Origin of the sequence: Pseudomonas sp. C1C7, from assembly GCF_013359595.1 — a bacterium.
In the GTDB taxonomy this organism is placed as follows: domain Bacteria; phylum Pseudomonadota; class Gammaproteobacteria; order Pseudomonadales; family Pseudomonadaceae; genus Aquipseudomonas.
In genome coordinates this window covers 1-57,671 of sequence record NZ_JABFMP010000033.1, presented here as the reverse complement: position 1 = coordinate 57,671, position 57,671 = coordinate 1, and the positions used below count along the sequence as shown (strand labels likewise).

The window sequence follows — 57,671 nt, the reverse complement described above, 5'->3', positions numbered from 1 at the left end:
GCGGTTGTCTGTGCGGCGATGTCCGGATCGTGGCAACGGGGCGCCCGTATCGGGTTGGCCTGTGCCACTGCCTGGACTGCCGCAAGGTCCATGGGGCGTTGTTTCATGCTTCGGCGATTTTTCCGCAGGCGGCGCTGAGCATCGAGGGGGAGACGCGGGAGTACGCCGGACGGTGTTTCTGCCCTCGGTGTGGGTCTTCGGTGTTCAACCGCAGCGGCGATGAAATCGAGATAAACCTGGGATCCCTCGACGCCCCCGATCAATTCAAACCGACCTACGAACTCTGGACCATACGCCGCGAAGCGTGGTTGCCGGCGTTTCCTCTCGCCAAACACTACGAACGCGACCGTGAATCCACGGGGCGAACCGAATAATAACCGCATGGTATTTCCTATCCGGGAGCGGGCCAGACCCTTGACTTGCGTACGACCGCGATCCCTGTCGGAGCTGCCGAAGGCTGCGATCTTTTGATCTTGCTTTAAACAAAATCAAGAGATCGCAGCCTCGTTTCACTCGTCAGCTCCTACAGGTGGCGTGGATCAGCGGCTGATTTGTGCCAACGCCTGCGCCAGGTCCGCCCTCAGGTCCTCGACATCCTCGACCCCCACCGACAGCCGTATCAGCGAATCGCCAATCCCCAATTGCGCCCGGGTGTCCGGGGGGATGGTGGCGTGGGTCATGATGGCCGGGTGTTCGATCAGGCTTTCCACGCCGCCGAGGCTCTCGGCCAGGGCAAAGATCTCCACGCTTTCGAGGAAACGCCGGGCGCCGGCGAGGTCGGTGTTCAGGTCCAGGGAGATCATCCCGCCAAAACCACGCATCTGCTGACGCGCCAGTTCGTGCTGCGGGTGCGATGTCAGGCCGGGGTAGTAGACTCGCGCCACCTGTGGCTGACGCTCCAGCCACTGCGCCAGTTCCAGGGCATTGCTGCAGTGGCGTTCCATGCGCAGCGCCAGGGTCTTCACCCCGCGCAGGGTGAGGAAGGCGTCGAAGGGACCGGCGATGGCGCCCACGGCGTTTTGCAAAAAGCCCAGGCGCTCGGCGAGTTCAGCGTTCTGGCCGACCACGGCGATGCCGCCGATCACGTCGGAGTGGCCGTTCAGGTACTTGGTGGTCGAATGCAGCACGATGTCGAAACCCAGCTCCAGCGGGTGCTGGATCCACGGGCTGGCGAAGGTGTTGTCGGCCACGCAGATGATCCCGCGGGCGCGGCAGAGGCGGGCGATGGCGGCCAGATCGGTGAGGCGCAGCAGCGGGTTGCTCGGCGTTTCGACCATCACCATGCGGGTGTCGTCCTGCAACGCTGCCTCGAACGCCGACAGGTCCGTCAGGTCGACGAAGCTGAAACGGTGCCCGGCACTGCGCTGGCGTACCTTGTCGAACAGGCGGAAGGTGCCGCCGTACAGGTCATTGCCGGACACCACATGGGAGCCGGCTTCCAGCAGTTCCAGCACCGTGGAAATGGTCGCCAGCCCCGAAGCAAAGGCAAAGCCCCGGGTGCCGCCTTCCAGATCCGCCACACAGCGCTCCAGGGCGAATCGCGTCGGGTTGTGCGAGCGCCCGTAGTCGAAACCCTTGTGCACGCCGGGGCTGTCTTGCAGGTAGGTGGAGTTGGCATAGATCGGCGGCATCAGCGCCCCGGTGGTCGGGTCCGGGGATTGGCCTGCGTGGATCACCCGGGTCGCGAAGCCCCGGGGCGCGGCGTTTTTATCCTGACTCATGCAAGGGTTCTCCGTAGATGATTGAGCATGTCGACCCGGGTAATCAGGCCGTGGAAACCTGAAGCATCGGCGATGATCGCCACCAGACCGCGGTCGAGCACCGCTTCGAGCTGCGCCCGGCTGGCGTCGGGTGCGAGGGTTTGCAGCTTGTCGGTCATGGCGCAGGTGACGGTCATGCGAAAGTGCGCATCGCCACTCTGCACGTTCAGCAGAATGTCGGATTCGTCGATCACCCCGACCAGGCGCTTGCCGTCCTCCAGCACCGGCAGTTGCGAGACATCCGCCAGGCGCATGCGCTGGAACGCGGTGAGCAGGGTGTCGTCGGGGCCGACGCTGATCACCCGGCCATCCTCGAAGCGCCGGGCGATGAGGTCGCGCAGGTCGCCATAACGTTTGCTTTGCAGCAGGCCCTGATCGGACATCCATTGATCGTTGTAGACCTTGGACAGATAACGGGTGCCGGTGTCGCAGACGAAGCTGACGACCCGTTTCGGCTCGGTCTGTTCCCGACAATAACGCAGCGCCGCCGCCAGCAGGGTGCCGGTCGACGAACCGCCGAGAATGCCTTCTTTGCGCAGCAACTGGCGGGCATGGTCGAAGCTTTCCTCGTCGCTGATCGAGTAGGCGTGACGCACGCTCGACAGGTCGGTGATCGAGGGGATGAAGTCTTCGCCAATGCCTTCCACCGCCCAGGAGCCGGGGGCGCCGAGGGTGCCGCTGCGGCTGTACTCGGCCATCACCGAACCCACCGGGTCGGCCAGGACCATTTCCAGGTCCGGTTGCACCCGTTTGAAGAACCGGGTCAACCCGGTGAGGGTCCCAGCCGAACCGACACCGACGACAATCGCATCGACATCATGTTGGGTTTGCGCCCAGATCTCCGGCGCGGTGCTGCATTCGTGGGCCAGCGGGTTGTGCGGGTTGTTGAACTGGTCGGCGAAAAACGCGTCGGGAATTTCCCTGGCCAGCCGCGCGGCCACGTCCTGGTAGTAATCGGCGTGGCCCTTGCCGACATCGGAGCGGGTGATGTGCACCTCGGCGCCCATGGCCTTGAGGTGCAGGACTTTTTCCGTGGACATCTTGTCCGGCACCACCAGCACCACGCGATAACCCTTGGCCCGGCCGACCAGCGCCAGGCCCAGGCCGGTGTTGCCGGCGGTCGCTTCGACAATGGTGCCGCCGGGTTTGAGCCGGCCATCGCGCTCGGCGGCATCGATCATTGCCAGACCGATGCGGTCCTTGATCGAGCCGCCGGGGTTCTGGGATTCGAGCTTGAGAAACAGGGTACAGGGGCCCGTATCGAAACGGCTGACACGCACCAGTGGCGTATTGCCAATCAGTTCGAGCACGGCAGGGCGGGAGTCGTTCGGCATCTCATCACCTCACTGCAGGGATCCTTGGTGGATTGCCGTCGATCGCCTGCGAGTCTTCGCGGCAGTCGCAGCAATTGCCTCGTCTGGACCATAGGCCCGGATCGCCACACTCGCAACCGCCTTGCTGAAAGTAGCCCCGACATTGGGGAAATGACCTGTGATGGGGTGGTTTTGTGGGTAGTGTTATGGGGCCATCAGGGCAGCCACCACAGGGATCGGGTCTGGTTGCTAGAGAGTGGCCCTGATCAGGATCCAGTTGATCTGGTGCATGACCTCGGTGATGGTCGTCAGCCCGCAGGCCTGCATGCCGGCCATGAGCGTTGCCTGATAGGGGGTGATGGCCAGGCCTGCCAGGGGCTGGATCTCCGGTATGAATCTGCCCGCCAGGCCGATGGCCGTGAGGGTTGCAGCGCTCACCATTGCCGCCGCGGCGGCGGTCAGAACCACGGCCAGTACGACCATGACGGCCGCCAGCGCCGCCAACAAAACTGCCAGTGTCGATTGCCCCGCCATGCAAACCTCCGCAGACCGTTGCGCCACAGGGAAGTCGGTTGACTGTCCCCGGCGAAACCTGCCAAAGCAAGGCGCGGGCCAAGCGCTGCGAAGTGTCGATACAATTGTGTAACGGCTAGCGAAAGCGCGCTTCCAGGGACTCGGCAAAGGGATACCAGGCAAACCACGGCTTGGCTTCGTCGAGCACCTGCTGGACCGACGGTCGCTGGATCAATCGCTCGAAGTACGCGCTGAGCCGTGGGTAATCATCGGCGTAGGGCACCAGGGTGCGGGCGTAGAACAGCGCCGGCACGGCCGAGCAGTCGGCCATACTGAAGTCCGGGCTGGCGACCCAGCCGCCGGCGTCCAGTTGCTGCTCGAGCATGCCGTAGGCGGTCTGCAGGGTGACGCGTTGTTTGCTCAGGTCGGCCTGGGTGGCATGGATGCGATCGGCGACAATCTGCTGCATCGGCTGCTGGACGTAGAGGTCGAAAAAGCGATCCCAAAGCCGCACCTGCAACGCCGTCTCCCAATCGTCGGGGATCAGCTTCTGTCCGCCTGAATGGAAATGGTCCAGATATTCGATGATCACGCTCGATTCGGCCACGGTGCGCTGGCGGGCATGATCGCGGATCACCGGGAACTTGATCAGCGGCCACAGCGCTGCGAGTTCCGCGCGCTCGGTTTCGCTGGAGAGGTCGATGAGGCGCTTTTCACAGTCGATCCGATGTTCGTACAGCGCAACCAGCGCCTTGTGGCAGAACGACGAAAGCGGGTGGTAGTACAGCGTCAGGGACATGACGAGTCTCCTCGGTACGGGGTGCCAAGCAGTATTGACCATCGATGAAAACCTGCCGGGCGGATTTTCAAATACGCCCGCGATCCATGCCTCTGCACGACACGCCGTATCCCTCTACGAAAACTACTTTCACCGCGTTTGAAAAACGCCTCCCGAAATGTTTTAAGAGTTTCACATTTTGATTCACCCAGCCCCTGTAGGAGCTGTCGAGTGAAACGAGTCTGCGATCTTTTGATTGTTTAAAAGCAAGATCAAAAGATCGCAGCCTGCGGCAGCTCCTACAGGGGACGAGTTTCGATCCAGCCAACTTTGAAATTTTCAGGCCCATGTTCATTCATCGGGCACGGGCCTCTGCGCGCCCGAAACAAGCCACAGCACACCCCAATAACGATAAGAAATCCCCAGGAACCCCGTATGTTGAAACGAGCAATCCCCACCGTCATCCTCCTGGCCAGCGGCTCGGTAGCCGCCCAGGCCGCCGACAGCCACGGCTTTCTGGAGGACAGCAAAGCCACGCTGTCGATGCGCACCCTGTATTTCAACAGCGACAACCGCGACGGCGCGGCAGAGCCCTCGAAAACCGAGGAAACGGCACAGGGTTTCGTGCTGCGTTATGAGTCCGGTTTCACCCAGGGCACGGTCGGTTTCGGCCTGGATGCCCAGGCGCTGCTCGGTGTGACCCTCGACAGCGGTGCCGGGCGTCACGTCGGCAGCGGCATGATCCCGAGCGACGGCGATGGCGCTGCCGACAGCTGGAGCAGCTTCGGTCCGACCGCGAAGATGCGCCTGGCGAAAACCGAACTGCGCTACGGCACACTGTTGCCCAAGCTGCCGATCCTCTTGTCCAACGATGCCCGCGTGCTGCCGCAGTCCTTCACCGGCACCCAGATCACCTCCAAAGACATCGACGGCCTGACCCTGACCGGCGGTTTGCTGGAGCAGGCCGTGGGCCGCGCCTCGACCGACCGCACCGGGCTGTCGGTGGCCGGCGCCACTCGCGACAGCAACAAGTTCTACTTCGCCGGCGGCGACTACGAGGTCACCAAAAACCTCAAGGCCCAGTACTACTTCGCGCAGCTGGAAGACTTCTACAACCAGAACTTCCTGGGCCTGGTGCACATGCTGCCGCTGGACGGCGGCAGTTCGATCACCACCGACCTGCGCTACTTTCGCACCACCTCCAGCGGCGCCAACAGTTCGGCGGCGGGCAGGGCGGCGGGGTATCGGGTGTCGGGTTACACCGATGACAACGATGGCGAAATCGACAACAGCACCTGGGCCGCAATGGTCACCTACACCAACGGCGGCCACGCGGTGGCGCTGGGGTATCAGCAGGTCGGGGATGGCAGCAACTTCGTCCAGCCCAACCAGGGCAGCCTGCCGGACAAGGGCGCCGGTGGCGGCAGCGTCTATCTGCCCACCGACCGCATGATCCAGAGCTTCACCCGCGCCGGCGAGCAAACCCGCTTCGGTCAGTACACCTACGACTTCGCGGCGCTGGGCGTGCCGGGACTGAAGGCGTCGATCGCTTATCTGAAGGGCACCGGGATCAAGGCGCAGGACAGCGGGGATCAATCGGAGTGGGAGCGGGATATGACCCTGGACTACGTGATTCAGTCGGGCACGTTCAAGAACGTCGGTTTCTCGCTGCGCAACGGGCAGTCCAACACCGAGGCGGGGCGTGATGTCGATCAGAGCCGCTTCATCATCAACTACGCGATTTCGTTGCTGTAGCTCAGGGGCGGCAGGATCGAAAGCGTGCGTGGCGCAATCGATCCTGCCTTCACTCACGCCTTCACTTAAGCCTCAAGCGCACGCAATGATCAAGCCTTGGGAGGGTTCGAATCCGACGGCGATTTCTTCAACCGATAAGCCAACGCCGGCCGCGTGATACCCAACAACCGCGCCGCCTCAGAGACGTTCTGATGACTGCGCTCCATCGCCGCCTGAATCAGCGCATCCTCCACCGAGTCCAGCGCGATGCCGCTGTCGATGATCGTGTCGATCCAGCCCTGTCCGCAGACAGGCGTCGATTTGACCAGCCGCCCGTCACTGGCCACGCCAATGCTTTCGGCCATTTGCGGTGAGTGGGGGAAGAGGGCGTCGACGGTGATGCTCTGGTTGTCGTCGGTGATGATCACCCCGCGCTCCATCAGGTTTTCCAGCTCGCGGATGTTGCCCGGCCAGTCGTAGTGCAGGCACACCTCCAGGGCACGGTCGGACAGGCCCAGGGTCTTTTTCTTGTAGCTGGCGTGGAGCTTTTCCAGGAAGTGTTCGATCAGCAGCGGGATGTCTTCGCGGCGATCGCGCAGGGCCGGAATCCGCACCGGGAACACGTTCAGGCGATAGAACAGGTCGGCGCGAAAACGCCCTTGCTTGACCGCGTTTTCCAAGTCTTCGTGGGTGGCGGTGATGACCCGCACATCGACCTTGCGCGTCTGCGAATCGCCGACCCGTTCCAGCTCCTGCTCCTGCAGAACCCGCAGCAATGTGGCCTGCGCCCGCGGGGTCAGTTCGACGATTTCATCGAGGAACAGCGTACCGCCGTTGGCCCGTTCGAAACGTCCCATGCGCGACTGCTGGGCGCCGGTGTAGGCGCCTTTTTCCACGCCGAACAGCTCGGCTTCGATCAGGTCCGAAGGGATCGCGGCGCAGTTCAGCGCAATGAACGGCCCGCCGGCGCGCTCGCTGCGCAGGTGCAGGCTGCGGGCGATGACTTCCTTGCCCACGCCGGTCTCGCCCAGCAGCAACACCGACGCCTTGCCCAGGGCCACCTTGTCGATCAGCGCGCAGGTGCGGCGGTAGATCGGCGACTGGCCGATGCCGTAGAACTTGCCGGCCTCGATCTGCAGGCGCTGGCGCATGTTCGCCACCTGCACCTGCAGGGCCTGCAGTTCATCGATAATCGGGTCGCTCTGGAAGTAGCGCATGATCTCTTCGGCATCGTCCCATTGCTCGGCCGGCTTGCCGATGATCCGGCACTGGGCATCGCCGCAACCCCGGCAACTGACCTCCTTGTAGATGATCTGCCGACCGAGGAAAAACGAGCTGTAGCTGATGGCGTATCCGAGCAGCATCCAGCACACCGGCTGATCGGAATGCAGGTTTTCGGTCTGGCAGTTTTCCACCTCGAAGGAGTCCTGCCATTCGATGTCGGCGTAGAACTGACCGTTCTCAAGATCGATGTCGATCTCTTGCGGGCGCACGTTGACCATGCCCTTGAGCGAGTGCAGTTGCGGGCCGGTAAAGAACATTTCGACGTCGCTGCCTTGGGGTCGCAGCTTGCGCGCCAGCTCCGCATCCTTGAGCCCCGACTGATAGCCCAGGCGCAGGAAAAAGCCCTTGGCGCGCTCGACGCCAAGCATCTCGATCAGCTCGCGGCGGAACGACGCCATCATCGACACCTGGATCAGCAGCATGCGCTGTTCGTCCAGCCAGATCTTTCCTTCGCCGCCGAGAAAGCGCACCTGATCGCTCAGATCCTTGAGCGATGGCGGCTGTTGCGAAGCCTTGTACGTGGTGATCATTCACTGCGCCCCTGTTGTAGTTTTTTGGGGGTGGAGATGCGTTCCGCTCAGGCCGTGGCGGATTTGTACGCATCCTGGCGACCAACGCATTCCTGTTACAGGGGCGTCGTCGAAGCGACCTTTTTTGCAGGCAGGCATGGTCGTTTTTCTTTTTCTAAGCGGCCTGAATCCGAGCGAAAAGTCAATCTCCGCGTCATTGATTCATTTGCTCGAAGGTGCCGAGGGCGATTGATCAAATGATCAATTCATCAGGGCCGGAGCGAGGTTCTGCAGGGGCTTGCGAGCAGCCAGTGTTCGCGGCGTATAGATAATAACTATCTGTTTTTAAACGAATAAAAAATTAATTCAGGGCCGGTTTTCACCGCTGGCACCCTTGTTGCTCCGTACCCCTCACAAGAACAAGGGAGTACCCGAGCATGAGCCAACCCGCCAGCCCATTCGATCAGATGCCGCGCTACGTCCGTGTACGCAGCGGACCTGGCGACACCTTCGTCGAATTCGATTTCGCCATCGGCTTTCCCGACCTGTTCGTCGAGCTGGTTCTGCCGCGCAAGGCGTTCGACCAGTTCTGCGAGGTCAACCAGGTGCAGCACATGGACACGCAGATGTGCGAGGCCCTGGATGCCGATGCGCGCAAGTGGCGCTACGGCGAAGGCCGCGACGCCGACTGAACCTTGCCTGAGCCAACAGCAGCCCCAACAGAACAATAACCACAGGAGTCCACTCCATGAGTGTCGAGATCAAGACGGCTACCGTCGAGACGATCCGCAACACCTTCAGTCACACCCGTCGCCGGTTTGGCGACAAGGTCGCCAGCCGTTATCAGGAAGCCAGTTTCGACCTGGAGTCGGCGACCAATTTTCACTACCGGCCGCTGTGGCAGCCCGACAAATTGCTCAACGACGCGACCCGCACCGCGGTGGTCATGGCGGACTGGTACACGGTCAGCGACCCGCGCCAGTACTACTACGGCGCCTACGTCCAGGCCCGGGCCAAGATGCAGGAAAACGCCGAGCACGATTACGCCTTCTGCGAGAAGCGCGACATGCTCGCCGGCCTGTCCGCCAGCAATATCCAGCTGATCGGCAAGCTGCTGTTGCCCCTGCGCCATGCCGAAATGGGCGCGAACATGAACAACAGCAACATCGCCGCCGACGGCTTCGGCACCAGCGTCACCCAGATGCACATGTTCCATGCCATGGACCGTCTGGGCATCGCCCAGTACCTGTCGCGCATCGGCCTGATGCTCGATGACGGCGACGTGTTGCTGCTGGCCCAGGCCAAGCAGCAGTGGATCAACGATCCGGCGTGGCAGGGCATGCGTCGCTACGTCGAGGACACCCTGGTGGTGCGCGACTGGTTCGAACTGACCGTGGCGCAGAACCTGGTCAGCGACGGCCTGGTGTACCCGCTGCTGTTCCACAAGCTCGACGAACAACTGACCGCCAACGGCGCCGGCCAGGTCGGCATGCTCACCGAGTTCATGCGCTTGTGGTTCGCCGAAAGCCAGCGCTGGGTCGATGCTCTGCTCAAGACCGTGGTCAACGAAAGCGCGGCGAACAAGGCTCTGGTACAGGGCTGGATCGATCACTGGAGCGCCCGTTCCGTCGAAGCGCTGCAACCGCTGGCCGGCCTGGGTCTCGAGGCCTCGGCGCTCGACGCCGTGTGCAGCGAATTCAGCGCTCGCCTGAAGAAAATCGGACTGACAGGAGCCCAGGCATGACTTCCCTCGTTTACATCAACCTGCAGGACACCGACTACGCCCGTTCGATCGTCGACGCGATCGTGCAGGACAACCCCCACGCCAGCGTCCAGCACCAGCCGTCGATGATCCGCATCGAAGCGCAGGACCGCCTGGACATCCGCCGCGAGACGGTGGAACAGCTCACCGGCGGCACCTGGGACATCCAGGAAATGCTGATGTACGTGATCACCCTGGGCGGCAACGTCGTGGAAGAGGACGACAGCTTTTCCCTGTACTGGAACAGCTGACCGGCAGCCCACCCGCCAGCTTCGATCCATAACAAAAATTCGGGAGCGCCATCATGGCCGTGAAAAAACGCCTCAATGCCAAAGAAAAATACCGCTGCATGACCCGTGACCTGGACTGGGAGCCGAGCTACCAGACCCACGAGGCCATCTACCCTCACGAACGTTTCGAGGGCATCAAGATCACTGACTGGGACAAGTGGGAAGACCCGTTCCGCCTGACCATGGACACCTACTGGAAATACCAGGCCGAGAAAGAGAAAAAACTCTACGCGATCTTCGATGCGTTCTCCCAGAACAACGGCCACACCACGCTCTCGGACGCCCGTTATGTCAACGCGCTGAAGCTGTTCCTGTCCGGCGTGACGCCACTCGAGTACCAGGCCTATCAGGGTTTTGCCCGGGTCGGCCGGCAGTTCAGCGGTGCCGGTGCGCGGGTCGCCTGCCAGATGCAGGCCATTGACGAACTGCGTCATGTGCAGACCCAGATCCACGCCATGAGCCACTACAACAAGCACTTCAACGGCCTGCATGATTTCGCCCACATGCACGACCGCGTGTGGTTCCTCTCGGTGCCCAAGTCGTTCTTCGAGGATGCGCGCACCGCCGGCCCGTTCGAATTCCTCACGGCGATCTCGTTCTCCTTCGAATACGTGCTGACCAACCTGCTGTTCGTGCCGTTCATGTCGGGCGCCGCGTTCAACGGCGACATGGCCACCGTGACCTTCGGTTTCTCGGCGCAGTCCGACGAAGCCCGGCACATGACCCTGGGCCTTGAAGTGATCAAGTTCCTGCTCGAACAGCACGAAGACAACGTGCCGATCATCCAGCGCTGGATCGACAAGTGGTTCTGGCGCGGCTACCGCCTGCTGACGCTGGTGGGGATGATGATGGACTACATGCTGCCCAACAAAGTCATGTCCTGGTCCGAAGCCTGGGGCGTGTACTTCGAAGAGGCCGGCGGCGCGCTGTTCAAGGACCTGGAGCGCTACGGCATCCGTCCGCCCAAGCACGTCGAAGAGGCCAACATCGGCAAGGATCACATCAGCCATCAGGCCTGGTCGATCTTCTACCAGTACAGCCAAGCGACGAACTTCCACACCTGGATTCCCACCGACGAGGAACTGGACTGGCTGTCGTCCAAATACCCGGACACCTTCGACAAGATCTACCGCCCACGCTACGAGCACTGGCGGGCGCTGCAGGAGAAGGGCGAGCGCTTCTACAACCCGACCCTGCCGATGCTCTGCCAGATCTGCCAGATCCCGCTCTCGTTCGGCGAGCCGGATGATCCGACCACCCTCAGTCATCGCAGCGCGACGCACGAGGGCGAGCGTTATCACTTCTGCTCCCAGGGCTGCTGCGACATCTTCGAGTACGAGCCGACCAAGTACATCCAGGCCTGGCTGCCGGTGCACCAGATCCTGCAGGGCAACTGCGGTGGCGGCGACGTCGAGTCGGTGGTGCGCGACTACTACAACATCAACCCCGGCCAGGACAACTTCGAGTACCTGGGCTCCACCGAGCACTCACGCTGGCAGGACTGGCACCCCAACGTCCGCAACCCGGACCTGAAAAAAGCCGGCTGACCCAGACACCGCAATCCCCTTTGTGGGAGCGAGCCTGCTCGCTATAAGGCCCCTGACACACCGCCATCGCCCGCAGCTCGCTCCACCGTGCAACCCACAAGAATAAGGACACAACCATGCCCGTGACCGCCATCGGCGCCTACAACGCCCAACCCCTGGACCACCAGGCGAATTTCCATGGCCTGCAACTGGTGTACCTCTGCTGGGAAAAACACCTGATGTTCTGCGCCCCCTTCACCTTTCCACTGCCGCCGGACATGCCCTTCGGCGCCTTCATCGAGCAGGTGGTCAAGCCCTCGATCGCCAGCCACCCGGAAGCGTCGCGGGTCGATTTCAGTCAGGCGCAGTGGCGCCTGAACGATCAACCCTTCAGCCCCGACAACAACGCCAGCCTGATCGCCAACGGCATCGATCACAAAAGCCTGCTGCACCTGAACACACCTGGCTTGAACGGCATTGCCGGCAGCTTCAACTGAGGACAGGGTCATGAGCTACCAAGTAACCATCGAACCCACTGGCGAGCAGATCGAAGTGGAAGAAGGGCAGACCATTCTCCAGGCCGCGTTGCGCCAGGGCGTCTGGCTGCCGTTTGCCTGCGGCCATGGCACCTGCGCCACTTGCAAGGTCCAGGTGCTGGAAGGGGAAGCGGACCTGGGCGCGGCGTCGTCCTTCGCGCTGATGGACATGGAGCGTGACGAAGGCAAGGTGTTGGCATGCTGCGCGATCCCCCAGAGCGACATGGTGATCGAGGCCGACATCGATGCCGATCCGGATTTCCTCGGTCATCCGGTCGAGGACTACCGCGCGACGGTCAGTGCGCTGGTGGACCTGTCGCCGACCATCAAGGGCGTACACCTCAAGCTCGACCGGCCGATGGCTTTCCAGGCGGGGCAGTACATCAACCTGCAATTGCCCGGCATCGAGGGCACGCGCGCCTTCTCCCTGGCCAACCCGCCGAGCCGTGCCGACGAGGTCGAACTGCATGTGCGCAAGGTCGACGGCGGGCTGGCGACCGGCATGATTCATGATGAATTGAAGGTCGGCGATACGGTGGATCTGTCGGGACCCTACGGGCAGTTCTTCGTCCGCGGCTCGCAGAGCGGCGACCTGATTTTCATCGCCGGCGGCTCGGGCTTGTCCAGCCCACAGTCGATGATTCTCGATTTGCTGGAGGCGGGTGACAGCCGGCAGATCGTGCTGTTCCAGGGCGCGCGCAATCGTGCCGAGTTGTACAACAGCGAGCTGTTCGAGGCGCTGGCCCGGGATCACGCCAACTTCACCTATGTCCCGGCGCTCAGCCAGGCGGTGGAGGATCGCGAATGGACCGGCTTCAAGGGCTATGTGCATGACGCGGCCAAGCAGCATTTCGACGGCCGTTTCAGCAGTCGCAAGGCGTACCTGTGCGGGCCGCCGGTGATGATCGACTCGGCGATTACCTGCCTGATGCAGGGTCGTCTGTTCGAACGCGACATCTTCATGGAGCGCTTCTACAGCGCGGCGGATGGAGGCGAGTCGACCCAGCGTTCCGCGTTGTTCAAACGTATCTGATTTACCCCTGAAACCTGCCTTCTCGACCCGTGACGAGAGGGCAGGGCGTGCCCGACCGATAACAACAATAAAGGTTGAACTGCATGACTTGCACTACGAAAAGACTGATCGTGACCGCAGCATTGACCGCCTTGCCGCTGGTGGCTCACGCCACTGAAGGCGGAGGGACTTCCTACCCGTTGGGGGCGGAAAACTACATGTCCGGCGCGATGCCGCCGCCGGGTTTCTACGGGCAACTGTTCGTCAATCACTACGAAGCCGACAACCTGCGCGGCAACGATGGCAAGAAACTTGCGGTGGACTTTCGCGTGCGGGCGAACGCCATCACACCACGGCTGATATGGGTCAGTGACTACACGCTGTTCGGCGCGAGCGTGGCGCTGCATGCGATCGTGCCGCTGGTGGATCTGAAGGTTGAATTGAATGGCCAGTCGCAAAGCAAGCAAGGGCTGGGCGACATCATCTTCGGGCCGGCGCTGGGGTTTCATCACAGCGAGAAATTCCACAGCATCCTCGCCCTGGACATGATCGCACCCACCGGTCGTTATGACCGAGGGGATCTGGCCAACATCGGGCGCAACTACTGGGTGATCGAACCGGTCTACGCCATGTCCTACGTCGACCCCAACGGGCTGAACCTCGACGCCAAGATCATGTACGACTTCAACCGCGAAAACCCCGCCACCGATTACCGATCGGGCCAGGAGTTTCATGTCGACTACGCGGTGGGTTGGGGCCTGGGCAATGGCTGGGTGCTGGGTGTGGGCGGCTACTACTACCGCCAGACCACCGACGACCGGCAGAACGGCGAGACGATCAAGGACAACAAAGGGCGCTCCCTGGCGATCGGTCCTTCGATCAAATACACCAGCAAATCGGGATGGTTCGTCACCGGCAAATGGGAACAGGAAACCCAAGTGCGCAACCGGGCGCAGGGGAATGCCTACTGGATGAAACTGACCGTGCCGTTTTGACCGAACCCACTATATCCACCAACCCCCCTAGGAGCTGCCGAAGGCTGCGATCTTTTGATCTTGCCTTGAAAAGATCGCAGCCTCGTTTCACTCGACAGCTCCTACAAGTATTGGCAGCGAGCACAGATTTTGTGATCGACACAAAACCAATGTGTGGGCTTGCTTACTTGGCTGACAACGGCGGCGTACGCGGTGGAATCTGGCGCTTGCTGCCGGTGGATTCGAACGCGGCCGCAAAACGCAGCAACGACGAATCATCATAGGCACGACCGGCAAAGGTCAGGCCCACCGGCATGCCGATGTCCGGCATCACACCCATGGGCACGGTCACCGTCGGTACGCCCAGGTGGCGGATGGCGAGGTTGCCGTTGGCCACCCAGATCCCGTTGCTCCAGGCGATATCAGCCGATGCCGGATTGACGTCCGCATCCGCCGGGCCCACGTCGGCCACCGTCGGGAACAGCACCGCATCCAGACCCAGGCGATCCATCCAGTCCTCAAGGTCCATCTTGCGGGTCTGCTCCAGCCCACGCAGGCCATCAGGCACGGTACTGATCTGATCCCACGGCGTAATCCCGCGCTCGGCCATCTTCACGTATTCATCCATCCCCGCCACCAGATCACCCTCGCGGTTCGGCAGGGTGCCGGGTTCGTGCGGGAATATCTGCGGACCATCGACATCCACCAGACGATTGAGCTTCGGGTCGCCGTTGGCCTGCAGGAAATCATCGAACGCCCACGCCGTCAGATCCCACAACTCATGGTGCAGGAACTCCTTGGAGACGATCCCGCGATTGAACACCGTCGGCGCTCCCGGACGATCGCCTTCGCAATTCGAAACCAGCGGGAAATCCACCTCGATCACTTCGGCGCCCGCGGTTTCCAGCGCCTGGCGCGCCAGCTGCCACAGCTCGACCACCGAATGACGGGTGTTGATGCGCTGGCCGGTCGGGCCACCAATGCCCGGCGCTTCGCTGGTGCCGGCTTCAGCGTCGGCATTGATGTACATGCGAGGAATGCCGAAACGCTTGCCCGCCAGCGAGTCGGCCTTTGCCGCCAGCTCAAGGTAAGAAGCAGGGCGCACCGAAGCGACGCTCGGAATCGGCACCCACGGCTGCAGACGCCACAGGTCGCCGCGTTTGTCCGGATCTTCGGCCACCACCACATCGAGCACTTCGAGCAGGTCGGCCATGGTCCGGGCGAAAGGCACAACCACGTCCATGGTCGGCGTCAGCGGCCAGTTGCCGCGCACCGAAATCACCCCGCGCGAAGGCGTGTAGGCGCACAGACCGTTGTTCGACGCCGGGCCGCGACCGCTGGACCAGGTCTCCTCGGCCAGACCGAACGCCGCAAAGCTGGCGGCAGTTGCCGTACCGGCACCGTTGGACGAACCGGACGCGAAAGGGGCGGTGAGGTAGTCAGCGTTGTACGGGCTCTCGGCGCGACCATAGACCCCGCGCTGCATGCCGCCATTGGCCATTGGCGGCATGTTGGTCTTGCCCAGGCAGATCGCCCCGCCGGCTCGCAGACGCTCGACGGTGAAGGCATCGCGGTAAGCAACCAGGTCCTTGAAGGCCGGGCTGCCGGATGCCGCGGTCAGGCCCTTGACCAGGTAACTGTCCTTGGCGGTGTAGGGAATGCCGTCGAGCGGGCCGAGGGTCTGACCCTTGGCGCGACGCTCGTCCGAGGCCTGCGCTTCCTTGAGCGCATCGGGGTTGCGCACCACCATGGCGTTGAGCGCGGTCGGCGTCTGGGGACCATCAAAGGCGTCGATGCGGGCGAGGTAGGCCTGCACCAGTTCGACCGCCGTGGTCTGGCCGGATTCGAGCGCGGCGCGCAGTTGAGCAATGGAAACTTCGGTGACTTCGATCATACGGTTACCACCGGCAGCGAAAGGGGAAGGCGATAAAGGATTGCCTCGAGGGAGATCTGGAGCACAGGAACATCACTTTTCTGAAGGGTATTTTTATAGTGTTACGGGATGCACAGCCTTACGCGACGCAGGCCGGATTTCAACTGTAGCGTCGCATTTTGCCCCAAGTGCAAAACAAGTCGTTTAACAAGTCGCTGTTTTCAAAGAAAAAAATTTACCCGAAGGGGCTTCACAGACGAAACAAATGTTGGTAAATTTCCGCGCATTCCGAAACACACCCTTAAACAGGTCGTGTAGCAGGGATTGAATGCCAGGCATTCATTGCAACATTCGCAGGGGCGTCGCCAAGCGGTAAGGCAGCAGGTTTTGATCCTGCCATGCGTTGGTTCGAATCCAGCCGCCCCTGCCATATTCGCCGTATCAAAAACGCCAGTTCCGCAAGGAGCTGGCGTTTTTTTATGGTTGCTCTAAACCCTTCCAGATCCATCCGGACACGGATATTGGCCATTTCGATCCCCTTTTGGCCTGACTCACGCTGTGAACCGACTCACCTGTCAGCAAGAATCGAGGCCACAACCAGAGACCTTGATCTTCTTTGCCCTTGGCCGTTGTTGCGGCCACTGCCGTCTACAAAACAGAAAAAAACCAACGAGCTGACATTGGGGAACTGATCCATGGACACCATGAAACGCATCCTGGGCGCCACAGTTTGCGGGCTGTCGCTGCTGGCCAGCGCCGTTCACGCCGAACAGCGCGAGTTGAGGGTCTACAACTGGGCGGACTACATGCTGCCCGCCGTGCCCAAGAAATTTGCCGACGACACCGGCATCAAGGTCACCTGGGACACCTTCGACACCAACGAATCCCTGGAAGCCAAGCTGCTGACCGGCAACTCCGGCTACGACCTGGTGGTGCCGTCGAACCAGTTCATCGAAACCCAGATCAAGGCCGGCGTGTTCCAGAAACTCGACAAGTCCAAGCTGCCCAACTGGCAGCACCAGGACCCGGCGCTGCTCAAGCTGCTCGACGCCAATGACCCGGGCAACCAGTACGGCGTTCCCTACATGTACGGCACCGTGCTGATCGGCTTCAACCCGGCCAAGGTCAAGGCGGCGCTGGGCGAGAACGCGCCGGTGGACAGTTGGGACCTGGTGTTCAAGCCCGAGAACATGGCAAAGCTCAAGTCCTGCGGCGTAGCGATGCTCGACTCGCCATCGGAAATCCTCCCCCTGGCCCTGCATTACCTGAAGCTGGACCCCAACAGCCAGAACCCGGCTGACTACGAAAAAGCCAAGGCGCTGATGCTCAAGATTCGCCCTTACGTGACCTACTTCAACTCCGCCAAGTACATGACCGACATCGCCAACGGCGACATCTGCGTGGCCATCGGTTACTCCGGCAGCTTCTATCAGTTCGGTAACCGCGCCAAGGAAGCGGGCAACGGCGTGGTGGTCGACTGGCGCCTGCCGAAGGAGGGCGCGCCGATCTGGTTCGACACCTTCGCCATCCCGAAAAGCGCGAAGAACGTCGAGGAGGCCCACGAATTCCTCAACACTTTGCTCGAACCGAAAGTCATCGCCCCGATCAGCGATTTCCTCGGCTATCCGAACGTGAACAAGGATTCGCTGCCGATGATCAACAAGGAAATCACCGGCAACCCCAACCTGACCCCAACGCCCCAGGCCCTGGCGACGCTGTACGTGGTGCAGCCATTGCCGCAGAAGCTGGAGCGGGTGCGCACGCGAGTGTGGACGGCCATCAAGTCCGACAAATAACCCCGGCATAGACCCAACCCCCTGTGGGAGCGGGCTTGCTCGCGAAGAGGGAGTATCAGTCGACATTAACGTTGGCTGATACACCGCATTCGCGAGCAAGCCCGCTCCCACAATTTGATCGGCGATGCACCATCAACCTTCGTTCAGGCGCAGCAACTCCCTCTGCACAAAATCGGCAAACACCTTGATCCGAATCGGCGTTAACGCGCCAAAGGCATGCAGCGAATGCATCGCCAGCGCCGGCAGTTTTTCCTTTGGCAATACTTGCACCAGATCCTCGCTATCCAGATCCCGCTGCACCGTGCATTTCATCAGGTAGGCGATGCCCATGCCTTCCAATGCCGCGGTCCGCAACCCAAACCCCGAATCAAGCCCGATACGCCCACGCGGCACCACCGTTTCCCCATTGGCGAACACGATGGGCAAGGTCCGACCATTCAGCTGGTAACGCACGAAGGGCAGGGCGCGAAGCTCCTCGATGGACGTCGGGTGACCTGATCGCTCGAGAAACCCGGGGGAGGCCACCAGCGCCATTTCCAGCTGGGCCAGCGTGCGGCTTTTGAGGTCGCTGTCGGCGAGGCTGCCGACGCGGAAGATCAGGTCGTAACCCTCGCGAATCACCTCGACATGGTGGTCGAGCAGCGTCAGGTCCAGCTCCACCTCCGGGTGATCGGCGAGGAACACCGAATGAATCCGCGGCATCAGCAATCGCCCGAGTTCGCTGGGCATGCTCACCCGCAGATGACCACGGGCGCCGCCGGTGTGGCGCAGGGCGTCGGCGGAATCGTCGATGGCTTGCAACAGCGGCGCGACCCGCTCGAAAAATGCCTGGCCCTCGGGCGTCAGGCTGAGCATGCGCGTGGAGCGGCGGAACAGTTTGGCATTGAGCTCCGACTCCAGCCGGGCGACGCTTTTCGAAATGGCCGAGGGCGTGGTCCCGGCGTTGCGCGCGGCGGCGCTGAACGAGCCGGCTTCGACCGCGCGGACGAAGGCAATCAGGCTGGCCGACTGGTTCAACAGGCTCGACATGGTGTGACTCCAGGGCACAACTGATGTGCCGTTCGCTGGACTGGTGGGCATTGGGACGGGCGACATAATACTGCGCTCCTTCAACAAGCGGAGTCAGCAGATGCAACGTCTTCAAGGAAAGGTCGCGGTGATCACCGGCGGCAACAGCGGTATTGGCCTGGCCTCGGCCTGCCTGTTCGCCAAAGAGGGTGCGCAGGTGATCATCACCGCCCGCCGTCAGGAGATTCTGTACGAGGCCGTTCGCCAGATCGGCCATGGCGCCATCGGCATCAAGGGCGATGTCGCCAGTCTTGAGCACCACACCGAAGTGGCCGAACAGGTACGCCAGCGGTTCGGTGGCCTGGATATCTACATGGCCAACGCCGGGGTCATCACCCTGACGCCTTCGCAGCAGGTCACGCCCGAAGAATTCGATGCGCAATTCAACATCAATACACGCGGGGTGTTTTTCGGCGTGCAGTCGATCACGCCTGTGCTGCGCGACGGGGCGAGCATCATTCTGACCAGCTCCCTGGCCGCGACCAAAGTGCTCGACGGGCACGCGGTGTACGCCGGTTCCAAAGCCGCCATCGCCGCCTTTGCGCGCAACTGGGCGCTGGAACTGCGTGCGCGCAGGATTCGTGTGAACGTGCTGAGCCCGGGTCCGGTGGATACGGCGATCATTGGCAAATTGGGGGTTTCAGAGGAACAGCGTCCGGGGTTCATGCAGATGATGGCAGACATGATCCCGGCGGGGCGTTTGGGCGAGGCGGATGAGCTGGCGCGGGCGGCGCTGTATCTGGCGTCCAGCGACAGTTCGTTCGTCAATGGCATCGAATTGAATGTGGACGGGGGCATGTCGCTGGTCTGAGCGATGCATTTTTTGGGGGCATATCCATTTCTGCGGTAACGGCCGCTTAGGGTTCCGCCCTTACGGCGGCTAACCCGGCATCCATGCCGAGTTGCCCACTGCGCAGAACCTGCGCTCGGACTTCCGACGGGGCACCTCAAAATCAAAAGCGAGGCGGCCTACCGGCCGGCCTGATCGCGATTGGTCCGTGTAGGAGCTGCCGAAGGCTGCGATCTTTTGATCCTGTTTTCCAAAATCAAAAGATCGCAGCCTCGTTTCACTCGACAGCTCCTACAGGCATTCGGTGTTTGTGTTCACCACGGACCCTGTAGGAGCGAGCACGCTTGCGATGGTCGTCAACGATGACACTGGCTGCCTGACGCCCCGCGGTGTCTGGTCTTCCATCGCGAGCTCGGCTCCTACAGGTCCAGGGGCACCGCGTCAGAAACTGCAAACCGCATCGGAAAACACCACCCGCCCAAACTGCGCATTCGCATCCAGCGGAGTGATGGCCAGTAGTTGATCCAGACGGATCTCCTGTTGGCCGTCAGCGGATTCGAGCAACAAAAACTCCTCCTTGCTGCTCGCCGTCCGCGTGGTGAGCGCCTTCGCCTCCAGGCACGAGCCATCGTGCAGCTCGACATTCAGCCGGTAACCGCGCATGCAGGCGATCTCCAGATAGTCGTACAGGTCGCAATTCATGGGCTGATAAGTGTTCATACGTTACTCCCGACAACCTTGCAGTTTGAGAATGAAGTAACCCTGCCGGGCGATGGCCTCGGCCACTTGCGGGTTGGATGGCTCGACGTGACAGAACTGGCAGCGGTCCTGGGCAACATCTTCTTCCTGAACGCCCTGTTCATCAAGAAACCGGCGCGCATAGGTCTTCGCCAGGTCCGGATCGTTCTCCTCGATCAGCACATCGAAGTGCAAGTAACGGCCGTCTTTGGTGCGCACGTGGGTATCGAAGACCTTGATGCTCATCATTTGCTCTCCTTCAGTTTCCAGGTGCCCGGCAACGAAAGGTCGCCCGAAGCAATGTCGTAGACGCTGCTGACGCACAGCAACGGATTGTGCAGATCGGCGTTGACCTTCAGGGCCGCGGTCACGCCGTCGTAGTTGAAGCTTTCGGGAAAGCCGACCGCCGCCAACGGCACCCGGATCTTCGCCGCGTTTTTCTCGACGCTCAGGTCATAGCCGGGGGAGTCGATGTAGATCGGCGCGCCGGGCCAGGTCGCCGGCAGCTTCGGCTTGGCGTCCTTGGGGATGTCACGCACTTTCAACCCGCCAGGCCCGCAGCTCTCGTCCTTGGTCAACACCACCCAGTGCGAGTGCCACAGACCGCCATCGTTGTCCTTCTTGCCGTCTTTGTTTTCATCCAGCTGCGGGGTGTCGTCGAAGTCCGGGTGCGAGGTCAGCGCGAGCGCGAGAATGCCCGACTTCGCCTCAAAGCCGACCGCGGAGCTGTCCAGGCTGGTCGGCCAGACATAGCTGTACACCTCGGCACCGGCAAACGAGCCTTTGGCGCTCGGCACGCGGCTGCCGGCCTTGCCGTCGACCAGTTGCTCGAACACCAGATCGTTGCCGTCCTTGAAGACCCGGGTGTTAACCAGATCGAAGGCGGCGTCGGCCTTGCCTTTGGCGCTGCTGATGCCTTGCGCGTCGTGGGCCCAGGCCGGTGCGACCAACAGGGTGCCGAGGGTCAATGCCAGTGTGGTTTTCATGATGCGTCTCCCGTGGGTGATTATGTTTCGAATCGATACCAATAGCCTACGGCAAGTCGATCCTTTGTCAATATGGTATTTATTCGATACTATTTATTGACTTCATCTATCAGGAATCACCCCCGTGTTGTTTGATCTGCTGGAAAGGCTCTCGAGCCTCACTCGCGTCTGGTATCGCGAACACCCGATGCTCACCGACCTGCAGCCGATTCAGCTGAGCGCGCTGATGTACCTGGGCCGCTGCAATCGCTACTCCGACACGCCGCTGGCGGTCACCGAATACCTGGGGCTGACCAAAGGCACCGTCTCGCAATCGCTCAAGGCCCTGGAAGGCAAGGGGTTGCTGGTCAAGCAGCCGGACGACAAAGACAAGCGCAGCGTGCATCTGAAACTGACCCAACCGGCGCAGGCGCTGCTGAATGCGGTCATCCCACCCGATTTTCTGGTTGCCGCCACACATCGCATGGGGGCGGATGCGCGCGTGTTGGAGGATCTGCTGCTCCAGCTGCTCAGAGATGTTCAGCGCGGTGAGGACGTGCCGGGTTTCGGTCTGTGTCGCACGTGCCGTTTTCATCAGAACGTGGAAGGAAGGGCGTTTTGCGGGTTGACCCAGGAACCCCTGGAGCAGAGAGAAGTTGAGTTGATTTGCCGGGAGCATCAATTACCGGAACACGCATGAGTTGTTCCTGCTGCGCCCTTAAGGAGAGAGTGTTTAAAAGTGACCCCTGAATTGGGGATCCTTCCGTCCTCATTGCAAGAACTGTCTTAGCAGCACGCCGGAACCGTCCGATTTCAGCGAACTCCCCCCATCCCTTAATGTTTTCAGACCCATCAGGGTCATGAAAGCAGCCGATCAAGTTCGGCATTTTCAGCCGTTTCTTAAGACCCGCCCCGAAGAAGCGAATGTTTAAAAACTATCGGTAAGTGAGGGTTTTTCCCACCTTCTTTTCAGCCGTTTCTGAATTGACGCCAGAATAGTGGCTCTCTAACATCACGCCACTATTGCGCCATCACTGTTTTTTCGAGGGACCGACCCATGGACTCACCCGCCCTTGCGGCGAGGTTGTGCGCGGCTTTGCTTTGCCTTTTTCCTCTGAGCCGTGTCCTCGCTGCGCCCACTCCTGGTGATACTGACCTGATCCGCGAACGCCAGGATCGTTTGCTCGAGGAGCAACGCCGCCGCCTTGAAGAACTCAAGGAACTGCCTGGCGAACAGGCCCGGCCGACACAGCCGACAGCGCCAACCGATACCCGCTGCTTTCCTATAAAGGACATCGAGCTCAAGGGCGCCGACAGCCTGTCTGTCGCCGAGCGCGATCGCTTGCTCAAGCCTTACATCGGCCAATGCCTGGGCGTTGCCCAGCTCAATGAGCTGCTCAAAGTCATCACCGACCACTACATCGAGAAAGGCCTGGTCACCAGTCGTGCCTACCTGCCGCAACAGGATTTGTCCGGTGGGCATCTGCAAGTGCTGGTGGTCGAGGGGCGGCTCGAAGGCCTCAAGAGTGCGCCGGACAGCCAGTTGTCCGAGCGTGAGTTGGCAATGGCCTTTCCCGGCAAGGCCGGCGATCTGGTCAACCTGCGCGAGATCGAGCAACTGGTCGATCAGCTCAATCGCCTGCCTTCGAACCAGGCGAAGATGGAATTGGCCCCCGGCAAGAATGTCGGCGGCAGTGACGTGCTGGTGACCAACAGCCCGCAAAAGCCCTGGCGCGTCGGGTTGTCGCGCAGCAACGATGGCCAGCGCAGCACCGGCGAACAACAGTGGGGCACGACCTTTGACTGGGACAGCCCGTTGGGCCTGGCCGACCAGTTGAACCTGCGCGGCGGTCACGATGCGATGACCGATCACCAGCACACCTCCAACAACGCGCTGCTCAATTACAACCTGCCGTGGGGCTGGTGGAACTTCACTTACACCTACAACCAGAGCGAGTACCGCTCGCAGATCGCCGCCAACGGCTACAACTTCAAGCAGACCGGCGACAGCCAGAACCATCAACTGCGCGCCGAGCGAGTGATCCATCGGGATGCTGTCAGCAAGACCTCGCTCAACGTCGGTCTTTCCTATCTGCGCACCAACAACTTCATCGAAGACAGCAAGCTCAAGCTGAGCAGCAACCGTATCAGCGAGATGCAGTACGGCATCAACCACGGGCGGCGAGTGGGCAGCGCGTTCGTCAACCTTGACCTGGGCATGCAGCAGGGCATCGGTGCGTTTGACGCTCAAGGCAATGGCCACCCGGGGCCGGGCGAGCCGAATGCGCGTTATCGCAAATACAGCGCCACGGCGAGTTACCTGCAGCCGTTCAAGCTGTGGGGCGAGTCCTTCAGCTTCACCAGCCTGATGACCGGCCAGCGCAGCGAAGACGTGCTGTTCAGTCCGCAACGCACCAGCCTCGGCGGGCAGTCATCGATTCGCGGTTACAAGGACCAGTCCCTGTCGGGTGACAGCGGCGGCTACTGGCGCAATGACCTGCGCTGGACGCGACCGGTGACGCTGTCATGGCTGCGTCCGCTGTTCGCCGAATACGGCACCGGCCTGGGCTACGACCAGGGTGTGATCCGTGATGACCGCTACAACGGCGATCAGCACGGACGCCTGTCGAGCAACTCGCTGGAACTGTTTGCCCGTGGTCAGCACATGGCCGCCAGCGTGACGTTCGCGCACTCGCTGGAACGCCCCGATACGCTGCCCGACCGTGAAGCTCCGATCTATTTCCGCGTGGACTTCTTCCTCTAAACGCCGCTACCCGAGATCAATGACATGGACGCCCGTCACTACGCCTTTCTCGCCCGTCAGCCTTCAGCCGTGGTGCAAAACCGCGAGCATTTCTGCGGCATGCCCAAGCGCGTGTTGGCGTTCCTGTTGGCCAACGTCATGTTCTGGCAGCCGATCTGGGCCCAGGCCGATGGCATCGTGGTGGCCAATCCCGGCACCAGTCTCGGTCAGGCGGGCAATGGCGTGCCGATCGTCAACATCGCCACGCCCAATGGCAGCGGTCTGTCGCATAACCAGTTCGTCGACTACAACGTCGGCACCCCGGGCGTCATCCTCAACAACGTCGCCGCGCAAACCGGCGCGACGCAGTTGGGCGGCATCATCGTCGGCAATCCCAATATGACCAACGGGGTCGCGGCGCAAACCATCCTCAACGAAGTGGTGGGCGGCAGCCCGAGCCAGTTGCGCGGCTACACCGAGGTGGCGGGCCAGTCGGCCCGGGTCATCGTCGCCAACCCTTATGGCATCAGTTGCAACGGTTGCGGCTTCATCAACACGCCGCGCGTGACCCTGACCACGGGCAAACCGGTGCTCGATGGCAGCGGGCGACTGGACCGCTTTCAGGTCGATCAGGGCAGCGTCTCCATCGATGGGGCCGGGTTGAACGCCAACAACGTCGACAGCTTCGAAATCATCACCCGCAGCGCGAAAATCAACGCCGAGATCCAGGCGAAGAATCTGACCATCGTCGCCGGCCGCAACGACGTCAACGCCCAAACCCTCAACGCCACAGCTCGTGCCGACGACGGAAGCGCCAAGCCGCAACTGGCCATTGACTCCTGGGCTCTGGGCGGCATGTACGCCGGGGCGATCAAGCTGGTGGGCACCGAGGCCGGTGTCGGGGTGAAGCTGGCCGGCAATCTGGCGGCCAGCGGCGGGGATATACAGATCGATGCCAATGGTCATCTCAGCCTGGCGCAAACAGCCGCCACCGGCACCGTGAATGTCAAAGCCGCGAGTCTCGATGCGCAGGGCCCCGTTTACGGCAGCACCGTCAACGTCCAGACCCAGGGCAACCTCGCCGTACAACAAACGGTCGCGGCCCGGGACAGCATCAGCCTGAGCGCCAGTGGTGTGTTGACCAACAATGGGATCATTGAAGCCGGGGTCAATGGGGATAACAGTCGCAATGCCAATGGCGACGTCAACCTCAGCGCGCAGACGCTGAACAACAGCGCAAAGAGCGTGATCGCCAGCCGCAATCTGACGGTGAATGCTGCGCAGACCTTGGGCAACCAGGGTGGCACGCTCAGCGGCAAGAACACTGCAATCACCGCCGGTACTCTGGACAACCGCAGCAACGGGCGCGTGTTGGGCGGCAGCAATCTGAGCATGACTGCCGCACAGGTGTTGAACGGCAACGGTCTGATCAACAGCACCGGCAATCTCACGGGCAGCATCGGGCAACTGGTCAACGGCAATGGCGAGCTGACCAGCCAGGCCGACACCGTACTGACCGTCACGTCGCTGGATAACGTGGCGGGCCTGATGATGGCGGGCCGTTTGCTGGATATCACGGCAATCGGCACCCTCAACAACAGCGATGGCAAGATTGTCTCCAAGCAATCGATGAACGTGCGGACGCAGAATCTGGACAACCGCAATGGCGGCCTGATTACCGCGGCCGGGAAGATGACCCTCACGGCCAATGAGGCCGCCAACACTGGCGGCCGCATCTCCGCCAAGGGCGATATCGAAGCGAACATCGGCGCCCTTAGTCAATCGGCTGGCGAGTTGGTGGCCGAAGGCAATCTGTTGCTGACCGGCAACGTACTGGATAACCGTCAGGATGGCCTCGTTGCGTCGCTCAAGACACTGACCCTGAATGTCGGGCAGATCGATAACCGCGGTGGGTCGCTCTCCAGCCAATCGGGGCTGCAAATCAAAGGTGCGCGCCTGGACAACAGCGCTGGCGGCAAGGTGTTGTCGGACACTACGCTGGGTCTGAAAGTCGACCAGATCATCAATGACGCCGCGGGCCTGGTCTTCAGCAAAGGCGCAAGCACGCTCACCGGTATCGGCCTGAGTAACCTTGGCGGCAGGATCGTCAGCCAGGGCAGCCTTGGTTTTGCTTTCAATGAAAGGGTGAACAATCAGCAAGGCCTGATCGGCAGCGAACGCCAACTGACCCTGAACGCCGGCAGCCTCGACAACCGTCTGGGCAAACTGTCGAGCCTCGAAGCCATGGCGTTGACCACGGTCGGCGCGGTCTTGAATCAGGGTGGTCTGATTGCCTCGCAAAAAGGTCTGGCCCTGGGAAGTGGCAGCCTCAACAACAGCGTTAACGGCGTTATCAGCGCCAAGGCCGACTCGACGCTGGTGACCGGTGAATTCAACAACAGTAACGGCGGCAGCGTGGCAACCGATGGCACCTTGTTGGTCACGGCCGGGCATCTGGATAACTCCGCCGGGCAAATTGGCAGCCAGCAGCAGCTTGATCTTTCGGTGACCTCGCTCGACCAGGAGGGCGGTGAGCTGTTCAGCAACGCCGACCTCACCCTGGACCTGCACAACGGCCTGCTCAACAACCAGCGCGGCAGTATTCATACGCCGGGTCAGTTGTTGTTGAAAAACCTCAATCAGGTCAACAACAGCATGGGTGAAATCTCCGGGGCCAAGGCCTGGAGCCTCGATGCCCAAGGCGTGAACAACGACGGCGGCAAACTGCTCAGCAACGAAAAACTCACCCTCGTGATCGATCAGGCACTGAGCAACGTCAAGGGTCTGATCGCCGCTGCGGGCCTTGAAAGCCACAGCGCCAGTCTGAACAACAACGCTGGTGACATTCGTGGTCGGGGTGATGTGGATCTCACTGTCATCGACGACTTCGACAACCAGGCCGGCGTGGTCATCGCCGACAATGGCCTGACCGTCAAGGCTGCGCGGCTGGATAACCGGGGGGAAGGTCTGGTAGGGGCCACAAAAGCGCTGAAACTCACGATCGACCACCTGGACAACCGCAATGGCGAAGTGTCGAGCCAGGCCGGCGTGACCCTGATCGGCGCTTACCTTGACAACAGCGATAGCGGTTATGTCCTGGCCGGCGGCAATCTGGCCCTGACGGTGGATCAGGTGATCAACCGCAACAAGGGCTTGCTGTCTGGCGACAGCGGGCTGACGTTGACAGGCCAGACCCTGGAAAACAGCGGCCGCCTGCTCACCCGGAATGACCTGAGCATCACGCTTTCATCGGATCTGAATAACGATCAGGGCAACCTTGTCAGCGAAGGTGCTGTGGCGATCAACGCCGACAGCCTCAGCAACGACGGTGGCACTGTCTCCAGCGCAAAAGCCCTGACAGTCGACACCCGGGGCGTCGTCAGCAACCAGGGTGGCAAGCTGCTGACCGATGCCACCCTCACGCTCGACAGCAGCGCGCTGGATAACCAGCAAAAAGGCATCCTCAGCAGCAAAGGCAACCTGAGCGTCACCACCGGTGCGCTCAACAACAGCCAGGCCAGTATCTACTCCGCCGGGCAACTGAACGTGAAGGCCGGCCAAGTGACCAACACCGCTGGCAGACTCGGCGCAGGTAGCGCGTTGCTGGTCGATATCACTGGTCTTGATCAGCAGGGCGGCAAACTGTTCAGCCAGGGCAGCTTGAGCCTGGACCTGAACGGTGGGGCGTTGAACAACCAGGACGGTTTCATCAATGCGCCGGGTCAGTTGCTGCTGAAAAACCTCGCCGATGTGAACAACCGCAACGGCGAGATTTCCAGCGAACAGGCCTTCGACCTGACTGCCACAGCGCTGGACAACAGTGGCGGTCAACTGCTCAGCAACCAGAAACTCACCCTGCAAATCGACAAGGCGCTGACCTCGATCAAAGGCAAGATCGCCGCCGCGGCGTTGCAGATTCGTGCGGCGAGCCTGGATAACAGCGCCGGTGTCCTGCTCAGTGACAGTGATCTGGGCGTGACCGTCGATGGCCTGTTGAACAACCAGGACAACGGCATCATCAAGGCAGCGCAACAGCTGACTCTCAACAGCAACGGCTTGAACAATCAGGGCGGGACACTGCTCGGCGGGGTGGGCATTAGCCTGGACCTGGGCACGACCCCCGCGGACCTGAATAACCAGAGTGGCCTGATCAACACCAAAGGCGTGCTCAGCATCACCCACCTGCGTGATTTGAATAACCGCCAAGGCGAAATTTCCAGCGTCAACAGCTTCAGCCTGACCGGCAATACCCTGGACAACCGTGGCGGCAACCTGATCAGCAACGATCAATTGACCCTCAGCGCGGCCGAAGTGAAAAACCAGGGTGGCCTGATGTCCGGCTGGAATGGGTTGAGCCTGACCGGCGGGACCCTCGACAACAGCCAGGAAGGAACGCTCTCCAGTCTGCTCGGCAACCTGGACATCGACCTGAGCGGTGCGTTGATCAACCACACCCAGGGCGGGCTGGCGGGCAAGGGCGAGGTGAGCATCAAGGCCGCCAGCCTCGATAACAGCAAGGGCATCGTCACCAGCGGGGCGAAGCAAACCCTGACGATAATTGATGGCACGATCACCAACACCTCCGGTGGCCTGATCGAAAGCAGTGACACGCTGGATATCGTCGCGGCAACGCTGAATAACTCAGCCGGCAGCGTCGGTGCCGGCAAAGCCTTGACCTTCACCGGTACGCAACTGAACAACAGCGGTGGCAACCTCATTGGTGAAAGCAGCGTCACCCTCGATGTGCTCGGTGCCCTGATCAACACCCATGGTGCCCTCGGCAGCCAGGGGTCGCTGGTGATCCAGCGTTCCGGCAGCATCGACAACCAGGGCGGCCAACTGATCAGCCAGTCCTTGCTGAGCCTGATGACCTCCGGTGATCTGAACAACAGCCAGGGCGGCACATTATCGGCCAACGGGCAACTGGATCTCACGGCCACCGGCACTGTTCATAACGACACTGACGGTCTGATTTCCAGTCGTGATGCCGGTGTGACCATCACCGCCGCAGCCCTGAACAATGCCAAGGGGGCCGTACAGAGCTACAACGCGCTGACCGTGGATGCAGGCAACGGCGCGATCGACAACCAGGGCGGCAAACTCATCGCCCAGAACGGCGATCTCAAGCTCACTGCCGCCAGCCTCGACAGCCGTGGCGGTGTGCTGTCGAGCCTCAAGGGGTTACTGCAAACCCGACTCACGGGTGTGTTGAAAAACGGTCAGGGCGGCAAGCTCGAAGGCAGCCGCCTCGACTTGCAAGCGTTGGGCGGTATCTACAGCGACGGCGGCCGGATCGCGGCCAACACCAGCGACATTCTGCTCAACACCGGCAGTGGCGGCATCGACAACAGCAATGGCGGGATTTATGCGGCAGGGCTGGTAAAAGTCAGTGCTGCTTCGATGAACAACAGTGGAGGGCAAGTCAGCGGCAACGGGATCGACCTCGGGCTTGACGGCAATCTCTCCAACCGTGGCGGCCTGATCGAAAGTGCCAGCGCGCTGACCGTGCGCGCCACCAACCTCGACAACCAGGGCGGCAAGCTGCGGGCGCTGGGCACCAGCGGCAAAACCGATTTCCAGATCGGTAGCCAGTTCGATAACCGCAATGGACTGCTGGAAACCGCCAACCAGCAACTGACGCTCGCGACACCCGGCCTACTCAACGCCGGCGGCTCCGTGACCCATGTCGGCACCGGGCTGTTCGACATCTCCACCGCCAATGTCATGAACGCTGGCGGCGCGCTGGTCACTCGCGGCGACCTGAACCTGAACGCCGTCAGCTGGACCAACAGCAGTGTGATCCAGGCCGGGCGCCTGACGGTGAACGTCAACAACTTCAGTCAGACCGCGAGCGGCCAGTTGCTGGCCGCCAACCAGCTCGTGGCTCGGGGCGGCAGCTGGAACAACGACGGGTTGATTGCCAGTGATGGCAGCCTGGATATGCAGTTGAGCGGTGGCTATGGCGGCAACGGCCGCCTGACCAGCCTTGGTGACATGCAAGTCGACGCATCCACCATCACCCTCAACAGCGCTGCCAGCATTGCCGGCGGTGGCAATACCACCGTGGGCGGTCGGGGCGGGTTGTCGGTATTGAGCAACTATGGACGCCTGACCGCGAGCAACAATCTGATCCTCAATGCCGGGGCTGTTAACAACTACGGCACGCTGGCGGGCGGGACGGGCATGAAACTCAGCGCATCGTCACTGCTCAACGATCAGGGTGGATTCCTGTTCAGTGGTGGTGATATGAAGCTTCGGGTGGGCAGCTTCAGCAACAAGAAATCCGATGTTTACAGTTTGGGTGGGATCGACATTGCCAGGGACGATGCGGGCAATCGCGCGGCGTTGGTGGAGAACCTTTCCGGGACGATGGAGAGTGTTGGCAATTTCTCGATCCGGGCCGACTCGATCGTCAATCGCCGGGATCAGTTCAAGACCGTGTCCGAGATGTATTCGGCGGATATCGGGATTCGTTGCTACGCGTGCGATGAGCTTCCTTCCAACTGGGCTGATTTGAATCCACATCCGGTTCCTTCCCATTTAGTCTGGGAGCAGAAGTTCAGAGTCAGCATTTCGGAAGGAGAAAGCTCCAAGGCATCTTCCATCACCTCAGGTAGCAACCTTGATGTTGCTGGAAGTTCGTTCCTGAACTCGAACTCGTCAGTTGCGGCTTCTGGAAACATCAACATCAATGTTGCCAACTTCGAGAACTCCGGCACCGCCACGGGGGACTACGTTTCTCGTCAATACGTTACGGGTGGGCAAGACCTTGACCAGTGGCGTCAGATAGTCGAGTACAACATGTACAACGACGCTGACTATCATCAGGACCTACGATTCTGGAACGCCAATGAGGTCGAGTCGAGGATCACGACGCATGTCGTTCGATATGGCGCGAAAGGCGAGGCGAATAACTGGTTCCAGCAGTTCGGCCCTGTCCTGTTAGGCTTGTATAAACAGTCATACGCCGTCGACTTTGGCGACTCACTGTACGCCAGCGGCATCAGAACCGACGCCCCCGACTTCATAAAAAACGCCGTCTTCAGCGAAAAAATCATCAGCGCAGACCCGTCCGGATTTGCCTCGGCCATCATCCAGGCCGCCGGCAACGTCACCATCAATGCCGCCAACAAAATCACCAACGGCGTTGAACGCGCCTACAGTTCCGGCATCACCGGCACTTCGCGCAACACCGGTACCGGCGCTACCGGTACCGGCAAAACCACGGTCATCAGCCTCAACAGTCAGCTCCCACCGGATCTGGCCCAGCAACAGGTCAACCCGCTGACACTGCCGGGCTTCAGCCTGCCAGTGGGCGACAACGGCATGTTCCGCCTGAGCGGTAAAAACGGCACAGACTCAACGATCGTCACCAGCCCGCCACGAACCATCGGTTCCGCGACCGGCGCCACAACCCAGCGTTCGGACGGCACGCCCGTCAGGAGCGCCACCGAACTGCAGTTCGACGCCAACGACCTGGTGTCGGTCGAGAACCGTGAACTGGCGTTGGCCGGCAGCCCGTCACTGAACCTCAACACTCAGACCGCGCAAGTCAACGCTAACGCCACCGGCCTGCAAGTGCCCGACCAGGGCAATGCCCAGCTCAATACACCGCGCGTGCAGGGCCTGCCCGATACCAGCGTGCGCAGCAACCCTCACAAGTACCTGATCGAAACCAACCCGGTACTCACCGACCTCAAGCAGTTCATGAGTTCGGACTACCTGCTGACCAACCTCGGCTACGACCCGGACATCGCCGCCAAACGCCTGGGCGACGGTTTCTTCGAACAACGGCTGATCCAGCAAGCCGTGGTCGAGCGCACCGGGCAGCGCTTCATCGATGGTCAGACCTCCGACGAGGCGATGTTCAAGTACCTGATGAACAACGCCATCGCCAGCAAGGACGAGCTGAACCTGTCCGTGGGCGTGACCCTGACCGCCCAGCAAGTCGCGGCCCTGACCCATGACATCGTCTGGCTTGAAGAGCATGAAGTGAATGGCGAAAAGGTGCTGGTGCCGGTGCTGTATCTGGCGCAGGCCGACAATCGCCTGGCGCCGAATGGGGCGTTGATCCAGGGCGGCGATGTGACCCTGATTGCCGGGCAGGATCTGAATAATGCGGGTACCTTGCGGGCGACCAACAACCTGGCGGCATCCGCCGGGCAGGACCTGACCAACAGTGGCCTGATCGAAGCCGGCAACCGCCTCGACTTGCTGGCGGGTAACAGCATCATCAACAAATCCGGTGGCGTCATCGCCGGGCGCGATGTGACCCTTACCACCATTGGCGGCGATGTCATCAACGAGCGCACTGTCACCACATCCGATTTCAGTAACAAAGGCTACACCCAGCAACGTGACTATCTGGACAGCGCCGCGCGGATCGAAGCGGCCAACGACCTGAGCATCAGCGCGGGCCGGGACGTGCTGAGCACCGGCAGCGTTCTCAGCAGCGGTCGTGACACCGAAATTCAAGCTGGTCGCGACATCAACATCGTTTCCACCGAGCAACAAACCTCTGATACCGGCGGCATTCAGAAAAGCTCGGTTACCCAATTCGGCTCGAGCATGAACGCCGGACGCGACATCGCCGTGAGCGCTGGTCGCGACATGAACATCGTCGCCAGTGAACTGGAGGCCAAACGCAACATTGGCCTGAGCGCGGAGGGGGACGTGACTGTCGCCTCCGGCGCCGACGAAAACCATTCCTACTACAAGACCAAAAAAGTCACCGCCCAGGAAGACCAAGTCAAACAAGTCGCCAGCGTGATCACAGCAGGTGGGGATGTGGCGATGAGCGCGGGCAATGACCTGACCTTCATCTCCAGCCGGATCACGGCGGGCGACGAAGCTTATCTGGTGGCAGGCAACAACATCGAGTTGCTGGCCGCGCAGGACACCGACTACTCGCTGTACGACAAGAAGAGCAAGGGCAGTTTTGGGCAGAAGGCAACCCGCCGGGATGAAGTGACCGATGTGAAAAACATCGGCAGCGAAATCACCACGGGCGGTGACCTGACTCTGGTCAGTGGTGGGGATCAGCGCTATCAGGGGGCGAAGCTGAACAGTGGCGGGGATCTGACGCTGGACAGTGGGGGGAGCATTACCTTTGAAGCGGTGAAGGATCTGCATCAGGAGAGTCACGAGAAGAGCAGCAACAGTCTGGCGTGGAACAGTGCCAAGGGGAGGGGTAATACCGACGAGACTTTGCGTCAGAGTGAGCTGACGGCTAACGGTCAGATCGTGATCAAGGCGGTCAACGGCTTGAAGATCGACCTGAAGAATATCGATCAAAAAACCGTCAGTCAGACCATCGATGCCATGGTTCAGGCCGATCCAAAGCTGGCCTGGTTGAAAGACGCCGAGCAGCGCGGGGACGTCGATTGGCAACTCGTGAAAGAGCTGCATGACAGCTGGGACTACGAAAGCTCAGGTTTAGGCGCGGCTCCGGCGCTGATTATTGCCATTGTTGCCAGTTACTTCCTTGGTCCGATTTTCGGTCCAATGGCCAGCAATTTTGTTGTCGGCACGGTCGATGGCGGAGGCGACCTGGGCGCCGGGTTTAAAGCCGCCACCAGTCGCGATGCGCTCAAGGGGTATGTCATCACGGCGATCACGGCGAACCTGACGCAGGGCTACTTCAATGATTGGACTGGCACCACTACCGACTCTCTCACTGGAAAGATCACCACCAATCTGAGTACCTGGAAAGGTATTGGCCAGTTCGCGGCCAGCCAAGGTCTGCAAAACGGCACCTCAATGGCGTTGAGCAAGATCATGGGGCAGGGCGGCGACCTGGGTGATGCCTTGCAAAGTACGTTGTTCAACACTTTGGCGGCGGCGAGTTTTAATGCGGTGGGGGATTACGCCCCGTGGGCCGACGGCAGCCTGCAAAAGATCATGGTTCACGCCATGGTTGGTGGTCTATTGGCCCAAGTCAGCGGCGGTGATTTCCGTACTGGTGCTTTGGCGGCGGGTGCTAACGAGGCGTTGGTCGACCAGCTCAACAAGTGGGTCGGTGGCGACAAAGACCTGCTGAATATGACTTCGCAGATAGTGGGGGTGTTGGCTGCGGCTACGCAGAGTGGTGCTGATGCGGATAGTTTGCAAAAAGGCGCTTGGGTGGCGCAGAACGCCACGCAGTACAACTACTTGGGCCACAAGGACCTGGACAACTTCGAACGTGAGGCTCGTGCCTGTAAAGCTAAAGGCAACTGTGATGATGTTCAGAAAAAATACCGTGACTTGAGTCTCGTAAATCAAGATGCGGTTTACGATTCTTGCAGACAGGTGCCTTCTCAATGCATACAGCTTTTTGGGCAGCTAATAGATGATCAGAATAGTCTGCAGGAAAGGATTGCTCATCTTCAGCTCGACAGTAGCATTCCTTTTGAGCTGAAATTGGACTTAGCGCGGTATCAGCTGCAAAACGCCTCTGCCATCAGTGAACTGATTGCTACGAAATCAAAGTTAGCTAATATTGAGAACGGTGCTTCGATCAGTAATGCTGAACGTGATAGCCTGATTCTGAGAGTGGTGAGCGGTGGCTTGTTCGGGAAAGTCGGAGCTGGTGCAAAAGGTGCAGGCGAAATTGTTGGTTCCGCAAAAAGCTTCTCAATTGCTGATCGCGTATTCGGCCAGCTCAACGATCCTCGAATGGGTCAGCTTGCAGGAAAGCTTGATGCCGATGCTTTGCAGAAACTTGCCAATAATCCAAGTGCTACTCGGTTTATGGACGCAAGGACAGGGCATATCAATGTAATTCAAGAAGTTGAAGGGAAGCTGATTCGGATTACTGTGCCAAGAGACGAGATGAAAATTATTTCCGTTGGCCCAATTAGACCTAACCAAGTTAAAAACTTATTAGGTAAAGGCGATTTTGTTCCGTTACCTTGAGCTCGCGGAGGGCTTATGGCGTCAATTCATATTGAGGAAATTCAAAAAATCTTGTCTGAGCAAGGAAATAAAGATGCCTTGCCAAATCACGCCAATGGGGAGGGCTACTTTCTAGAAATTAGATTTGACAGCCCTACTCTTAAGGCAACCGGAATTGTTGATGATGAGTACAAGGACAGGGTGATAACTCTAGATTGTCCGTACGGTACGGTCGTTATTTTGTGCGATGGCGAGGGGCAGTTGAAATCAATTGAGTTAAGTTGACTGTACAGTGGTAGCACTCTCCCAGCACCGGCCTTGCGCCGGTGTTGTTTTATCTGCTTACTGCAAAACCTCTCTTCCTTCACTGCTCGCCTTGGTCGTGGCCTGAGCGATCAGGGCATCGAGCATCTGCGCAACAAATTTCTGTTGGGTCTTAGGTAGCTGATCTATGGCTTCCAGTTGCTGTTGCCATTTCGGAGCAGGGCCACGCTTACGCACAGTGGTTTTGCGGCCACCGCCAGCCTTTGGGTAGTGAGGCTCGATCAACGCCACCAACCCGCTCCACGCCACCTGCTCCATCTCGGCCAGGAAACGCTCGCGACGGGTTTGCTTGCGCTTACCGGCGTACTCGAAATCGGAAAAGCTCATCTGACACATGGAATGGCGGGCTTGTAGAGGGCAGTTGGACGGAAGGCTATTTCAGCACAGGTCAAATGGCCTGTGCTGACTTGATCGGAGAATCCCTAAAGAGGTTCTCAGTAGCAACCCGAAGGTAATTCCTGACCCGCGTGGTGCACCTGGGTACTTCAAGTATGAAGGAGGTGGCTTGGAAATGATTTATAATCCCACGACAGGTCAAGTCGGGCATATTCAGCCAATAAGGACAAAATAATGTCTAGTGATATTTGGTGTGATATTAGCAATGAGCTAGAGCGTTATAGCTCTAGTTATACAATCATTCGCCAGTATCTAAGTGTCTATGAAGAAAAGTGTATTAGCCTTATTCAGAAAGTATCTGCTTGCTTCTCTTTCGAAGAAGCTCGAGAGAGCTTTGATGAATTGCATGAGGTACAACGTAATCTTTCGACTATTAAGTATAAATTTGAGTTTCCTTTGAATGATCGGCTTCTAGATTTTACTTACTATTTGGATCGGGATGATGATTATTCGAGAAAGTATTGGTATGAACAAGTTCGAAATGGCCTAAAATGCCCGTTGAGTGATATTTAACGGTGAGAAAAGTGGGGGTGAAAAAATAAACGAAAAGGGGAAAGATTTGAATGGCACTTACTTAGCAGCTAACCGATTGAGCTGAAAGCAAAAATGAAGAAGGGCTGGCCTTGGTCTACGGTGATAGTTGCGAACACACACCGGAGAACCAAGGACACAGCCCACATGGATCGTAGGCATCAAATTCTCCAGCATCAACAACAACGTTTGCGCCGCCACGCTTCGAACTGTGATGCCTACGCTTTTTTCAATCTGCTTACGGCTCCTGAGCTGCTGCAGCGTGTCGAGTCAGCGCTGCCAGAGCACCGAGAGCGTTTGTTTCCACCAACAGAAACGCTATCGATGTTCCTGGCTCAGGCGATGAGTGCCGATCGCTCCTGCCAGAACGCCGTCAACGATTTCTCCATCAAACGGTCCTGTAGCGGCATGAAACCCAATAGCACTCGCACGGGCGCCTTCTGTAGAGCCAGACAACGCTGCCGGTAGAAATGGTATCCACGCTGGTTCGACAGACCGGTTCGTCTATCAGTGATCAGGCACCGCCCTCGTGGCGCTGGATGGGGCGACCGGTACGCCTTGTCGACGGGACAACGGTTTCGATGCCCGAGCTGAGCTTTAAGCACAGCCTTCAACTATGGCTGGCCTTGCGACAATATGGGGCCCCTGTAGGCGAGGATGGTCTAACAGATTTATTGATGCTGATCGCGCAAAGACGCGTTGGAAATCGACCTGGTCGCATCGAACCGCGAGCCATAAAACGAAGACCTCAGGCCTATCCCTTGCTGACCAAATCACGCCGGTTAGCAAGGGCAGATGTCACGAAAAACGGGCACGCTAAACATGTTAAGTAAGTGCCATTCAAATCGGTCCCCTTTTTTATGCGGGCAAGCCTCGCTCCTACAGGTTTTGTGTCGTATATGGAAAATGCGAACAACACAGGATCAGTAGGAGCAAGGCTTACCCGCGAAGGCGTCTCGGCAGGCACAACAAATTCCCTGATATAGACTCAACAACACCCAACCACCACCGGAGAGCCCCCATGGCAGGACTGCAATGGACTCGCTGATCACTGCCGCTGCTCAGGCGCTGGCGGCGGGGGATCCGTTGGGGGCGCTGGATCGGGTGGCGTTGCGTGAGGATGCGCCGGCGTTGGCGTTGCGCGGGATTGCCATGGCGCAGTTGGGCGATCTGGCGCGGGCCAGGACGCTGGTGCGGCGGGCGGCGAGGGCGTTTGGGGCGAAGGAGGTGGTGGCGCGGGCTCGGTGTGTGGTGGCCGAGGCGGAGATTGCGCTGGCTTCGCGGGATCTGGGTTGGCCCGTGGCGGCGTTGGAGGCGGCGCGCTTGGCGCTGCAAGCGCATGGCGATTGGGTGAATGCTGCCCATGCGCGCTATTTGGATATCCGCCGCTTGCTGTTGATTGGGCAGCTTGATGAGGCGCGGGAAAAACTCGCACAAATCGATTCGGCCACTTTGCCACCGGCGCTGAGAGCTACCCATGAACTGGTGGCGGCGGGGATCGCCATGCGTCACCTGCAATCGCAGACTGCCCATGCGGCCCTGGCCAGGGCCGAGCTTGCTGCCCGGCAATCGGCGATCCCGGCGCTGTTGGCGGAAGTCGACAGCGCGGTACAACTGCTCAACAGCACGGCCGCGCATCTGACGACTAAGGGGCTGCGGCAACCGTTGTCGCTGCAAGCGGTAGAAGCGCTGCTCACCTCGACCTCACTGGTGGTGGACGCCTGTCGCTACGTTGTTCGCGGCGCCGGCATGTCGCTGTCGTTATCGACGCGCCCGATCCTGTTCACCCTCGCTCGCACGCTGGCCGAAGCCTGGCCAAACGATGTGCCGCGCGAAATCCTCATCTCCCGCGCCTTTCGCCTGAAGCTCAGTGACGAGTCCCATCGCGCGCGCCTGCGGGTCGAAATCGGGCGGCTGCGGGCGGCGCTCAAACCGCTGGCGGGTATCACCGCGACCAAGCGCGGATTCGCCCTGGTCCCCCAGTCATCCCCTGACGTGGTGCTGCTCACGCCCCCGGTCGAAGAGAAGTGCGCGGCATTGTTCGCGTTGCTCAACGATGGCGAAGCCTGGTCGAGTTCGGCGCTGGCGTTGGCGCTCGGTCAAAGCCAGCGCAACGTACAGCGAGCCCTCGATTCGCTGGCGGCGCAGGGCAAGGTGCAGTCGTTCGGACAGGGCCGCGCTCGACGCTGGCTGACGCCGCCGGTGCCCGGTTTCGCGACGACCTTGTTACTCCCGGTGCCGCTGCCCGGTGGCTAGGATGAACGCCACCAACCCCTTTCGAGGAACACCACGATGAAACAGTCAGCCGCTGAAATCCTCCGTGAATATGGCCCTTTCGAGGGCGTCGACACCGTGCACGGCCTGACCTGGGACGGGCAACAGGTGTGGTTCGCTGCTACCGACAAACTCACCGCCCTTGACCCCGACAGCGGCCGCACGCTGCGCTCGATCGACGTCGCCGCCCACGCCGGCACCGCCTTCGATGGCAAGCACCTGTTTCAGATCGCCGAGGACCGCATCCAGAAAATCGACCCGCAAACCGGCAAGGTCCTCAGCACCATTCCAGCCCCCGGTGGCGGCAATGACTCGGGGCTGACCTGGGCCGAGGGCTCGCTGTGGGTGGGCGAGTATCGCGAGCGCAAAATCCATCGGATCGATCCGGACAGTGGCGCCATTCTGAGCACGCTGGAGTCAAACCGCTTCGTCACCGGTGTGACCTGGGTCGAGGGTGCGCTGTGGCATGGGACCTGGGAGGGGGAGGAGAGTGAATTGCGCCGCGTTGATTCGCGCTCCGGCGAGGTGCTGGAGAGCCTGAAGTTGCCAGCTGGTATTGGTGTGTCGGGGCTGGAGTCCGATGGTGGTGAGCGGTTTTTCTGTGGTGGGGGTAACAGTGGGAAGGTGAGGGTGGTGCGTCGTCCCTGATCCTGAAACGCGGTCCATGTAGCCGCTGGCGAAGCCAGCTGCTACAGGTCCTGCGGTGGCTCAACGGATTGGCATTAAACAAACAACTTCAACAACAACGTCGCCAGTATCACCGTCGAAGCCCCGCCAATCCGTGTCGAGATCTGCGCAAACGGCATCAGCGACATGCGGTTCGATGCCGACAGAATCGCCACATCCCCGGTCCCGCCCAAGCCGCTGTGGCAGCAGGTCACGATGGCCGATTCGATCGGGTACATGTTCATCAGGTTGCCAATGAAAAAACCGGCAACCGTCATCGAGACCACCACCGACACGCAGACCAGCACATAACCCACCGAGAACACTTTCACCACGCTGTCCAGCGGCACGTAGAGCATGCCCAGGCCGATCATCACGGGCCAGATGAATGCCGAGGACACCAGTTTGTAGAAAGTGTTGGCGCCTTTTTCGAGTTTCTCTGGCAGCAGGCGTGCGTACTTAAACAGCACGGCGGCGAGGATCATCATCACCGGGCCGGGGATGCCGACGACTTTTTCCAGCAGGCCGCCGAGCACGAAGAAGGCGCAGATCACCAGCACGCCGGCGCCCATGACGCGGAAGTCGACGACGGAGCCGCTGTCTTCCTTGACCTTGAATTTGTCATTCTCGGCCCTGGCGCGAATCAGCGAGCCTTCACCGTTGATGCCCGGGCGTTTCAGGGCCAGGCGAGCCAGGTAGCCGGCGCAGATGATCGCAACGATGTTGCCGACCACCGCGGCAGGCGCCAACTGTGCGACGTAGATATCCGGGGTGCCGCCGAGGATCGCCGAGTAGGCCAGCGACAGCGGCAGAATCCCTTCGCCGATCCCGCCACCGATGATTGGCACGATGATGAAAAAGAACGTGTGGTGAAAGCTGTAGCCCACCAGTTTGCCGACGATCAGCCCGCTGGCGACCGCGGCCAGGGTGCCGACCAGCAGCGGGATGAACATGCGCAACATGCCCTGGACCAGGATGAAGCGGCTCATGCCCAGAATGCTGCCGACCACCAGGCTTGCGATCACGAAGTAGAGGAAGTTGGCTTCTTTCATCAGCATCTTGGTGGCGTCGATCGTGGCCGGGCCGAAGAAGCCGTAGAACACCAGGATCGAGGGCAGCATCAGGCACAGAATGGCGCCGCCGCCGATCTCCTTGAGCACCGGCAGGCGCGAACCCATTTGGCCGAAAAACACGCCCATGGTCATGATGACGGCGAGGCCGCCGATCATGTTTTTCGGCAAGAAGCCGAGGTGGGCCGAGAGGTAGACGATCAGCGCGATGCCCAGGAACACCGGCAGCGGGATGACGCCGATTTCATAGGTGCGCAGGCGTTGCACAAGCCCGACGGCGGGGATTTTCAGGGACGGTTCGATGGACTCATTCATGTCGCGACTTCCTCATGTTTGTTGTTATCGAGGATTCAAAAAAATCTACGGTTTACGCCTTGCCTCTCTGTAGGCGCGAGGGGGAAAGCGCTGTGTTCGAGATGAATGCTATCCTTCGCGAATTTCGTGATAAACAGCGGAGCCATGAGGCGTATGAACACGAATCGTGATCAATTTCCCCTGCCTGAAGACCTCAAGGTGTTTCTCACCGTCGTGCGCAAGAACGGTTTTGCCAGTGCCGCCGAAGAGCTGGGTTACTCGCCGGCGTACATCAGCAAGCGCATTTCCGTGCTGGAAACCACGTTGTCCACACGCCTGCTGCATCGCACCACACGACGCATTGCCCTGACCGATGACGGTGAACGGGTGCGGGTGTGGGCGGAAAAGCTGTTGGGGGATTTCGACGATTTCGTCGGTGAGATCGCCGAGGCCCGCCAGCAACCCATGGGCTCGCTGCACATCTGCAGCAGCTTCGGTTTCGGCCGCAACCATGTCGCGCCGGCGATCTGCAAACTGTCGCAGACCTACCCGAAACTGGAGATCCGCCTGGACGTGTTCGACCGCGTGGTTGATATCGTCGGCGAGGGTTTCGACCTGGAAATTCGCGTCGGCGATGACCTGCCCGGGCAGCATCTGGGGCGCAAGCTGGTGAGCAATCGACGGGTGCTGTGCGCAACGCCCGAGTACCTTGAACGGCGGGGGATGCCGCGCTCGCTGGACGACCTGAAGAACCACGATTGCCTGGTGCTCAAGGAGCGCAACAATGCGTTCGGCGTGTGGAACCTGACGCGCGACGGCCAGGAAGAATCGGTGCGGGTCAGCGGCCCGCTGTCATCCAACAGCGGCGAGATCGTTCTGGAATGGGCGCTGAGCGGCGGCGGGATTCTGTTGCGCTCGATGTGGGACGTCAAACCGATGCTGGAACAGGGCCGACTGGTGCAGGTGCTGCACGACTACACCCAGAGCGCCAACGTGTGGGCGGTGTATCCGACGCGGTTGAGTCAGTCGGCGAAATTGCGGGTGTGTGTGGAGTTTCTGGAGGCGTATTTCCGCGACCTGTCGGTCGAGTAACCCGTGGGAATCACGAACCCCCTGTAGGAGCTGCCGAAGGCTGCGATCTTTTGATTTTGATTTTTAAAAACAAGATCAAAAGATCGCAGCCTTCGGCAGCTCCTACAGGGGATCAGGCGTCAACCGAGCCAGGGATTCTGCGCCAGATGCCGCGCCTCGAAGCTGCGAATCTGCTCCGCCCGCTGCAAGGTGGTGCCAATCGCATCGAGCCCCAGCAGCAGCAACTGCTTGCGCAACTGATCGATCTCGAAGCGGATCACGCTGCCATCGGCCAGCGCCAGGGTCTGCTCCGGCAGATTCACGCAGATCCCTGCCGTCTCCGGCCGGCTGACAACCTCGGCCACCCGCTTCAGTTCCAGCTCATCGAGCTGAATCGCCAGCACCCCGTTGCGCTGGCAGTTATCAAAGAAAATCCCCGCGAAACTGCTGCCGATCAGCGCTCTGATACCGACCTGCTTAAGCCCCCAGACCGCATGTTCGCGGCTCGATCCGCAGCCGAAGTTGGGGCCCACCACCAAAAATGCCGCGTCCGTCCATGCCGACTGGTTGAGGATGAAGGCCGGGTTGGCTTCACCTGAAGGCAGGAATCGCAGGTCGAAAAACAGCCCCCGATCCAGCCCCTGGCGATCGATGCCCTTGAGAAACTGCTTGGGCATGATCACATCGGTGTCGATGTTGGCTGCCAGCAGTGGTGCGGCGCTGCCGCTGACCGTAGTGAAAGGTTGCATGCTTCAAGCCTCCAGAGAGAATGTGCGAACGTCGGTCAAATGCCCGGTGATCGCGGCGGCCGCGACCATGGCCGGGCTCATCAGGTGGGTGCGCGCCCCGGCGCCCTGGCGGCCTTCAAAATTGCGGTTGGTGCTGGAGGCGCAACGGTCGCCTGGGGCGAGCACGTCGTCGTTCATCGCCAGGCACATCGAGCAGCCCGATTGTCGCCATTCGAAACCGGCCTCCAGGAAAATCTGCGCCAGCCCCTCGCGTTCCGCCTGCTGGCGCACGAGCGTCGAGCCGGGAACGATCATCGCCCGCACATGCGCGGCCACCTGTTTGCCGCGCACCACCTGGGCGACATCCCGCAGGTCTTCGATGCGCGCGTTGGTGCAGGAGCCGATGAAGGCGTGGCTGATCACCACGTCGCTGAGCGGCATGCCGGGTTCCAGGCCCATATAGTCGAGGGCCCGTTGCATGCCCTGACGCAAAATCAGGTCCGGCTCGTCGGCGGGATTCGGCACGTGACCGCCCACCGGCGCGGCCTGATCGGGGCTGGTGCCCCAGGTGACCATGGGCTCGAGAGTGCTTACATCCAGGCGAACTTCGCGGTCGAAGAGGGCGCCTTTATCGCTGTGCAGCGTGGCCCATTGGGCCAGCGCCTGCTCCCAGCGCTCACCTTGCGGTGCCCGTGGTTTGTCCTTCAGATAGGCGAAGACCTTTTCGTCCGGCGCCATGAACGCGCCCCGGGCGCCGGCCTCGACGGCCATGTTGCAGATGGTCATGCGCGCTTCGACGCTCAGGTCGCCAATGCCCGGGCCGGCAAACTCAATCGCGTAACCGGTGGCGCCCGAGGCACCGATGGTCTCGATCAACGCCATGATGATGTCCTTGGACTTCACGCCTGTGCCCAGCACGCCGTCGACCGTCACGCGCATGGTTTTCAAGCGCTTGTAGACCAGGGTTTGCGACGCCAGCAGGTGCTCGATTTCCGAGGTGCCGATGCCGAAGCCGAAAGCCCCCAGCGCGCCGTAGGTGGTGGTGTGACTGTCGCCGGCCGCGACCACCATGCCTGGCAGGATGAAGCCTTGTTCCGGGGCGACCACGTGTTCGATCCCCTGGCGCTTGTCCAGCACGTCGAACAGTTCGATGCCGAAATCCCGGCAGTTCTCTGCAAAGTACGACACCTGCCGCGCGCCGCCGGCATCGGGCATGGTGGCGATGCGGTTCGGTGCGGTCGGGTTCACATGGTCGACCACCGCCAGCGTCGCCGCCGGCCGCCAGACCGTGCGCCCGGCTTCGCGCAGGCCGCTGAAGGCTTGCGGGCTGGTGTATTCGTTGGCCACCTGGCGGTCGATGTACAACAGTACATGGCCCTGATCGTCGAGTTCGCAAACGGTGTGACTGTCGATGTGCTTCTGGTAGAGCGTTCTTGGGCGGGTCATGGAGTGGACTCTTGTTTTGGCGAGATCACGGAAAACATGGCCATAGCTTATTCGTCGCGAATCCTGCATCAAGCGCCATAAAGTGATCGCTTTGCGCACGTAATGTGAATAATTGCCCTGGGACACGGTGCATGGCACACCGTATGGCAACGTTCGATTGCCATCGGCCTTCAACTTGCGTAAACAGCCCAGCTGTCGAACACTTTCCGATACAGATTCAGGTTTTCATGGGCAAGGAGTGACAGTGAGCATGGCGTTCAATCACAGGGTCGTCAGTACGACGAAGCGAGGCGTGCGTTGGTAGAGCGACGTCAGTTCAGCGGTGGCATGAAGGGCAAGAACCTGCGCTACCTCAATGAGCATGAAGGCCAATCGGTGCGGGCCCGGGCCGGGTTTTTGCTGTTGGAGCACTTTTCCCTGCCGGCGTTTACCCAGGCACTGGACACGATCGTCACGGCTAACCTGCTGCGGCCCGAGCTGTTTTCCACCAAGACCTTCGGTTTGGCCGAAGGAGAAGTGATCAGCGATCTGGGGCTGGTCATTCGGCCGGATGCGTGTCTGAGCCACGCCGAGATTCAGGCGCTGGATTTGCTGGTGGTCTGTGGCGGTTACCGGACCACGCTCAAGGCCGATGAGGCGTTGATCAACCTTTTGCACGACGCCGCCGAGCAGGGCGTGACCCTGGCCGGGGTGTGGAATGGCGCGTGGTTCCTTGGGCGCGCCGGTTTGCTCGATGGCTATCGTTGCGCGATTCACCCCGAGCACCGCCCGGCGCTGGCGGAGATCGCCAAGATGACCCAGGTCACCAGCGAAGCCTATGTGGTGGATCGGGATCGCATGACCGCGTCCAGCCCGAACGGCACGTTCTATATGGCGCTGGAGTGGATTCGAGGGCTGCACGACAAGGCGTTGACCGATGGCATCGAGGATATTCTGGCGTTCGAGGCGTCGCGTTATCGGCGTATCAAACCGTCGCTGAATGCTTCGGTGTGTGGGCCGTTGCGGGAGGTGGTGAACCTGATGGACGCCAACCTCGAAGAGCCGCTGGAGATGGAGGCGCTCTGCGAATATGCGGGGCGTTCGCGGCGGCAGATCGAGCGATTGTTCAAGGAACAACTGGGGACCACGCCGCAGCGGTATTACATGGATCTGCGCATTACCGAAGCGCGGCGGTTGTTGCAGCACACGACCTTGAGCATTGTCGAGGTGTCGGTGGCGTGTGGGTTCGTGTCGCCGAGTCATTTCAGCAAGTGCTACAGCTCGTATTTCGGGTATCGGCCGTCGAAGGAGACGCGGTTGGTCAAATAGCCGATCTGGAATATGTTCTTCTGTGGGAGCGAGCAGGCTCGCTCCCACAAGGGTTGCGCGGGGTTAGCGCATCCGTCGCTTGATGATATCCAGCACATCACACCCATCACGCAACGGTATGGCGCACAGCAGCGCAAAGTCGCTGAGGATGAAGGATTCACACTCGATCGAGCCGCGCATGGACAGGTTTTCCAGGACCTCGACGACCGCGCGGATGCGGTAGTTGGCGGCTTCCAGCAGGATGTCGAGCGGGACGTGGGTGTCGATGAAGAAGGTGGGCATGTCGCTGCAATTGCCGGTCATGGCCATGTAGCGGTTGCCCGGTGGAGGCAATGGTTTTTCGTAGGGTGGATCGGGGTGAAGTTTTGTCATGGTTGAAAGTCCTTGGGTGAGCAATCGAAGCTGCCAACGGCCTTTCCTACGGGCTTGGGTGGCAGCCGTGCGCGGGAGTAGGAAACTGAGAACTCACCAACTCAGCCACGTCGAAACGTGTCCCGCGCACAGCCGCCGCAAAAACGGAGCTGATAAGCGCTAAGTTGTGAGGGTTTCCTACGCCCTGCCCCCGCTTTCGCGGCGACGGAGAAAAGCCTATCCCGCCAACCCAACGCCCACCAGTTCATGCAAGTCGCCGCAGTTCGAAGGAAATCTCCGAGGACTTTGCCCCGAAATTTCGCAGGTCCTACAGCGCCTCCTACGCCAGGGATGCCGAAACACCCAAGGGCCGGGATTCTGCCCCAGAGTGACGGGGCAAACCATGGATGTAGGAAAAACAGAAATGTCCTACACCTCCGAGGCACAATTTATCTGGCCATAGACAACCTCAAGAACACCCCCAATCCCTGTGGGAGCGGGCTTGCTCGCGAAAGCGGTGTGTCAGTAGAGTGGGGGCACCTTCGAGTCACTTCGCCCCAAACACCATCGTCCAGTAAACCCCTTCATCACTGCGCGCCTCGGTCGCATACCCCGCACCCACCTGGGTAAACATCGGGTTCATCAAATTCGCGCAATGCCCGGGACTGGCCAGCCATCCGGCCATCGCCTTGCTCGGCGAACCCTGACCCGCCGCAATGTTTTCCCCAATCTGGCGCCCCCGATAACCCGCGGCCCGCGCCCGATCAGCCGGCATGTCGCCATCCGGGTCCTGATGCGCAAAGTAATTCCCGTAAGCCATCGCCTTGCTGTGACCTTGCGCCGCCGCGCCCAGGTTGGCGTTCCAGGCCAACGGCCGGGCGGCGGCAAAACGCCGGCTGCCGCACATGCGCGGTTTGGCCCGGGCGGCGTTGACCTGGGCCAGCAGGCTCTTGGTGACCGAACCGCTGTCGGCCATCTGGCGGTCCAGAACCGGTTTGGCCAGCACCACCTGCCATTCGCCCCGGCTGCGACTGACGCCGACATCGCTGTACTGGCTGTCGAGCAAGGCCGAGCAGTGTTCATCGGCCAGCATCTCGAACGCCTCTTCGGCATCCCGCGCCCCGATCACACGAATACTGCGAACCGCCATCGCCTGATAGCCCGAGTCCTTCAACCGCTCGCGCATCCCACCGCCGTAACCCACCGGCAAGGCCAGGCTGGATTTGAGCGTCAGGGGCGACAGACGCTGAGCGGGGCGGCGGCCACAGCCTTCAGGGTGGGCACGAAAATCGTTGATGGCGCTCACCAATTCGCGCTCCGCACCGGCATGGGCGGGGGTGGCGAAGAGGGGAAGGGTGGTCAACAGGCACAGCGAAGTGAAGCGCACAGCGAGAGCGGTTTGGCGCATGGGGCGGCAACTCGGATGAGATGACTACGGTGGGAGAGGAAAAACGCTGGGGTATGACTGGTGTCTCGAGACAAGGTTCACAGCGCAGGTGAACCTTCAGGCGGGCGCATCAATGTCTCCGACGAAGGGTAGCCATGAGCCCGCGGACCTGTAGCAGCTGGCGAAGCCTGCGTCCGGCTGCGAGGCAGTCGCAAAACCTGAGTGCGGGATCTCCTTGAAGAACCGCGTGCTCTGACTTTACGACTGCTTCGCAGCCGGACGCAGGCTTCGCCAGCTGCTACATGGGCCATGTATTGGCCAGGTGATGAGTCATTCCAGACAGGCGTAAACCACCAGTTCCACCAGCATCTCTTCCCGGGCCAGGCCCGCTACGACCATGGCGGCCCGATTGGGATAAGGCGGCTGGAAGTACTCGGTGTAAAGCGCATTGACCTGTCGGATCAACGGTCGGGGTTTTTGGGTGAATGTGCCGGCCTCTTCGCGGGCAAGCCTTGCTCCTACAGTCTCTCGCGGTGCACGCGAAACTCCCCGTAGGAGCGAGGCGTGCCCGCGAAGAGGCCGTTACATCCGACATCGATTTTGTCTGACACACCGCATTCGCGAGCAAGCCCGCTTCCACAGGTTTCTGTGGCGCAACGCAATATTGGATTGTCCCTTTAGGATCCGATGCTGTCTGGTTTTGATCTTTGAATCTCCCGGATTCTCTCTAGTATCGCCACCTGAGTGCACTCGCTCACTTCCAATAAAAATAAAAGAGAATCCCCATGCGATATCGCGCCCTGATCAATTCCCAGGCTGTTTCGACGTCTCTGAAATTTGCCGTGTTAAGTGGCTCCCTGACGTGTCTGCCGTCTTTTGCCGACGGCATCTTTGAGGATGCCCACGTCACCGCGAACTTGCGCAACTACTACATCAACCGCAACTTCACCGAGAGCACTTATCCGCAAGCCAAGGCCGAGGAGTGGACGCAAAGTGTGATCATGGATGCCCGTTCCGGGTTTACCTCGGGCACAGTCGGGTTCGGAGTGGATGCGTTGGGCCTGTATTCGCAGAAACTCGACGGCGGTAAAGGCACGACCAATACGCAACTGTTGCCGGTTCACGACGACGGTCGGCCAGCGGACGATTTCGGGCGTCTGGCGGTGGCGGCAAAAGTGCGGTTTGCCAAGACACAGGCGAAGATCGGTGAGTGGGCGGTCAGCCTGCCGGTGGTCCGTTCCGATGATGGTCGATCATTGCCGCAAACCTTTCGAGGTGCGCAGCTCACCTCAAAAGACCTGGATAACTTCACGTTCCATGGCGGTCAGCTGCGTGGCAACAGCCCGCGCAATGACGCTGGCATGGAACGGATGTCGATGTTCAATCGTCCGGGCATCACCTCCGACCGTTTCAATTTTTCCGGTGTGGAATATGCCTTCAATGACAACCAGAGCCAGGTCGGCGCCTGGTATGCGCAACTGGAGGATATTTACCACCAGCGCTATTTCAACTTCACCCATAGCCAGAAGCTCGGTGATTGGCTGTTAGGGGCCAACCTTGGGTTCTTCAGTGGTGAGGATGACGGCAAACAACTGGCCGGTGAGCTGGATAACAAGACCTGGTCGGCGCTGCTGTCTGCCCGGTATCTGGGCAACACCTTTTATCTGGGCCTGCAAAAGGTCGATGGCGATAACTGGATGCGCCTGAATGGAACCAGCGGCGCGACCCTGGCCAACGACAGTTTCAGCAACAGTTATGACTTTGCCGACGAGCGTTCCTGGCAACTGCGTCACGACTTCGATTTTGTCGCACTGGGCGTTCCCGGCCTGACCCTGATGAACCGTTACATCAGAGGTTCGAATGTGCACTCCGCTGGCTTGACTGATGGCAAGGAATGGGGACGCGAGTCGGAACTGACCTATGTGATCCAGAGCGGCACCTTGAAGAGTCTGTCCCTGCGCTGGCGCAACTCGGTGATCAAGCGCGACTTCAACCTGGCGGATTTCAACGAAAACCGCCTCATCATCAGTTACCCGTTTTCAATCCTGTAAGCGGCGAGAAACCGCCGGGCCGAAGCCGTGCTTCAGCCCTGGCGGTAGTCCCTGGTGGTTTTCCCGGTCCAGCGCTTGAACGCTCGCCGGAAATTCGTCGGCTCGGAAAAACCCAGCAGCAGGGCGATATCGTCGGTGCTCATGATCGTGGTTCTGAGGTATTCGATGGCCAGCGAGCAGCGCACATCATCGGTAATGGCCACGAACGAAGTGTCCTCGTCCTGAAGCTTGCGCCGCAGGCTGCGGGTGGTCATGTGCAGCTTTTCGGCCACCGTCTCCATGCTCGGAAACTCACCGGGCGTCTGCATCATCATCTGGTACACCTCGCCGGATATCCCGCTCGACACCTTGGCCTGGCCGATCAGGCGGTCGCAGGTTTCCTGCAACACGGTGGCGGTCAGGCGGTGAGCCAGATGGGGTTTCTGATCGAGGATCGAGCTGTCGTAATGCAACTCGCACTGATCGTGATCGAAGACGCACGGGCAACCCAGGTATTGCTCATAGATTTCGGCGTGGGCCGGCGCCGGGTAGGAAAAACAGGCCTTGGTCGGCGGGCAGCTTTTGCCGAAGACATCCTGCAGATGGGTCACGTGCTGGGTGAATTGCTGCTCGATGAGGAACTGCTTGATCTCCCAGGACGGGCTCGGGTTCGAGGCGTCCGGAAACGTCCACACGGCCTCGTCTTCGTATTCATGCCATTCGATGGTCAGGGTCGGTGTTGCCAGGGAGTGGTACTTCACGCCCAGCCGGAAGTAATCGCGCAGCGAAAGGCAGGACATCAGCGCATAGCCGTACATGCCATAGGCCGACAGGTGCAGGCGCGAACCGGTCTTGAAGGGGGTGGCGGGGTCTTTGGAGAGGGACAGTGCGTTGCCGCAGACCGTCGCGTATTGACGTACCGATGTCAGTGCGGTGGCGTCGTAGATGCTGTCTTCGTCGACACCGCTGCCCTTGAGGCTGTCGGCAGGTGCGATGCCTTGCTCGCTGAGGACTTCCACCAGCGCGGCGATTTTATAGGGGGCGTAGATGCGGTCATTGAACAGGGGCGTTTTCGGCGGCATGGGCGACTCCTGTAACTGTCCCTTAGGGATCTATAGGTGTCCGTTAATGATCTTACCGGCACGGTGGAAATTCAATAAGCTTGTTTGCACACGCAGAAACCGCGACCCCGTCGATCTTCATCGCGTCTGCGCCATCCAATAACAAGACAGGTCCCTTCATGAGTCAGCCGAGCCGCAAAGTCATTATTTCCTGTGCGATCACAGGGGCGACGCACACGCCGTCGATGTCCGAGTTCCTGCCACTGACCCCAGCGCAGATCCAGGAACAATCCATTGAAGCGGCCCAGGCCGGCGCCGCCATCCTGCACCTGCACGCCCGTGATCCCGAGGACGGCCGTCCGACTCCGGACCCGGCAGTGTTCAGCCAGTTCGTTCCGGCCATCGCCCAGGCTACCGATGCGATCATCAACATCACCACCGGTGGCAGCACCCGCATGACCCTGGCCCAGCGCCTGGCCTATCCGTTGATGGCCAAGCCGGAACTGTGTTCGCTGAACATGGGGTCGATGAATTTTTCCATTCACCCGATCGCCCGCAAGATCTCCAGCTGGCGTCATGACTGGGAAAAGGACCATATCGAAGGCATGGAAGACGTGGTGTTCAAGAACACCTTCAAGGACATCCGCGAGATCATGCTGGAGCTGGGCGAGTACGGCACCCGTTTCGAATTCGAGTGCTACGACGTAGGCCATTTGTACAACCTGGCATATTTCGTCGAGCAGGGACTGGTCAAGCCGCCGCTGTTCATTCAATCCTGCTTCGGCATCCTCGGCGGCCTGGGGGCGGATCCGGAAAACCTGTCGCTCATGCGCGCCACCGCCGACCGGTTGTTCGGGCGGCACAATTATGAGTTTTCCATCCTCGGCGCCGGTCGGCATCAGCTGCCTTTCGTGACCATGGGCGCGATCATGGGTGGCAACGTACGCGTCGGTCTTGAAGACAGCATCTACCTGGCCAAGGGCGTGAAGGCCCGGACCAACGCCGAACAGGTGCGTAAAGTGCGCCACATCCTCGAAGAGCTGTCCTACGAAATTGCCACGCCCGAAGAGGCCCGACAGATGCTCGGCCTCAAGGGCAAACATCAGGTTCACCTGTAACAGCGCCGCACGAACCCACCAGAAAAATAACAACAAGAGGTTGCACCATGACGATCATGCTCAGCACCGCCGAGACCCATTGGCTGGCCACGCGGCGAGCGATGGCCAGACTCATTCCGCTGATGTGCGCCATTTACTTCATGTCCTACCTGGATCGCACCAACGTTGCACTGGCCAAGGCGGCACTGAACGCCGATCTGGGCATCAGCGCAGCCGCCTATGGGCTGGGTGCGGGAATATTCTTTCTCGGCTATGCGCTGCTTGAGGTGCCCAGCAATCTTTTGGCGCACCGCATCGGGCCACGCCGCTGGATCGCGCGAATCGCGGTGACCTGGGGCACTCTGTCCTCGGCGATGATGTTCGTCCAGGGCGAGTGGTCGTTCTACCTGCTGCGGGTCCTGCTGGGCATTGCCGAGGCGGGTCTGTTTCCCGCGCTGATGTACATGGTGACCCTGTGGTTCGCGCCCAAGGATCGGGCCATCGCCATCGGCTGGATCTACCTGGCGCCGGCACTGGCGCTGGTCATCGGCAACCCGATTGGCGGCGCGCTGATGAGGATGGACGGCATCGGCGGTCTGCACGGCTGGCAGTGGATGTTCCTGCTCGAAGGTCTGCCAAGCATCATTGTCGGCGTGATTCTGTGGTTCAAGTTGCCGGAGCGTCCTCGCGATGCGCGCTGGCTGACCAAGGCCGAAGCCGACTCGCTGGAGGCCCATGCGCTGCTGCCCGGCCATGCCGATTCCCATGAGTATTCCGGTCACTGGGGCAAGGCCCTCAAGCGTCCGACCACCATTCTGATCGGCCTGATCTACTTCCTGAATCAGGTAGCGTTCGTCGGACTGGTGTTCTTTACCCCCTCGATCATCCAGCAGATGCAGATCACCTCACCGCTGACCGTGGGTCTGCTGTCCAGCAGTGTCGGTTTCGGCTTTCTGGCCGGGGTGCTGGTGCTGCCGAGGATTCATCGCAAGATCGCTCGGGACTGCTACTGCCTTGGGTTGTTCACCGTCGGGCTGATCGCCAGCTCCCTGGCTTTTACGTTGATCAACGATGCGGCGGTGCGAATCGCATTGTTCACCGCCACGGCGTTCTTCGCTGGCGGGGTGTTGCCGATTTACTGGGCCATCGCCATGAAGCGTCTGCAAGGGATTCAGGCGGCAGCAGGGCTTGCGTTCATCAACACAATCGGCCTGTTGGGCGGATTTGCCGGGCCTTACCTGTTTGGCCTGGTTGAAAAGGCCACGGGCTTGAGTTCGTCGGGTTTCTACGTGATCGTGTCCGCCGCGGTGCTGGGATTGCTGCTGGTGCCGTTGTTGGCCAAAGCGATCGACAACGAACCGGGCCCGCAGTCGGTTGCAGAATAAGAGGAGAGCGTCATGAAAATTGTGGATTTGCTGACACCGACACCAGGTTTGAAAGTGGTCATCACCGGAGGCGCCGCGGGCATCGGCGCGGTTATCGCCAAGGCGTTCCATGAGGTGGGTGCCCAGGTTTACATCTGCGATATCAATGCCGCTGCCGTCGACCGCATGAAGCTGGAATTCCCCGGCATGCATGGCGCAGTGGCGGATGTCGGGATCAAGCAGCATGTCGACCGGATCATGGACGAGGCGATTTCGCTGCTCGGCGGGTTGGACATCCTCGTCAACAACGCCGGCATCGCCGGGCCGACCGGGAACATTGAGGAACTGGATGCGGATGCGTGGGAACAGACCATTTCCACCAACCTCAACAGCCAGTACTACTTCCTGAGAAAAGCGGTGCCGCACCTGAAAAAGTCGGGGCACAATCCGCACATCATCGCCATGTCTTCAGTCGCCGGGCGTCTGGGTTATCCATTCCGAACGCCTTATGCGTCCACCAAATGGGCGATCGTCGGGATGATGAAGTCACTGGCCAACGAACTGGGGCCGCACAACATCCGGGTCAATGCAATCCTGCCGGGCGTGGTGGCGGGGGAGCGCATGGATCGGGTAATTGATGCGCGCGCCAAGGCGCTGGACATCAGTTTTGAATCGATGCGCGATCAGTACCTGGAAAAAATCTCGCTGCGGCGGATGGTGACGATGGAGGACGTGGCGGCGATGGCGCTGTTCCTGTCTTCGCGGGCTGCGGTAAACATCACCGGGCAGGCGATCAGTGTGGATGGCAATGTCGAGTACCTGTAGGGCTGCGTTGAATCGACGCTGAATGTACCGCCCCTCTTCGCGGGCAAGCCTTGCTCCTACGGGTTTGGCGGTTGGATCCGGAATTTGCGGCTGGCTGAAAATTACTGTGGGAGCGGGGGTGAACTCAGATTCTGCATGCGCTGCAGGACACTGTGGGAGCGGGCTTGCCCGCGAAGAGGCCCGCACATCCACCATCAATGTCGCCTGACACACCGTCATCGCGGGCAAGCCCACAGGTTCTGGGGTGTTCCGGTGTTGCAACTGGCCTGATCGGTGCAGGCGCTGCCGAAGGCTGCGATCTTTTGATCTTGCCCTTGAAAATCAAAAGATCGCAGCCTCGTTGCACTCGTCAGCTCCTACACGGGATTGGGGGGATGGCAGTCAGTACACATCCCGCAAATACCGCTTCTGCTCGCTCAACTGCCGCCAGTAATCCGCGGCACCCTCGGTGCACAATCCTCCATGGTCCTGGGCCACTCGGCGCAGGGCCTGGTCGACGTCTTTGGCCATGTGGGTGGCGTCGCCGCAGATGTAGAGTTGCGCGCCTTGTTGTAGCCAGCGCCACAGTTCGGCGCCTTGTTCGATGATCCGGTCCTGGACGTAGATTTTCTGCGCCTGGTCGCGGGAGAAGGCCAGGCTCAGTTCGGTCAGCAGGCCGTCGCGTTGCAGGCCCAGCAGTTCGTCGCGGTAGTAGAAATCGCTGGCGGCGTGTTGTTCGCCGAAGAACAGCCAGTTCTTGCCCTGATCACCCCGTGCGCGGCGCTCCTGCAGAAACCCGCGAAACGGCGCCACGCCAGTGCCGGGACCGATCATGATCATGGGCACATTACCGTCGGCCGGCGTGCGAAAGTGCTTCGAGGGCTGCACGAACACCGGCACGTCGGCGTTTTCCGCGCGGTCGGCGAGGAAGGTCGAGGACACGCCTTTGCGTTTGCCATAACGCACCGCCGCCACGGTGAGGTGTACTTGCTGTGGGTGCGCTTTGGGGCTGGAGGCGATGGAGTACAGTCGCGGTTGCAGGCGTTTAAGGGTGCCCAGCAATTCGCTGGCCGAGCAATCGACCGGGAACTCCTGCAACACATCCGCCAGCTGCCGGCCCCACAACCAGTCCTTCAATTGCGCCTTGCGCTCGCTGCCCAGCAACTGCTTCAGCTGCGGGTTGCAACTGCGTTCGGCGATAAAGGCCAGGGTTTCGCTGCTCGGCCGCGCGATTTCGAAGTGCTCGGTCAGCGCCTGATGCAAAGGCAGTTCACCGACCTTGTCGACCTTGACCAAAGTATCCGCACCCAATCCGGTCAGTTGCAGCATTTCACCCACCAGTTCCGCACAGTTGCGCGGAACGACGCCCAAGGCATCGCCGGCCTCGTACTGCAACCCGGAATCCGCCAGATCCAGGGCAAACATGCGGGTTTCCTTGTTGCTGCTCTGCTGGTTCAAGTGCAGGTTGGTCAGCAGGCGCGAGGCGAAGGGTTTGGCCTTGCTCGGCACGACAGCGGGGCTGGCGACCGTCACCGATGCCTGCGGCAGCAATGCTTTTTGCAGATCGACCAGCCACTGATCCGCGCGCTCCTGGAATTCGGTGTCGCAATCGACCCGCTCCAGCAACCGCGTGGCACCCAGTTCATGCAGGCGCTGATCGAGCTTTTTGCCGTGCTGGCAGAACTGGTCGTAGTTGGGATCACCCAAGGCCAGGACCGCGAAACGCAGGGACTCCAGGCGCGTCTCGGTTTTACTCAAGGCGTGCCAGAAACCTTCGCCATTGTCCGGCGCATCGCCATCGCCGAAGGTGCTGCTGATCACCGCCAGGGTCTGAATGCGGCTCAGTTTTTCCGGCGCGAAATCCGCCATCGCGCTCAGCTCGACAGCGATGCCAGCCTCACGCAAACGCCCGGCAAATCTGTCGGCCAGCGCTTCGGCATTGCCGGTTTGCGAGGCCCACACCAGTGTGATGACGGATGCACTGACGGGAACTGCGGCGCTGTCGCTCAAAACCGGGCTGGTTTCGCTGCGGCTGAACAGCCCGCCCAGCACACCGTCCAGCCACAGCCGGGTGTCGGTGGCCATGGGCGCATTGAGCGGCAACACCGGCACGCCGCTGGCCTGCCGAGCCGCAGTGGATTGCAGGCCGCTGACGAAGCCGGCCAGATACAGCCGCTCGTGGTCATTGAGCTTCGGTGAGGGCAGGTGACTGATGCCGACGATATCGGCAAACGCCTCGATGGACGACATGGCGAGTTCCTCAGGCAAAGGGCAAACAGGGAGGGGTTCGGCTTTAGGGGCGGGCACGTCGAGGAACTGATGTTCGATCAGCTCGACCCGTTGCAGGGCGACGGCGCAGAACTTGAATTCGGGTTGCAGGGAGATCGGGTCGACCGCGTCGTGGGTCACGGCGTTGATCGCCAGGTTTTCCCCGAACACATCGTTCCAGTGAAAGGGCGCAAAGCAGTTGCCCGGACGCACCCGGTCGGTCACCACCGCTGGCAGCACAGCGCGGCCGCGTACCGAGCGTATTTCGACGTGATCCTTGTCGCGAATGCCGAAGCTTGCGGCATCGTCCGGATGGATTTCCACGAACGGGCCGGGGTTGAGCTTGTTCAGGGTCGCGACCTTGCCGGTCTTGGTCAGGGTGTGCCACTGGTGCTGCAGGCGCCCGGTGTTGAGCACGAAGGGGAAGTGCTCGTCAGGCATTTCCGCCGGCGGCAGGTGCGGGCGGGCGAGGAAGCTGGCCTTGCCGCTTTCGGTGGGGAAGACGATGACCGGCTTGTGGCCCTCGGCGTCGATCCTCAGCGTCTGGCTGACACCGTCGTTGATGTAGCGAATCGGATTGCGGTCATGGCCATCGTTTGCTGCGCAGGGCCATTGCAGCGGTGTTTCCCGCAGGCGCGCATGGCTGGCGCCGCGTATGTCGTAACCGGTTTTGGGGTTCCAGGCGCGCTTGATCTCTTCGAACACTTCGCTGGCATCGCTGTAGCTGAACGCTTCGGCAAAACCCATCTCGCAGGCCACCCGGGCGATGATCTGCCAGTCGGCCATTGCTTCGCCGGGCGCGGTCACGGCTTGCTGCATCAGCGTCAGGTTGCGCTCGGCGTTGATCATCACGCCTTCGGCTTCGGCCCACAGTGCGCCGGGCAGCAGGATATCGGCGTAGCGGTTGGTCTCGGTATCGAGGAAGGCGTCCTGGATGATCACCAGTTCGGCGGCCTGCAGGCCTTCGATGACTTTGCGGCGGTTGGGCACCGAGGCGACCGGGTTGGTGCAGATGATCCAGCAGGCCTTGATCCGGCCGTCGGCCATTTGCTCGAACATGTCCACGGTGCCGCCGCCGACGGTGCGCGGCAGGCTGTCGTGGGGGATGCTCCACAGATTTTCGATGAATGCACGGTCGGCCTCCACCAGCACCGAACGCTGGCCGGGCAGGCCCGGGCCCATGTAGCCCATTTCCCGGCCGCCCATGGCGTTGGGTTGGCCGGTCAGGGAAAACGGCCCGCTGCCGGGACGGCAGATCGCGCCGGTGGCCAGGTGCAGGTTGCACAGGGCGTTGGTGTTCCAGGTGCCGTGGGTGCTCTGGTTCAGGCCCATGGTCCAGCAGCTCATCCACTCGGCGGCCTCGCCGATCCATTGCGCCGCCTGGCGAATGTCGGCTTCGGCAAGGCCGGTGATCTGCGCGACCTTGTCCGGGGAATAGTCGTCGAGAAACGCGGGCATCGCCTCCCAGCCTTCGGTGAAGGCGGCAATGAAGTCCGGGTCGGTGTGGCCGTTTTTCAAAAGCAGGTGCAGCAGGCCATTGAGCAGTGCCAGGTCGGTGCCGGGCTTGATTTGCAGGAACAGCCCGGCCTTGTCGGCGGTGGCGCTGCGCCGTGGGTCGACCACGATCAGCCGGGCGCCGGCCTTGACCCGGTCCATCATGCGCAGAAACAGGATCGGGTGACAGTCGGCCATGTTGGCGCCGGTCACGAAGAACAGGTCGGCCTTGTCGAAGTCCTGGTAGGAGCCCGGAGGCCCATCGGAGCCCAGCGACAGCTTGTAGCCGCTGCCGGCGCTGGCCATGCACAGACGCGAGTTGGACTCGACGTTGTTGGTGCGCACGAACCCCTTGGCCAGTTTGTTGATCAGGTACTGGGCTTCCAGCGACATCTGCCCGGAAACGTAGAACGCCAGGGCATCGGGCCCGTGGGTATCAAGAATGCCGCGTAGCCGGCTGGCGGTTTCGCCGATGGCCTGGTCCATGGCGACGCGCACCGGGTCATGGTCACGGGCGTGGCGCAGGTAGGCGTTCTCCATCCTGCCGGACTCGGCAATCGCCTGGCCGCTGGTGGTGCCTTTGGTGCACAGGCGCCCGAAGTTGGTCGGGTGGCTCTTGTCGCCCACCACCTTGACCACCCGGTTGCCCTCGACCTGCATGACGATGCCGCACCCCACGCCACAATAGGGGCATACGCTGCGTACGGTTCTGTCTGCCATGTTCGTCCCTCAACCACCAATGCAAAAGGCGCCATGCGGCCCTCCGTCGAAACGGGGGCTACACGGCGCCTTTGTCGTATAGGTGCAATCTGCGTTGACTGCGTTTCAGGTGGACTGCAAAGGGCGGGCCAGGATGGGGGAAGGGCGG

At 60.7% G+C, this 57,671-nt stretch carries 42 protein-coding genes, 1 tRNA gene and 2 pseudogenes (1 of these 45 running past the window's edge); 26 read left to right on the top strand and 19 right to left on the bottom strand.

Annotated features, from left to right (window positions below):
• Positions 1–374, top strand: the 3' portion of a protein-coding gene (locus tag HNO86_RS23410) for a GFA family protein (RefSeq protein ID WP_175379297.1). The gene continues 16 nt to the left of window position 1, outside the view; only the last 374 of its 390 coding nucleotides appear in the window; its start codon lies beyond the left edge, outside the window; it ends in the stop codon at positions 372–374.
• 165 nt (positions 375–539) lie between these two features.
• On the opposite strand, the gene HNO86_RS23405 is transcribed toward HNO86_RS23410, so the two are convergent.
• The 4 genes from HNO86_RS23405 to HNO86_RS23390 form a co-directional block, all read right to left on the bottom strand.
• Positions 540–1,721 (bottom strand): cystathionine gamma-synthase, encoded by a 1,182-nt coding sequence (locus HNO86_RS23405; RefSeq protein ID WP_175379296.1) that lies wholly within the window; start codon positions 1,719–1,721, stop codon positions 540–542.
• Positions 1,718–3,094 carry a pyridoxal-phosphate dependent enzyme gene (locus tag HNO86_RS23400; protein ID WP_175379295.1) on the bottom strand — a complete coding sequence of 459 codons (1,377 nt, stop codon included), beginning with the start codon at positions 3,092–3,094 and terminating at the stop codon, positions 1,718–1,720. Before HNO86_RS23400 ends, HNO86_RS23405 begins: the two co-directional genes overlap by 4 nt.
• 228 nt (positions 3,095–3,322) lie before the next feature.
• The gene (locus tag HNO86_RS23395) at positions 3,323–3,607 is read right to left on the bottom strand and encodes a hypothetical protein (RefSeq protein ID WP_175379294.1); all 285 of its coding nucleotides are present in this window, start codon (positions 3,605–3,607) and stop codon (positions 3,323–3,325) included.
• Positions 3,608–3,722: 115 nt separating this feature from the next.
• Complete coding sequence (locus HNO86_RS23390) at positions 3,723–4,385, bottom strand: glutathione S-transferase family protein (protein WP_175379293.1); 663 nt, start codon at positions 4,383–4,385, stop codon at positions 3,723–3,725.
• 414 nt (positions 4,386–4,799) lie between these two features.
• On the opposite strand from HNO86_RS23390, the gene HNO86_RS23385 reads away from it, so the two are divergent.
• Positions 4,800–6,119 carry an OprD family porin gene (locus tag HNO86_RS23385; protein ID WP_175379292.1) on the top strand — a complete coding sequence of 440 codons (1,320 nt, stop codon included), beginning with the start codon at positions 4,800–4,802 and terminating at the stop codon, positions 6,117–6,119.
• Positions 6,120–6,208: 89 nt separating this feature from the next.
• Here the strand turns inward: HNO86_RS23385 and HNO86_RS23380 are convergent, their stop codons facing one another.
• Positions 6,209–7,912, bottom strand: coding sequence for a sigma-54-dependent Fis family transcriptional regulator (locus HNO86_RS23380; RefSeq protein WP_175379291.1), 1,704 nt, complete (start codon positions 7,910–7,912; stop codon positions 6,209–6,211).
• Between the two features lie 416 nt (positions 7,913–8,328).
• On the opposite strand from HNO86_RS23380, the gene HNO86_RS23375 reads away from it, so the two are divergent.
• From HNO86_RS23375 to HNO86_RS23345, 7 genes are all read left to right on the top strand, one after another.
• Complete coding sequence (locus HNO86_RS23375; protein WP_175379290.1) at positions 8,329–8,583, top strand: phenol hydroxylase subunit; 255 nt, start codon at positions 8,329–8,331, stop codon at positions 8,581–8,583.
• Between the two features lie 56 nt (positions 8,584–8,639).
• Entirely contained in the window at positions 8,640–9,635 is a 996-nt protein-coding gene (locus HNO86_RS23370; protein ID WP_175379289.1) for an aromatic/alkene monooxygenase hydroxylase subunit beta, read from the top strand.
• Entirely contained in the window at positions 9,632–9,904 is a 273-nt protein-coding gene (locus tag HNO86_RS23365) for an MmoB/DmpM family protein (RefSeq protein ID WP_175379288.1), read from the top strand. Before HNO86_RS23370 ends, HNO86_RS23365 begins: the two co-directional genes overlap by 4 nt.
• A 53-nt stretch (positions 9,905–9,957) precedes the next feature.
• Positions 9,958–11,490 carry an aromatic/alkene/methane monooxygenase hydroxylase/oxygenase subunit alpha gene (locus HNO86_RS23360; protein WP_175379287.1) on the top strand — a complete coding sequence of 511 codons (1,533 nt, stop codon included), beginning with the start codon at positions 9,958–9,960 and terminating at the stop codon, positions 11,488–11,490.
• 116 nt (positions 11,491–11,606) lie between these two features.
• Positions 11,607–11,966 carry a phenol hydroxylase subunit P4 gene (locus tag HNO86_RS23355; RefSeq protein ID WP_175379286.1) on the top strand — a complete coding sequence of 120 codons (360 nt, stop codon included), beginning with the start codon at positions 11,607–11,609 and terminating at the stop codon, positions 11,964–11,966.
• Between the two features lie 10 nt (positions 11,967–11,976).
• Positions 11,977–13,038 (top strand): NADH:ubiquinone reductase (Na(+)-transporting) subunit F, encoded by a 1,062-nt coding sequence (locus HNO86_RS23350; RefSeq protein ID WP_175379285.1) that lies wholly within the window; start codon positions 11,977–11,979, stop codon positions 13,036–13,038.
• An 83-nt stretch (positions 13,039–13,121) separates the two neighbouring features.
• Positions 13,122–14,012: a transporter gene (locus HNO86_RS23345; RefSeq protein WP_175379284.1), complete on the top strand. Its 891-nt coding sequence runs from the start codon at positions 13,122–13,124 to the stop codon at positions 14,010–14,012.
• Between the two features lie 163 nt (positions 14,013–14,175).
• Here HNO86_RS23345 and HNO86_RS23340 read toward each other — a convergent pair whose 3' ends face one another.
• Positions 14,176–15,885: an amidase gene (locus HNO86_RS23340; RefSeq protein ID WP_175379283.1), complete on the bottom strand. Its 1,710-nt coding sequence runs from the start codon at positions 15,883–15,885 to the stop codon at positions 14,176–14,178.
• 334 nt (positions 15,886–16,219) lie between these two features.
• Between HNO86_RS23340 and HNO86_RS23335 the strand changes: the two genes are divergently transcribed.
• Both HNO86_RS23335 and HNO86_RS23330 read left to right on the top strand, forming a co-directional pair.
• A tRNA-Gln gene (locus HNO86_RS23335) sits at positions 16,220–16,294 on the top strand.
• A gap of 265 nt (positions 16,295–16,559) precedes the next feature.
• Entirely contained in the window at positions 16,560–17,660 is a 1,101-nt protein-coding gene (locus tag HNO86_RS23330; protein ID WP_175379282.1) for a polyamine ABC transporter substrate-binding protein, read from the top strand.
• Between the two features lie 132 nt (positions 17,661–17,792).
• On the opposite strand, the gene HNO86_RS23325 is transcribed toward HNO86_RS23330, so the two are convergent.
• The gene (locus HNO86_RS23325; RefSeq protein ID WP_175379281.1) at positions 17,793–18,689 is read right to left on the bottom strand and encodes a LysR family transcriptional regulator; all 897 of its coding nucleotides are present in this window, start codon (positions 18,687–18,689) and stop codon (positions 17,793–17,795) included.
• Positions 18,690–18,789: 100 nt separating this feature from the next.
• Here HNO86_RS23325 and HNO86_RS23320 point away from each other — a divergent pair, with 100 nt between their 5' ends.
• Positions 18,790–19,539, top strand: coding sequence for an SDR family oxidoreductase (locus HNO86_RS23320; RefSeq protein WP_175379280.1), 750 nt, complete (start codon positions 18,790–18,792; stop codon positions 19,537–19,539).
• A 420-nt stretch (positions 19,540–19,959) separates the two neighbouring features.
• Here the strand turns inward: HNO86_RS23320 and HNO86_RS23315 are convergent, their stop codons facing one another.
• From HNO86_RS23315 to HNO86_RS23305, 3 genes are read right to left on the bottom strand one after another with little or no spacing between them, the layout of a single operon-like run.
• Positions 19,960–20,238, bottom strand: a complete 279-nt coding sequence (locus HNO86_RS23315) for a Rho-binding antiterminator (protein WP_175379279.1) — start codon at positions 20,236–20,238, stop codon at positions 19,960–19,962.
• Positions 20,239–20,241: 3 nt separating this feature from the next.
• A complete protein-coding gene (locus HNO86_RS23310; protein ID WP_175379278.1) occupies positions 20,242–20,502 on the bottom strand; it encodes a DUF2024 family protein in 261 nt (86 codons plus the stop codon).
• Complete coding sequence (locus tag HNO86_RS23305) at positions 20,502–21,242, bottom strand: hypothetical protein (RefSeq protein ID WP_175379277.1); 741 nt, start codon at positions 21,240–21,242, stop codon at positions 20,502–20,504. Before HNO86_RS23305 ends, HNO86_RS23310 begins: the two co-directional genes overlap by 1 nt.
• A 124-nt stretch (positions 21,243–21,366) precedes the next feature.
• Here HNO86_RS23305 and HNO86_RS23300 point away from each other — a divergent pair, with 124 nt between their 5' ends.
• The 4 genes from HNO86_RS23300 to HNO86_RS23280 all read left to right on the top strand — a co-directional run bounded on the left by HNO86_RS23300 (position 21,367) and on the right by HNO86_RS23280 (position 35,124).
• Positions 21,367–21,921, top strand: a complete 555-nt coding sequence (locus HNO86_RS23300; protein ID WP_372242554.1) for a MarR family winged helix-turn-helix transcriptional regulator — start codon at positions 21,367–21,369, stop codon at positions 21,919–21,921.
• A gap of 357 nt (positions 21,922–22,278) precedes the next feature.
• Positions 22,279–23,985 carry a ShlB/FhaC/HecB family hemolysin secretion/activation protein gene (locus tag HNO86_RS23295; RefSeq protein ID WP_175379276.1) on the top strand — a complete coding sequence of 569 codons (1,707 nt, stop codon included), beginning with the start codon at positions 22,279–22,281 and terminating at the stop codon, positions 23,983–23,985.
• A 24-nt stretch (positions 23,986–24,009) separates the two neighbouring features.
• A complete protein-coding gene (locus tag HNO86_RS23290; RefSeq protein ID WP_178131315.1) occupies positions 24,010–34,860 on the top strand; it encodes a filamentous hemagglutinin N-terminal domain-containing protein in 10,851 nt (3,616 codons plus the stop codon).
• Between the two features lie 15 nt (positions 34,861–34,875).
• A complete protein-coding gene (locus HNO86_RS23280) occupies positions 34,876–35,124 on the top strand; it encodes a hypothetical protein (protein ID WP_175379275.1) in 249 nt (82 codons plus the stop codon).
• 225 nt (positions 35,125–35,349) lie between these two features.
• Here HNO86_RS23280 and HNO86_RS23275 read toward each other — a convergent pair.
• Positions 35,350–35,499 (bottom strand): annotated as a pseudogene (locus HNO86_RS23275) (IS5/IS1182 family transposase); the annotation flags it as partial.
• A gap of 234 nt (positions 35,500–35,733) precedes the next feature.
• Here HNO86_RS23275 and HNO86_RS23270 point away from each other — a divergent pair.
• From HNO86_RS23270 to HNO86_RS23255, 4 genes are all read left to right on the top strand, one after another.
• Entirely contained in the window at positions 35,734–36,072 is a 339-nt protein-coding gene (locus tag HNO86_RS23270; RefSeq protein WP_175379274.1) for a hypothetical protein, read from the top strand.
• 634 nt (positions 36,073–36,706) lie between these two features.
• On the top strand, positions 36,707–36,910 hold the full coding sequence (locus tag HNO86_RS30660; protein ID WP_372242553.1) for a DUF769 domain-containing protein: 204 nt from the start codon (positions 36,707–36,709) through the stop codon (positions 36,908–36,910).
• A gap of 215 nt (positions 36,911–37,125) precedes the next feature.
• Positions 37,126–38,346: a helix-turn-helix domain-containing protein gene (locus tag HNO86_RS23260; RefSeq protein ID WP_175379273.1), complete on the top strand. Its 1,221-nt coding sequence runs from the start codon at positions 37,126–37,128 to the stop codon at positions 38,344–38,346.
• 36 nt (positions 38,347–38,382) lie between these two features.
• Positions 38,383–39,012 carry a PQQ-binding-like beta-propeller repeat protein gene (locus HNO86_RS23255; RefSeq protein WP_175379272.1) on the top strand — a complete coding sequence of 210 codons (630 nt, stop codon included), beginning with the start codon at positions 38,383–38,385 and terminating at the stop codon, positions 39,010–39,012.
• Positions 39,013–39,086: 74 nt separating this feature from the next.
• On the opposite strand, the gene HNO86_RS23250 is transcribed toward HNO86_RS23255, so the two are convergent.
• Entirely contained in the window at positions 39,087–40,415 is a 1,329-nt protein-coding gene (locus tag HNO86_RS23250) for a 2-hydroxycarboxylate transporter family protein (protein ID WP_175379271.1), read from the bottom strand.
• A gap of 153 nt (positions 40,416–40,568) precedes the next feature.
• On the opposite strand from HNO86_RS23250, the gene HNO86_RS23245 reads away from it, so the two are divergent.
• Complete coding sequence (locus HNO86_RS23245) at positions 40,569–41,486, top strand: LysR substrate-binding domain-containing protein (RefSeq protein WP_175379270.1); 918 nt, start codon at positions 40,569–40,571, stop codon at positions 41,484–41,486.
• Positions 41,487–41,605: 119 nt separating this feature from the next.
• Here HNO86_RS23245 and leuD read toward each other — a convergent pair whose 3' ends face one another.
• Positions 41,606–42,214 carry a 3-isopropylmalate dehydratase small subunit gene (gene leuD, locus HNO86_RS23240; RefSeq protein ID WP_175379269.1) on the bottom strand — a complete coding sequence of 203 codons (609 nt, stop codon included), beginning with the start codon at positions 42,212–42,214 and terminating at the stop codon, positions 41,606–41,608.
• Positions 42,215–42,217: 3 nt separating this feature from the next.
• Entirely contained in the window at positions 42,218–43,639 is a 1,422-nt protein-coding gene (gene leuC, locus HNO86_RS23235) for a 3-isopropylmalate dehydratase large subunit (RefSeq protein WP_175379268.1), read from the bottom strand.
• A gap of 297 nt (positions 43,640–43,936) precedes the next feature.
• On the opposite strand from leuC, the gene HNO86_RS23230 reads away from it, so the two are divergent.
• Positions 43,937–44,947, top strand: a complete 1,011-nt coding sequence (locus HNO86_RS23230) for a GlxA family transcriptional regulator (protein WP_175379267.1) — start codon at positions 43,937–43,939, stop codon at positions 44,945–44,947.
• Positions 44,948–45,010: 63 nt separating this feature from the next.
• Here the strand turns inward: HNO86_RS23230 and HNO86_RS23225 are convergent, their stop codons facing one another.
• From HNO86_RS23225 to HNO86_RS23215, 3 genes and pseudogenes are all read right to left on the bottom strand, one after another.
• Positions 45,011–45,319, bottom strand: coding sequence for a hypothetical protein (locus HNO86_RS23225; RefSeq protein ID WP_175379266.1), 309 nt, complete (start codon positions 45,317–45,319; stop codon positions 45,011–45,013).
• 526 nt (positions 45,320–45,845) lie between these two features.
• Complete coding sequence (locus HNO86_RS23220) at positions 45,846–46,706, bottom strand: CAP domain-containing protein (protein ID WP_175379265.1); 861 nt, start codon at positions 46,704–46,706, stop codon at positions 45,846–45,848.
• A gap of 309 nt (positions 46,707–47,015) precedes the next feature.
• Positions 47,016–47,141: pseudogene (locus tag HNO86_RS23215) on the bottom strand (RidA family protein); the annotation flags it as partial.
• A 329-nt stretch (positions 47,142–47,470) separates the two neighbouring features.
• Here HNO86_RS23215 and HNO86_RS23210 point away from each other — a divergent pair.
• Positions 47,471–48,736 (top strand): OprD family porin, encoded by a 1,266-nt coding sequence (locus HNO86_RS23210; RefSeq protein ID WP_175379264.1) that lies wholly within the window; start codon positions 47,471–47,473, stop codon positions 48,734–48,736.
• Between the two features lie 32 nt (positions 48,737–48,768).
• Here the strand turns inward: HNO86_RS23210 and HNO86_RS23205 are convergent, their stop codons facing one another.
• Positions 48,769–49,797 (bottom strand): AraC family transcriptional regulator, encoded by a 1,029-nt coding sequence (locus HNO86_RS23205; protein ID WP_175379263.1) that lies wholly within the window; start codon positions 49,795–49,797, stop codon positions 48,769–48,771.
• A 158-nt stretch (positions 49,798–49,955) separates the two neighbouring features.
• On the opposite strand from HNO86_RS23205, the gene HNO86_RS23200 reads away from it, so the two are divergent.
• The 3 genes from HNO86_RS23200 to HNO86_RS23190 are packed head-to-tail and all read left to right on the top strand — an operon-like array spanning position 49,956 to position 53,062.
• Positions 49,956–50,894 (top strand): 3-keto-5-aminohexanoate cleavage protein, encoded by a 939-nt coding sequence (locus tag HNO86_RS23200; protein WP_175379262.1) that lies wholly within the window; start codon positions 49,956–49,958, stop codon positions 50,892–50,894.
• Positions 50,895–50,941: 47 nt separating this feature from the next.
• Complete coding sequence (locus HNO86_RS23195) at positions 50,942–52,258, top strand: MFS transporter (RefSeq protein ID WP_175379261.1); 1,317 nt, start codon at positions 50,942–50,944, stop codon at positions 52,256–52,258.
• 12 nt (positions 52,259–52,270) lie between these two features.
• Positions 52,271–53,062: an SDR family oxidoreductase gene (locus HNO86_RS23190; RefSeq protein WP_175379260.1), complete on the top strand. Its 792-nt coding sequence runs from the start codon at positions 52,271–52,273 to the stop codon at positions 53,060–53,062.
• Between the two features lie 381 nt (positions 53,063–53,443).
• Here HNO86_RS23190 and HNO86_RS23185 read toward each other — a convergent pair whose 3' ends face one another.
• Positions 53,444–57,523: a bifunctional nitrate reductase/sulfite reductase flavoprotein subunit alpha gene (locus HNO86_RS23185; RefSeq protein WP_175379259.1), complete on the bottom strand. Its 4,080-nt coding sequence runs from the start codon at positions 57,521–57,523 to the stop codon at positions 53,444–53,446.
• Positions 57,524–57,671 lie beyond the last annotated feature (148 nt).

Coding starts and splice junctions, on each gene's coding strand:
- HNO86_RS23260 (WP_175379273.1), top strand. CDS start 37,126: ATGGACTCGCTGATCACTGCCGCTGCTCAGGCGCTGGCGGCGGGGGAT.
- HNO86_RS23250 (WP_175379271.1), bottom strand. CDS start 40,415: ATGAATGAGTCCATCGAACCGTCCCTGAAAATCCCCGCCGTCGGGCTT.
- HNO86_RS23245 (WP_175379270.1), top strand. CDS start 40,569: ATGAACACGAATCGTGATCAATTTCCCCTGCCTGAAGACCTCAAGGTG.
- HNO86_RS30660 (WP_372242553.1), top strand. CDS start 36,707: ATGGCTGGCCTTGCGACAATATGGGGCCCCTGTAGGCGAGGATGGTCT.
- HNO86_RS23375 (WP_175379290.1), top strand. CDS start 8,329: ATGAGCCAACCCGCCAGCCCATTCGATCAGATGCCGCGCTACGTCCGT.
- HNO86_RS23210 (WP_175379264.1), top strand. CDS start 47,471: ATGCGATATCGCGCCCTGATCAATTCCCAGGCTGTTTCGACGTCTCTG.
- leuD (WP_175379269.1), bottom strand. CDS start 42,214: ATGCAACCTTTCACTACGGTCAGCGGCAGCGCCGCACCACTGCTGGCA.
- HNO86_RS23325 (WP_175379281.1), bottom strand. CDS start 18,689: ATGTCGAGCCTGTTGAACCAGTCGGCCAGCCTGATTGCCTTCGTCCGC.
- HNO86_RS23350 (WP_175379285.1), top strand. CDS start 11,977: ATGAGCTACCAAGTAACCATCGAACCCACTGGCGAGCAGATCGAAGTG.
- HNO86_RS23330 (WP_175379282.1), top strand. CDS start 16,560: ATGGACACCATGAAACGCATCCTGGGCGCCACAGTTTGCGGGCTGTCG.
- HNO86_RS23220 (WP_175379265.1), bottom strand. CDS start 46,706: ATGCGCCAAACCGCTCTCGCTGTGCGCTTCACTTCGCTGTGCCTGTTG.
- HNO86_RS23405 (WP_175379296.1), bottom strand. CDS start 1,721: ATGAGTCAGGATAAAAACGCCGCGCCCCGGGGCTTCGCGACCCGGGTG.
- HNO86_RS23190 (WP_175379260.1), top strand. CDS start 52,271: ATGAAAATTGTGGATTTGCTGACACCGACACCAGGTTTGAAAGTGGTC.
- HNO86_RS23255 (WP_175379272.1), top strand. CDS start 38,383: ATGAAACAGTCAGCCGCTGAAATCCTCCGTGAATATGGCCCTTTCGAG.
- HNO86_RS23370 (WP_175379289.1), top strand. CDS start 8,640: ATGAGTGTCGAGATCAAGACGGCTACCGTCGAGACGATCCGCAACACC.
- HNO86_RS23280 (WP_175379275.1), top strand. CDS start 34,876: ATGGCGTCAATTCATATTGAGGAAATTCAAAAAATCTTGTCTGAGCAA.
- HNO86_RS23305 (WP_175379277.1), bottom strand. CDS start 21,242: ATGAAAACCACACTGGCATTGACCCTCGGCACCCTGTTGGTCGCACCG.
- HNO86_RS23400 (WP_175379295.1), bottom strand. CDS start 3,094: ATGCCGAACGACTCCCGCCCTGCCGTGCTCGAACTGATTGGCAATACG.
- HNO86_RS23205 (WP_175379263.1), bottom strand. CDS start 49,797: ATGCCGCCGAAAACGCCCCTGTTCAATGACCGCATCTACGCCCCCTAT.
- HNO86_RS23395 (WP_175379294.1), bottom strand. CDS start 3,607: ATGGCGGGGCAATCGACACTGGCAGTTTTGTTGGCGGCGCTGGCGGCC.
- leuC (WP_175379268.1), bottom strand. CDS start 43,639: ATGACCCGCCCAAGAACGCTCTACCAGAAGCACATCGACAGTCACACC.
- HNO86_RS23355 (WP_175379286.1), top strand. CDS start 11,607: ATGCCCGTGACCGCCATCGGCGCCTACAACGCCCAACCCCTGGACCAC.
- HNO86_RS23340 (WP_175379283.1), bottom strand. CDS start 15,885: ATGATCGAAGTCACCGAAGTTTCCATTGCTCAACTGCGCGCCGCGCTC.
- HNO86_RS23390 (WP_175379293.1), bottom strand. CDS start 4,385: ATGTCCCTGACGCTGTACTACCACCCGCTTTCGTCGTTCTGCCACAAG.
- HNO86_RS23225 (WP_175379266.1), bottom strand. CDS start 45,319: ATGACAAAACTTCACCCCGATCCACCCTACGAAAAACCATTGCCTCCA.
- HNO86_RS23290 (WP_178131315.1), top strand. CDS start 24,010: ATGGACGCCCGTCACTACGCCTTTCTCGCCCGTCAGCCTTCAGCCGTG.
- HNO86_RS23270 (WP_175379274.1), top strand. CDS start 35,734: ATGTCTAGTGATATTTGGTGTGATATTAGCAATGAGCTAGAGCGTTAT.
- HNO86_RS23195 (WP_175379261.1), top strand. CDS start 50,942: ATGACGATCATGCTCAGCACCGCCGAGACCCATTGGCTGGCCACGCGG.
- HNO86_RS23200 (WP_175379262.1), top strand. CDS start 49,956: ATGAGTCAGCCGAGCCGCAAAGTCATTATTTCCTGTGCGATCACAGGG.
- HNO86_RS23185 (WP_175379259.1), bottom strand. CDS start 57,523: ATGGCAGACAGAACCGTACGCAGCGTATGCCCCTATTGTGGCGTGGGG.
- HNO86_RS23310 (WP_175379278.1), bottom strand. CDS start 20,502: ATGAGCATCAAGGTCTTCGATACCCACGTGCGCACCAAAGACGGCCGT.
- HNO86_RS23360 (WP_175379287.1), top strand. CDS start 9,958: ATGGCCGTGAAAAAACGCCTCAATGCCAAAGAAAAATACCGCTGCATG.
- HNO86_RS23365 (WP_175379288.1), top strand. CDS start 9,632: ATGACTTCCCTCGTTTACATCAACCTGCAGGACACCGACTACGCCCGT.
- HNO86_RS23320 (WP_175379280.1), top strand. CDS start 18,790: ATGCAACGTCTTCAAGGAAAGGTCGCGGTGATCACCGGCGGCAACAGC.
- HNO86_RS23380 (WP_175379291.1), bottom strand. CDS start 7,912: ATGATCACCACGTACAAGGCTTCGCAACAGCCGCCATCGCTCAAGGAT.
- HNO86_RS23385 (WP_175379292.1), top strand. CDS start 4,800: ATGTTGAAACGAGCAATCCCCACCGTCATCCTCCTGGCCAGCGGCTCG.
- HNO86_RS23295 (WP_175379276.1), top strand. CDS start 22,279: ATGGACTCACCCGCCCTTGCGGCGAGGTTGTGCGCGGCTTTGCTTTGC.
- HNO86_RS23315 (WP_175379279.1), bottom strand. CDS start 20,238: ATGAACACTTATCAGCCCATGAATTGCGACCTGTACGACTATCTGGAG.
- HNO86_RS23345 (WP_175379284.1), top strand. CDS start 13,122: ATGACTTGCACTACGAAAAGACTGATCGTGACCGCAGCATTGACCGCC.